A 55,974-nucleotide genomic window follows, 5' to 3' on the forward strand; every position below is an offset into this window, starting at 1 on the left:
CATGGAAGGCCTCGTCGCCCTACGGGGCCGTCGGCATCTACATCGGCGGTCGCAAGCGGGGCTGTCAGCAACCGCAGCTGACCGCCGACTGGGTGCGTCAGCAGACCGCCGACGGCTGGCACTTGCTGCCCCTCTTCGTGGACCTCCAGGCCGGCGACCTCTCTCCGGCCACCGCGGACGCGCAGGGCCGCGAGTCCGCGGACGCCGCCGTGGCCAAGGCGGCGGACCTGGGCCTGGGCCCCGGGACGGTCATCTACAGCGACATGGAGAACTACGACAACCGCTCGTACCGGGCCCGGGTCATCGACTACGTGTCGGGGTGGACCAGCCGCCTCCACGAACGTGGCTACCGCTCCGGTGTGTATGCGGGGAAGGAGAGCGGCGTCCCGGACCTCGCCTCGGCGGCCAACGACGCCGACCACGCCTCGCCCGACGTGCTGTGGTCGGCGAACTGGAACCTGAAGGCCGATGTGTCGGACGCGTCGATGGGGCTTCCGGGCCCCGGCTACTGGACCGATGGGCGGCGCATCCACCAGTACCGCGGCGAGGTGAACGACACCTACGGCGGTGTCACCCTGGCCATCGACCGCGACTATGTCGATGTCGCCCCGGCCTCGGCCCTGCCCGCACTCGGCGGAGAGGACGGTTCGTCGCGCATCAAGGGCGACTTCGACGGTGACGGCCGGGACGACGTGGCCGTGCTGTACGACTACGGCATGGAGGGCGGCGTCAGCCGGTCCGCGCTGTGGACGTTTGCCGGGAGCGGTGGCGGCTTCGGCAGCCCGAAGAAGGTGTGGGACAGCAACGCCGCGTCGGACAGCTGGCGTTGGTCGGCTGCCAAGCTGACGGTCGGCGACTTCAACGGGGACGGGAAGGCAGATATCGGTGTTCTTTACGACATGGGCCGTACCGAGGACGGCCGCAATCGCACCAAGTTGTTCGTGTTCACCAGTACCGGCAGTGGGTTCGCCGCCCCGGTCAAGGTCTGGGACAGCAGCGACGACCCCGTCAAGAGCTGGAACTGGAACGCCAGCAAGCTGACGGTCGGCGACTTCAACGGCGACGGCAAGGCCGACATCGGAGTGTTGTACGACTACGGCAGGGACGGCGACCGCAGCCGTACCGGCCTGTGGTCCTTCACCAGCACCGGTGCGTCCTTTACCGGCCCCAAGCTGGTGTGGGACAGCAACGTGGCCTCGGGCAGCTGGAGTTGGTCTGCCAGCAAGCCCGTCTCCGGCGACTTCAACGGGGACGGGAAGGCGGACGTCGGTGTTCTTTACGACATGGGCCGCACCGAGGACGGCCGCAACCGCACCAAGCTGTTCACCTTCACCGGAACCGCGAGTGGGTTCGACAACCCGGTCAAGGTGTGGGACAGCAGCGACGACGCTCTGAAGAGCTGGAACTGGGACGCCGGCAAGCTGGTGGGCGGCGACTTCAACGGCGACGGCAAAACGGACATCGGTGTGCTCTACGACTACGGCAGAACCGACTCCGGCAACCGCACCGGCCTGTGGACCTTCACCAGCACCGGCAACGGATTCGCCGGCCCGGTCAAAGCGTGGGACAGCGGCAATGATGCGGTGAAGAGCTGGAACTGGGCCGCGAGCAAGCCGGTCGCAGGTGACTTCAACGGCGATGGCAAAACGGATGTCGGCGTGCTCTACGACTACGGCAGGACCGACTCCGGCAACCGCACCGGCCTGTGGACCTTCACCAGCACCGGCAATGGATTCGGTGCACCCCTCTTGGGCTGGGACAGCGCAACGGATGCCGTAAAGAGCTGGAACTGGCGGTCCAGCAAGGCGAGTTGACGTCCGTCGGTGAAACGTGGGACAGCCGTCGACGCCCGTCCGGCCCGGGTGCAGCCCCGGCCGGACGGGCGTCCGTCATGCAATGGAAGGAAGAAATGGATCCCTTGATGCGCAAGACCCGCACACCCCGCAGGAAGGGCGGACGCGCGAGCGCAGCGGCGGTGTCGGCCTCCGGCATGCTGCTGGCCATGTCGGCCACCGCCGCCCCCGCCCAGGCGGCATCGCTCGCCACCTGGGAGAAGCTGGCCCAATGCGAGAGCAGCGGGGACTGGGGATATAACCAGGGGCCGTACTACGGCGGCCTGCAATTCCTGGAGAGTACGTGGGTGGCGTACCACGGAACGGACTATGCGCCGTACCCCTATCAGGCCACCAAGGAAGAGCAGATCCGGGTCGCACAGCGGGTCCTCGACGATGTGGGCGCGACGGCCTGGCCGCGCTGCGGAAAGAAGGTGGGGCTGGCCGACGACGACGCACGTCCGTTCCCCGACGCGTCGGACGACGGCGCCTCCACCCGGGTCAACGGTGACTTCGACGGCGATGGCCGTGACGACGTGGCCGTGCTCTACGACTATGGCAAGGAGGGCGGCGTCAGCCGGTCCGGACTGTGGACGCTCACAGGGAGCGGTGGCGGCTTCGGCAGCCCGAAGAAGGTGTGGGACAGCGGAGCAGTCAGCTGGAGTTGGTCGGCCGCCAAGCTGACGGTTGGCGACTTCAACGGGGACGGGAAGGCGGACGTTGGCGTTCTTTACGACATGGGCCGCACCGAGGACGGCCGTAACCGCACCAAGTTGTTCGTGTTCACCAGTACCGGTAGCGGGTTCGCCGCCCCGGTCAAGGTCTGGGACAGCAACGACGACCCCGTCAAGAGCTGGAACTGGAACGCCAGCAAGCTGACGGTCGGCGACTTCAACGGTGACGGCAAGACCGACATCGGCGTCCTCTACGACTCCGGCAAAACCGACTCCGGCAATCGCGCTGCCCTTTGGACCTTCACCAGCAACGGCAGTGGATTCAACAGCCCGAAACAGGTGTGGGACAGCTCCACGGACCCGGTGAAGAGCTGGAATTGGGCGGCGAGCAAGCCGGTTGCGGGCGATTTCAACGGTGACGGCAGGGCTGATATCGGGGTGCTGTACGACTATGGCAGGACCGGCTCCGGCAATCGCATCGGCCTGTGGACCTTCACCAGTACGGGAGGCGGATTCGCGAGTCCCAAGCAGGCCTGGGACAGCGGATCGGAGGGCTGGAGATGGTCGGCTGCCAAGGTGGTCGGCGGTGACTTCAACGGTGACGGCAAGGCCGACATCGGGGTGCTGTACGACCTCGGCAGGAACGGCGACCGCAACCGCACCGAACTGTTCACGTTCGCGGGCGACGCCGCCGGCCTCAACGCACCGACAAAGGTGTGGGACAGCCAGGACGACAGTGCGGTGAAGAGCTGGAACTGGGCCGCGAGCAAGCCGGTCGCCGGTGACTTCAACGGTGACGGCAGAACGGATGTCGGCGTGCTCTACGACTACGGCAGGACCGACTCCGGCAACCGCACCGGGCTGTGGACCTTCACCAGCACCGGCAATGGATTTTCCGGCCCCGGACTCGCGTGGGACAGCCGGACCGACTCCGTCAAGAGCTGGAACTGGAACATGAGCAAGGTCGGCTGAGCTCATGTCGTGCAGAAGGGAGGAGGAAGGATGAAATACCGACTGAGTGGAGGTTTCATCCTGGAATCCCCCGTGGCAGACCGATTCTGAAGAGCGGTCAGTGAGGCACGTGTGGTTTTCGTTCCTGTTGGTGCACCACGGCATCGGACTTGCGGCGCGTTATGCGCTTTGGGTTCCGACATCAGCCTTGGAGTCTGTCTCATTCAAGGATGCCCGGTCTCACCCAGGAATCGGCGAGTGGACCTCCGGGCCCTGGCGGTGGGTTCCCCAACGCGGTACGCCAAGAGTATGGGCGAACGCCGAGCGTATGGCAGCGATCTGTCCGATGACCGATGGGCCCTGGTGGAGCCGGTGTTGAGCGAGTGGCGTGCCAAGCGCCGCCAGGCCGGCATCCCCGGTGGGCGGCCACCGAAGTACGCGCTGCGGGACCTGCTGGATGCGATCTTGTACGTGGACCGCACCGGCATCCCCTGGCGCTACCTGCCCCACGACTTCCCGCCGTGGGAGACCACCTACCACTACTTCGCGTACTGGCGTGACGAGGGAGTCTTCGAGAAGCTGAACGGGCTGCTGCGGCACCGGCTGCGTGAGCAGGCCGGACGGGACGCCGAGCCGAGCGCGGGGATCATCGACGCGCAGAGCGTGAAGACCGCCCACACCGTCCCGTCCGCCACACAGGGCACGGACGCCGCGAAGAAGATCGTCGGCCGCAAGCGCAGCATCCTGACCGACACGCTCGGCCTGCTGCTGTTCGTGCTGGTCACTGCCGCCAGCGTGCAGGACTCCACCGCCGGCACACCCTTGATCAGGCAGGCCTCCCGGGCACACCGGCGGCTGCGGAAGATCTGGGTCGACGGCGGCTACCGCCAGCACCTCGTCGAGAGCGCCGCCCGGCTGGGCATCGACCTGGAAATCGTCCAACGCAAGCCCGGGACCAGGGGATTCGCTCCGATTCCACACCGCTGGCCAGTAGAGCGGACCTTCGGTTGGATCATGATGCACCGCCGTCTGGCCCGCGACTACGAGACGCTGACCGCCAGCTCTGAAGCCATGATCTACCTTGCAATGATCGACACCATGGCCCGCCGGATCACCGGAGAAACCACCCAAACCTGGCGCACCTCAACGCCCGAGGATGAGACACCACGCCCAGGATGAAACCTCCACTGAGAACGCTGCTCGCTTCCATAACAGGCGTGTGCGCCCTGCTCGTTCCGGTGCATTCGGCGGCACAGGCGGCCGGGCCGGAGCAGGGGCGTTCCGCGGTATCCGCGGCCGCCGTACGCGATCAAAGTCCGCTGGCGCTGCTCGCCGAGCCGGAACTGCGTGTCGTCTCCTGGAACATTTGCGGGGAGGCCGGCGGGGTGCGCGGGGAGGCCGGCTACTGCCCCTACCGCAACGATCCCCAGGCAAAGGTCGACCAGATCGCGCAGGTGGTCGTGGAGCGCAATGCCAATGTCGTCATGCTCCAGGAGGTGTGCGGCGAGGCGCCCGGCAGCCATATGGAGCGGCTGCGCGAGGCCCTCGGCAGCGGATGGTCGATCGCGCACGCCCCGGGAGCCCGCACGGACGGGACCGCGAACTGCCGGGGCGGGCTCAGCGGCACGTTGGGTGTGGGGATCGCGGTGAAGGGGCGCGTGACCGGGACCACCGCGACGAACACCGTGCCCGGGGGCGGCGACCAGGAGACCCTGCCCGTCCTCTGTGTACGTGTCGAGGGCTGGTCGACCAGGGTCTGCACCACCCACATCCTGTCCGACCCCGCCGACCCGCGCAGGCCGGGGCAGATCCAGAACGTGAAGAACGAGATCTGGCCGGACCGCTATCAGCTGGTGCTCGGCGGCGACTTCAACATGTTTCCTGACACCGCCCAGCTCAGGCCGATCTCGGATGAATTCGACGAGTGCGACCGCCGTTCCTACGGCGCCGGTGACACGGTCAACGAGGTCACCCATCACTCCTGGGACGAAAAGGGCGGACATATATGGCGCAAGCGTGACCACATCTTCGCCTCGTGGGGGGAATCGGGGAGCCAGTTCACCTCCTGCGAAGTCGACCGGACCCGGATGGACACCACCGAGAACACGCCCAACAGCGGTCCTTCCAATGGGTATTCGGACCATGCGCCGATCATCGGCTCCCTCAAGCCGCCGCGGCATCTGAGCACGTCCGGCGACTTCGACGGCGACGGCAAGGCCGACCTCGCGGTGCTCTACGGACGGGGGAAGACCTCGGACGGTCACAACCGGTCCAGCCTGTGGATCTCCCATGGCTCCGGTACGGGAGCGGAGACCGGATTCGCCGCGCCGCACGAGGTCTGGGACAGCGGTGCCGACAGCTGGAACTGGTCCGCGAGCGCGCTGACCGCCGGGGACTTCGACGGCGACGGCAAGACCGACCTCGGTGTCCTCTACAACTACGGCAAGGACGGCGACCGCAACCGCACCGCGCTGTGGACCTTCAAGGGAACACTGAACGGCTTCGAGGCGCCCCGTAAGGTGTGGGACAGCCGCGACGACACGGCCGTTCCCAGTTGGAACTGGTCCACGAGCAAGCTCGTCGCGGGCGACTTCAACGGCGACGGCAAAGCGGACGTCGGTGTCCTCTACGACTACGGGAAAACCGACTCCGGCAATCGCGCTGCCCTTTGGACCTTCACCAGTAACGGCGGAGGATTCAACAGCCCGAAACAGGTGTGGGACAGCTCCACGGACCCGGTGGAGAGCTGGAATTGGGCGGCGAGCAAGCCGGTCGTGGGCGATTTCAACGGTGATGGCAGGGCTGACGTCGGGGTGCTGTACGACTATGGCAGGACCGGCTCCGGCAATCGCACCGGCCTGTGGACCTTCACCAGTACGGGAGGCGGATTCGCCAGTCCCAAGCAGGCCTGGGACAGCGGATCGGAGAGCTGGAACTGGACGGCGAGCAAGCCGGTTGCGGGCGATTTCAACGGTGACGGCAGGGCTGATATCGGGGTGCTGTACGACTATGGCAGGGCCGGCTCCGGCAATCGCACCGGGCTGTGGACCTTCACCAGTGGCGGCAGCGGATTCGGTAAGCCCCGTCTGGTGTGGGACAGCTCCACCGACCCGGTGAAGAGCTGGAACTGGACCGTGAGCGAGCCGGTGGCCGGGGACTTCAACGGAGATGGCAGGGCCGACCTCGCGGTGATGTACGACTACGGGAACGCGGCCAACGGCCGCAACCGCACCGCCCTGTGGTCCTTCACCGGCCGCGGGACGGACTTCGCCGCACCGCAGATGAACTGGGACAGCAGCACCACCCAGTGACCCGGACCGTTCGGGCCTCGCGGGAGGTGACCGGATGCTCTCCGGTCACCTCGGCGGCCGGGACTCCGATTCAAGTGACGTCTGCCTCGGCGCTACGGCCGTCGTTCGCGTGGGAGCGGACAGAATCGACTGCCGCCTTCGACTGCAACAGTCGGACCGGGCGCGATCTCCGTGAAGCCCGCGTCGCGCACCACCGGCAGCCCGGACGACGTCAGCTCCGCCCAGCGTCCCGGATCGGCCGTCCGTACGGACAGCGCGAAACCGCTCTCCCGCCAGGCCTTGCGCTCCGTCTCGTCCAGCGCCCACCAGGCGAGCTGGGCCCCGTGCCCGGCCTGGGCCATGGTCTTGCCGGCCGACATCTCCAGGCCGGGGTTGATCCACAGCACCGGCCGGCCGGGGGCCGGGGGCGCGGGGGCGACCGGGTCGTCCAACTCGGTGCCGGACACCTGGAGTTTGATCAGTTCCTTGGGCCAGCCGTCCAGGGGGACCGGCGGGAAGACCCGTACCTCCGCGGCCGTCCCCGTCACCGTGATCCCCGGCAGCGCGGACGCCTTGCGCCACTCCGCGCCGCGGGCCCGGCGGACCACCTTGCGGATGCGGGCGTCCTCCCAGTCGCGCACCGCCTCGGCCCACTCGCCGTCCCCGGCGGCGCGGTCGTCCGACAGCAGGGTCAGCACCGCGCGCGCCGCGGTCTCCAGGGCGTCCGTGCGGGCGGGCGGCACGGTCTTCTCCAGCCGCACCACCAGCGGCAGGACGAACTGCGGCGCGTTGTCGCGCGGGTCGACGGACGGGGGCTCGGGGGAGATCTCGGCACTGCTCACACCCCCAGTCTGCCAGCCGTCCGGGGCGCCTCCCGGAGCCCCCGGGGGCCGCTATGGTGATCACCGGGACAAGGGGAGGGAATCCTGTGCACCTCACGGGAGTTGGCCGTCGCTACGGCCTGCGCGGGCCGTGGATCCTGCGGGACGTCGGACTGCGGGTGCCGCGCGGGGCGCTGCTGAGGATCGAGGGGGCCAACGGCTCGGGCAAGTCCACGCTGCTGCGGCTGCTGGCCGGCATCGACGCCCCCAGCGCCGGGCGCATCACCGGCCGGCCGCGCACCGCGTACGTTCCCGAGCGCTTCCCGGCGGCCCTGCCGCTCACCGCCGTCGACTACCTCACCCGCCTCGGCCGGGTCCACGGGCTGCGCCGGCAGGCCGCCGCCCGGGCGGCGGGGGAGTGGCTGGAGCGCTTCGGCGCCGCCGGGCACGCGCACACCCCGCTGTCCCGGCTCTCCAAGGGGACCGGCCAGAAGGTGGCCGTGGCCCAGGGCCTGGTCGGCCGGCCGGAGCTGCTCGTCCTCGACGAGGCGTGGACCGGCCTGGACCCCGCCTCCCGGCGGGTCCTCGACCGCGCCGTGCTCGACCGCGTCGCCGACGGCGCGTCCGTCGTCTTCGTCGACCACGACCCGCGCCGGCTGGCCGGGGACTGCCACGCGGTCCACCGGGTGGCCGCGGGGCGGCTGTCGGAGGTGGCGGCCGCCGCTCCCCGGAGCCGCGTCGTCCGCGTCGAGGCGGAGGGAACCGGCCCGCTGCCCGAGTGCCTGCCGGGCGACCCGGTCCGCGAACCGCTCGGCGGCGCCGTACGGCTGACCGTCGCGGACGCCGACTCCGACGCGCTGCTGCACGCCCTGCTCACCGCCCGCCCGTCCTGGCACATCCGCTCGGTCGCCGCCGCGGACGCCCCCGAGGAGCCCCGCCGATGACCTCCCTGCTGCGCTACCAGGCCGTACTCCTGCTGCGCTCGCACCGCTGGCTGCCGCCGCTGCTCCTGTACGCCTTCCTCCTGGCGATCGGCGTGCGGCCCGGGGAGCCGGTGCTGGACGGTCTCGGCCTCGCGGCCGGTGTGCTGCTGCCGGTGTCCGCCTGGCTGGCGCGGGTGTGCGTCACCCACGAGCCGCCCGCCGCCCGGGACTGCACCGCCGCGGCCGCGGGGCCGTGGCGGGTGCACCTGGCGAGCGTGCTGACCGCACTGCTCGCCTCCACCGCGCTGGGCGCGGCCGGGACCGCCGTGGTGACGCTGACCGGCGACCCGCGCGGCGCGGACCGGTTCGCCGCGGCGGGGGCCGGGTTCCTGACCGCGCTGACCTGCGCGCTGGCGGGGACCGCCGTCGGCGCGCTGTGCAACCGGCCGCTGCTGCGCAGCGCCGCGTGGGCGGTGCCCGGCACGGTGCTCGCGGTGCTGCTGGTGCTGATCCCGGGCGGTTCGCCCGCGCACGCCGCCATGAGCGAGCTGGTCACCGGCTCGCGGAGCGGTACGGTCGGCTGGCCGCTGCTGCCGCTCGCCGTCGCGGCGGTGTTCGCGGCCGGGGCCACGGCGGTGGCGTGCGCGCTCAGTTCGCGGCGGTAGATGATGGGCGCATGGACGACGACCGTGCCCGCTGTGCCTCCCTCGCCGACTGCGTGCTCTGCGGCGACCCCACCGAGCACCCGGCCGACCGGTCGGGGATCACGCTCTGCCCGGTGTGCGAGTGGCAGGAGGCGCAGCGGACGGCCTGCTCCGGCTGACGCTCAGCGGTCGCGGATCAGCTCCGAGACCTTGACGAACTCGTAGCCCTTCGCCCGCAGTTGGGGGACGATCTTCTTCACCGCCGCCTCCGTGGCGGGTGCCGCGCTGCGGGTGCAGTGCATCACGACGACCGAGCCGGGCCGGACCTTGTCCAGCACCTCCGCCGCCACCGGCTCCGGGTGCCTGGCGAACGCGTCGCCGCTGACGACGTCCCACTGCACGGCCGTCACCTTGGCGGGGCCGAGCTCCTTGAGCACGGCGGGGTTGTGGCAGCCGCCCGGGAAGCGGAAGTACGGGACGGTGTGCTGGACCCCAGCCTTCCGGAACGCGGCGAACGCCTTCTCCACGTCCGCGCGGGCGCCGCCGCGGGGGACCGTCGGCAGGCCGTAGCAGGGCGACGCGAACGCGTGGTGGCTGTACGAGTGGTTGGCGACCTCGAACTGCGGGTCCGCGCCGATGGACCTGGCCTGGTCCGGGTACTGGTCCGCCCACGTGCCGGTCATGAACACGGTCGCCGGCACCTTGAGCCGGCGCAGGGTGGCGATCAGCGCCGGATTGTCGAACCGCTCCCCGCGGGCGGCGCGGGGTCCCTGATCGGCCGTCATGTCGGCGTCGAAGGTGAGCGCGACGCGCTTGCCGTGGGCGCGGCTGCCGTGCGAGAAGACGGGGGTGGTGCCGGTGGGGCCCGGGGGGAGGGTGGGGGCGTCGTCCGGGGTCGCCCTGGGCTTCGGCTCCGGTTTCGCGGCCGTCGCGCTCGTCGTCCTCGCGGCGGCGGGCTTCTCCTCGGCGCTGCTGCTGCCGCCGCAGGTGGTGGCGGTGGCCGAGAGGAGGGCTATGCCGAGGGTGAGGGCGAGGGGGAGGGGGCGTCGGGGGTGGGGGGTGCGGAGGGTGCGGGGTATCGGGGCCACGGGGGGAACGCTATCGCGGTGGGTGTGTGCCCCGGTCCCGCCCCAACCCTCTTCCGCGGGGGCTGCGCCCCTGCGCGACCCAGCTTGCGCACTGCCGCGCGCGGAGGCCGGGGGCCGGGGGCCCGCGCGGTGGCGGGGCTTCGCCCCTGCGCCCCACCGGGGGCTTCGCCCCCTGGACCCCGCTCGGGCTGCGCCCGCCGGGCCTTGACCGGGGCTGCGCCCCTGGCCCCCGAAGCGCCTTGCGGGCTCCCCCAGGGGGGCACCCCCAGTCCTCAAGCGCCGGACGGGCTGGTTTGGCCCCCGGGCGGGTTCGGTCCTCGGGCCGGATTCCAGGCGGGGGCGCACCATTCCAGCCCGTCCGGCGTTTGAGGACGAGCGGCGGAGCCGCGACAAACGGGGGCCAGGGGCGGAGCCTCGGAAGCAGGGGTGCAGGGGCGCAGCCCCCGCCCTACCGCGGCGGAGCCGCGGTGCGAGCCCCGGGGCGCAGCCCCGGAACGGGGGCCCCGACTCAGCCGTCCGCCAAGGACTTCGCATCGCGCGCCAGCGCCGTCAGCCGCGAAATCGCCCGGAAGTACTTCTTCCGGTAACCCCCGGCCAGCATCTCCTCGCTGAAGAGCTCGTCGAACGGCCGCCCCGACGCCAGCACCGGCACCTCCCGGTCGTACAGCCGGTCGGCCAGCACGACCAGCCGCAGCGCCGTCGACTGGTCCGGCACCGGCGTGACGCCGGTCAGGCAGACGGCGCGGACGCCGTCGCTCAGCGCGCCGTACCGGCTCGGGTGCACCCGGGAGAGGTGGTCGAGCAGGGCGGGGAAGTCGTCCAGCGAGGCGCCGGGCGTGGTGTGGGCGACCCGCTTGACCGTCTCGTCGTCGAAGGGGGCGGGCGCCTGCGGCAGACCGCGGTGGCGGTAGTCCTCGCCGTCGATGCGCAGCGCGCGGAAGTGGGCCGACAGGCCCTGGATCTCCCGCAGGAAGTCGGCCGCGGCGAACCGGCCCTCGCCCAGCTTGCCGGGCAGGGTGTTGGAGGTGGCGGCGAGCGCGACGCCGGACTCGACGAGCTTGCCCAGCAGGGTGGAGACGAGCACCGTGTCGCCCGGGTCGTCGAGCTCGAACTCGTCGATGCACAGCAGCTTGTGCTCGCCGAGCGTGCGCACGGTCTGCTGGAAGCCCAGCGCGCCGACCAGGTTGGTCAGCTCCACGAAGGTGCCGAAGGCCTTCTGCTCGGGGGCGGCGGGCGTGGCGTGCCAGAGGGAGGCCAGCAGGTGGGTCTTGCCGACGCCGTAGCCGCCGTCCAGGTAGACGCCGCGCGGCCCGGCCGTCGCGGTCGGCTTCGCCGTCCGGCGGAACCAGCCCCGGCGCCCGCCGGACGCCGCCGCGCCGCCGAGCCCGGCGGCGAAGGAGCCGAGGACGCGGACGGCCTCGGCCTGGCTGGGCTGGTTCGCGTCCGGGATGTATGTGTCGAACCGGACCGCGTCGAAGCGCGGCGGCGGCACCATCTCGGCGACCAGGCGCTCGGCGGGGACGTGCGGGGTGCGCTCGGTCAGCGCGACGGGCCCGTCGGCGAGGCGGTCGGCGGTGGAGGGAGCGGCAGAAGAAGAGGACGACACAACCGTCCAGCGTAGCCCTCCGGCAGCAGCCGTACCGGCGGGCACGGAGCGAGGCATGTCACACTGCGGCCCATGCGACGTCTGTTCCCCTCGCCCACCGCCCCCGCCGACCTCGAGAATCGCGAATGGGGGTTCGACGAGCTGGCCGACGCCTACGCCTACCCGGCCGCCACGGCCGCCGGGCGTCCGTGGCTGCGGGCGAACATGGTCTCCTCGCTGGACGGCGCGGCCCACCACGAGGGCCGGTCGCAGCCGCTGTCCTCCTCCGCCGACATGCGCATCTTCGGTACGCTGCGCGCGCTCGCCGACGCCGTCGTGGTGGGGGCCGAGACCGTGCGGCAGGAGGGGTACCGTCCCGCCCGCGCCCGCGAGGCGTTCGCGGCGCGCCGGGCCGCGCTCGGCCAGCCGCCCGCGCCGGTGATCGCGGTGGTGAGCGCCGGGCTCGATCTGGACTTCTTGCTTCCGTTGTTCACCGGGCCGCTGGTGCCGACCCTCGTGCTGACCGGCGAGGCCGCCCCCGCGGAGCGGCGGGACGCGGCGCGCGCGGCGGGCGCCGAGGTGGTCGTGGCCGGGGAGGGGAGGACGGTGGACGTGGCGCGGATACCCGAGCTGCTGGCGGCGCGCGGGCTGACGCGGCTGCTGACCGAGGGCGGGCCGCGGCTGCTGGGGCAGTTCGCGGCGGCCGGGGTACTGGACGAGCTGTGCCTCTCGCTCGCCCCGATGGTCGCCGCCGGGGCGGCGCCGCGGATCGCGGGCGGCCCGCCACTGGAGGTCCCCGAGCGGTTCGGGCTGGCCTCGATCCTGGAGGAGGACGGGTTCTTGTTCACCCGTTACCGGAGGACGGCCGACGTCTGACAATCGGCGGAATTCGCTGTTCCGCTTCTCGTCCGACGGGCAGAATTGTGTCGGACGCTCCCCCGGGGGCACGGGTTCGAAACAGCGGGCTCCCGAGGAGCACGCGCAGGATGGTTTCTGTGTGGGCCCGGGCCCACGGAGAGAAGAGGCGCCGACCGTGTTCACGAGCGTATTGATGATCGAACAGCCGCTGTCCGCGACGGACGTCGACTTCGTCACGACCCTGCACGACGATCAGATGTCCTTCGTGGTCCTCATGCAGCCCAGAGGCGCCGAGGACCGGTTGTTGCGCGCCATCGACGACGTCGCCCTGGGAGAGATCGAACAGGCCGTCCACGAGGCGGACGAGCCCGAGGGCGAGGACGCCCTGCGGCCCGCGGCCCTCGCGCTGGAGCACTCCCTGCGGCGGCTGCGGTCGGCGGGCAGCGAGGCCGTCGGCCAGATCATCGACGACCATCCGCTGGACCTGCTGCGGTCCGTCGTGGAGCAGACCCGTGCCGACGAGGTGATCGTGCTCACCGCCCCGCACCTCGTGGAGGAGTTCTTCCACCGGGACTGGGCCTCGCGCGCCCGCCACAAGGTGGGCGTACCGGTGCTCAAGCTGTACGCCCACGCGGACGAGGACGAGGAGGTCGAGGAGTGAGCCGCCCCGCCGACCGGGCCGTCGACTAGGCCGCCGACCGGGCCAGCCGCCCGTCCGTCATCGTCAGCACCCGGTCGGCCCGCCCCAGCAGTTCCCGGTCGTGGGTGACCAGCACTGTCGCGGTCCCGTGGCGGCGCGTCACCGAGCCGAGCAGCTCCATCACCCGCTCCCCGCGCTCGCGGTCCAGCGCCGACGTCGGCTCGTCCACCAGCAGCACGGACGGGCCGCCGTACAGGGCCCGGGCGATGTTCACCCGCTGGCGCTCGCCGCCCGACAGCTCGTGCGGGCGGCGGCGCCGCTGGGCCGCGCCGAGCCCCACCGACTCCAACAGCTCCTCGGCCCGCCGCCGGCCCTCCCGCACCGAACCGCCCCGCAGATGCTCCACGGCCAGCAGCTGTTCGACGGCGGTCAGCGAGGCGAGCAGGTTCGCCTGCTGGAAGACGATCCCGATCCGCTCGCGCCGCAGCCGGGTGCGCTCCCGCTCGCCGAGCGGCCCGGTGTCCCGGCCGCCCACCACCACCCGCCCGGAGTCCGGGCGCAGCAGCGTCGCCGCGACGGCGAGCAGGGAGGACTTGCCGGACCCGGACGGCCCGGCCACGGCGACGAGTTCGCCGGCGGCGACGGTCAGGGACACCTCGTCAAGCGCGGTCAGCCGGTGGCCGCCATCCGGATAGGTGAGTTTCACGGACTCCAGCACAAGCGGCGTCGCGTCGGTCATCGGGAGGCCCCCAGGGCGGTCAGCGGGTCGACGGACGTGATGCGGCGGACGGCGAGCGCCGAGCCGGCGAGGCCCAGCAGCACCATCGCCGCCATGGGCACGGCGGCGGTGGCCGCGCCGAGTTCGAAGGGCACCGAGCGGGCCGCCAGCGACCCGCCGAGGAACCCCGCCGCGCCGCCCGCCGCGGTGCCGGCCACCAGGACGGCCAGCGCCTGGGCGAGGGCGTCGCGCACCAGATAGCCGCTGCTCGCGCCGACGGCCTTGAGCACCGCCACGTCGGGCCGGCGCTGCACCGTCCAGACCGTGAAGAACGCCCCCACCACGAGCGCGCTCACCACCAGCAGGAAGCCCTGGATCAGCTGGAGCGTGCCGTGCTCGGCCGCGTAGCCGTCGATCCCGTCCAGCGCGGCGCCCCGGTCCGCCGCCGTGGTCGTCCGTGCCGCGTCCCCCGAGGGCCGTCCGTCGCCGCGGACCGCGAGGGCGGTCGGCTGCCGCTGGTGGGTGGCCTCCCGCCAGGTGGCGAGCGTCGTCCAGACGGCGGGGGCGTGCGCATGGCCGCGGTCGGGCGTGATCCCGGACACGGTCGCCTCGCGGGTGCCCAGGGTGACCCGGTCGCCCGCCCGCAGCCCGGCCTCGCGCGCGACCCGCTCGCCGACGGCCACCTCGCCGTCCCCGGGCGCGCGGCCCGAGACCAGCGGCGGCAGCAGCCGGGCCGCGCCGCCGAACGCACTGACCGGTACGGCCGTCGCGGCCCCCGCCAGGCGCGTCATCGCCACGCCGAACGGCTCGGCCGAGCGCACCCCGGGAGCGCTCCGCCAGGCGGCCGTCTGCGCGTCGTCCACCGCGCTGCGGGAGAACGACACCTCCGGCTCCGCGCCCGCCGGGGCGCCGAAGACGATCCGGTCGGCCGGCAGCCCGGCCACGGCGGACGACGCCTCGCCGGCCAGCCCGCCGGTCAGACCGTGCAGGAAGACCACGAGTGTGGTGATGAGTGCGACGACCGTCCCCATGAGGGCGAACCGCCCCCGGGCGAAACGGATGTCACGGAGCGCGACGAACAACGGAGAACCTTCCTCGACGGGACACCGCCAACCCTCCCCGGCCCGGCCCCCGCCGCCATCGCGCCGCGGGACGGTCCTCACCCCGTCCGTCGGGTGCACCCGGAAATCCATCGAACGGTTGAGGGACGGCCCGGCGGGACCCGCCCCGGCGGCCCCGTACGCTCGACGGGTGACCACCCCCGCAGCGCCCCCGCCCGCCCCCGGCGCCGCCGTGTCGTCGCCGCGGCTGGTGCGGTGCGCCCTGCACGGCGCGTTCTTCGCCCTGCTCGCGGTGGCCCTGGCCCCCTCCGCCCTCGGCTCCGCCGGCAGCCGCGCCCCGCTCCTGCCGGGGCTCCTCCTCGGTCTGCTCTACGGGCTGGCCGCGCTGCGCGAGCGGCGCCCCGGCGGCTCCCGCTCCGGCTTCTGGCTGGCCGCCGTCACCGCCCTGTGGCTCGTCCTGCTCTTCCTGGACCGCGGCTTCTCCTACCTGGCCTTCCCGCTGTTCTTCCTCTACCTGCACCTCCTGCCGGTGCGCTGGGCCCACCCCGCGATCGCCGCCGCCACCGGCGCGGTCGTCGCCGCCCAGGCGGCCGGGCCCGGCGGGCTCACCGCCGCCAAGGTCGTCGGGCCGGTGGCCGGTGCCGTCGTCGCGATCATGACGGGGTACGGGTACGCCGCGCTCTACCGCGAGAGCCGCCGCCGGCAGGACCTCATCGACGACCTCGTACGCACCCGCGACGAACTCGCCGCCGCCCAGCGCGAGGCCGGCCGCCTCGCCGAGCGGCAGCGGCTCGCCCGCGAGATCCACGACACCCTCGCCCAGGGCCTGTCCAGCATCGTCCTGCTCGCCCGCGCGGCCGACGGCGCACCACCGGAGCGGGCCCGCGAGCGGGTGCGCGAGATCGGCCGCACCGCCGCCGACAACCTCGCCGAGGCCCGCCGCTTCGTCCACGCCCTCACCCCGCCGGCGTTGGACGACGCGCCGCTGCCGGAGGCGCTGCGCCGGGTGACGGAACGCTCCGTCCCGGGCGCGGTCTTCCGCCTCGACGGCGAGGTGCGTCCGCTGCTGGTCGACGCCGAGGTGGCGCTGCTGCGCCTGACGCAGGAGGCGCTGGCCAACGTCGTGCGGCACGCGGGCGCGGAGCGCACGGCGGTGACGCTGGCGTATCTCGACGGCCAGGTCACGCTGGACGTCTTCGACGACGGCGTCGGCTTCGTCCCCGGCGCCGCCCCGGACGGCGGGCGGAGCACCTTCGGCCTGCACGGCATGCGGGAGCGCATCGCCGAGCTGGGCGGCACGCTGACGGTGGAGTCCGCGCCGGGGGAGGGGACGGTGGTGGCGGCCGTGCTGCCGTACGCGACGGAGAGGGCCGCGGCGTGAACCGCGTCATCGGGGTACTCCTCGTCGACGACCATCCCGTCGTCCGCCGCGGCCTGCGCGCCATGGTCGACGACTTCCCCGACGTCGAGGCCGTCGGGGAGGCCGCCGACGGCGCGGCGGCGCTCCGCCTGCTCGCGGACGGCCCGCGCCCGGACGTCGTCCTCATGGACCTCCAGATGGGCACCGGCATGCACGGCGTCGAGGCCACCCGCCGGATCACGGCCCTCCCCGACCCGCCCGCCGTCCTGATCCTCACCACCTACAGCACCGACGCCGACATCCTGGCCGCCGTCGAGGCGGGCGCCACCGGCTATCTGCTCAAGGACGCCCCGCCCGAGGAGGTCGCCGCGGCCGTCCACGCCGCCGCCCGCGGCGAGACGGTCCTCGCCCCGCCCGTCGCGGCCCGGCTGCTCGGCCGGGTGCGGTCCGGCGGCCGCCCCGCGCTCTCCCCGCGCGAGACCGAGATCCTCGGCCTGCTGGCCGAGGGCCTGGCCAACCGGCAGATCGCCCGCCGCCTCTTCATCAGCGAGGCCACGGTCAAGACCCACCTCGTGCACGTCTACGGCAAACTCGGTGTGGACAGCCGTACGGGCGCCGTAGCCGCGGGCCTGGCGGCCGGACTGATCCGCCCCGTCTGACAGAATTCGGACTCGTCGCAGTCACCGACCCCCCAGGGAGCACCGCACATGGCACCGGCCGTCCCCACGACGATGGACCGACCGCACTTCATCGGCATCGGCGGCGCCGGCATGTCGGGCATCGCCAAGATCCTCGCCCAGCGCGGGGCGAAGGTCGCGGGCAGCGACGCCAGGGAGTCCGCCACCGCCGCCGCGCTGCGCGGGCTCGGCGCCACCGTCCACATCGGCCACGCCGCCGGGCACCTCGCCGAGGACGCCACCTGCGTCGTCGTCTCCAGCGCCATCCGGCCCGACAACCCCGAGCTGGCCGCCGCCGCCGGGCGCGGCATCCCCGTCGTCCACCGCTCGGACGCCCTGGCCCGCCTGATGGACGGCCTGCGCCCGATCGCCGTCGCCGGCACCCACGGCAAGACGACGACCACCTCGATGCTCGCCGTCTCCCTGGACACCCTCGGCCTCGACCCGTCCTACGCCATCGGCGGCGACCTCGCCGGGCCCGGCACCAACGCCCGGCACGGCAGCGGCGAGATCTTCGTCGCCGAGGCCGACGAGAGCGACCGCAGCTTCCACAAGTACGCGCCCGAGGTCGCGATCATCCTCAACGTGGAGCTGGACCACCACGCCAACTACGCCTCGATGGACGAGATCCACGACTCCTTCGAGACCTTCGTGGGCCGCGTCCGCCCCGGCGGCACGCTGGTCGTCGCCGCCGACCAGGCCGGCGCCCGCGAGCTGACCGCCCGCGTCGCGGGGCGCGACGGCCTGAACGTCGTCACCTACGGCGAGGGCGCCGACGCCGACGTCCGCATCCTCTCCGTCGTCCCGCGCGGTCTGACCAGCGAGGTCACCGTCGACCTCGGCGGCCGCACGATCGCCTTCACGGTCTCCGTCCCCGGCCGCCATTACGCGCACAACGCCGTCGCCGCCCTCGCGGCCGGTGTCGCGCTGGGCGTCCCCGCGGACGAACTCGCCGGCGCCCTCGGCTCGTTCACCGGCGTCGGCCGCCGCCTCCAGCTCAAGGGCGAGGCCGCCGGCGTCCAGGTCATCGACTCCTACGCGCACCACCCCACCGAGATGACCGCCGACCTGGAGGCCATCCGCGGCGCCGTCGGCGAGGACTCCCGGATCCTGGTCGTCTTCCAGCCGCACCTCTTCAGCCGCACCCAGGAACTGGGCAAGGAGATGGGCCAGTCCCTGGCCCTCGCCGACTCCTCCGTCGTCCTCGACATCTACCCGGCCCGCGAGGACCCGGTCCCCGGCATCACCAGCGACCTGATCATCGAGGCGGCGAAGGCCGCGGGCGCCGACGTCCGCCCCGAGCACACCATGGCCGCCGTCCCCGACGTGATCGCGGGAATGGCCCGCCCCGGCGACCTCGTTCTCACCATGGGCGCCGGCGACGTCACGGACCTCGGCCCGAGGATCCTCGCCCGCCTGGAGAGCTGACAAGGGGAAACCATGTCCTACGAGGTCGAGAAGACGGACGAGCAGTGGCGCGCCGAGCTGACCCCCGCGGAGTACGAGGTGCTCCGCCGGGCCGGCACGGAGCCCGCCTTCCGCGGTGAGTACACCGACACGAAGACGGCCGGCGTCTACTCCTGCCGCGCCTGCGGCGCCGAACTCTTCCGCTCCACCGAGAAGTTCGAGAGCCACTGCGGCTGGCCGAGCTTCTTCGACCCCAAGGACTCCTCGGCCGTGGAGATCCTGGAGGACCGCTCCCACGGGATGGTCCGGACGGAGGTCCGCTGCGCGAAGTGCGGCTCCCACCTGGGCCATGTCTTCGAGGGCGAGGGCTACCCGACGCCGACGGACCAGCGGTACTGCATCAACTCGATCGCGCTGCGGCTGGAGCCGGACGAGGGCTGAGGCGCCGGCTGCGGAAGTGCCGCGCACCGCGCGCGGCACGACGCGGACCGGGGGCCTTTTCATGCGCTTGATCCCGCCTTCACCGGCGGGCGCTGCCATGGATGTGCACGGAGACGTTCTCCCACATTCATGAGGCGAGGGACGCATGAAGGTGACGCCGGTCCGAGGATCCGCAGGGCCTGGAGACGGGGGGACAGGTTGTCCCGCCGCGGGAGCCAGGCTCGATTCCCTCACCGGACTGCGCTGGTTCGCGACGTTGGGGGTTTTCCTCTCCCACGTCAACGTCCTGTTGCCGGTGCCGCACACCCGTGGGCTGTTCTCCCTGGGGGAGTCGGGGGTATCGCTCTTCTTCGTCCTCTCCGGTTTCGTGCTCACCTGGACCTGGACCCCGGACGACACCCTGCGCTCCTTCTACGGGCGGAGATTCGCCCGGGTGTGGCCGCTGCTCGTCGTGGCGGTGGCCGTTCCCACACTCTTTGCCCTGACCTCCGCCGGATCGGTGTCACGGGCGCACATGCTGCTGGTCGCCCTCTCGGCAGTGCTGCTCGTCCAGGCATGGGTGCCGGGCTGGATCCTCACCGGTGCCACGCCGGTGACCTGGTCGCTGTCGTGCGAGGCATTCTTCTACGCCTTGTTCCCGTTCGCCGTCCGCCGGATCGGCGGCTGGCGCGCACGTCAGCTGCTGTGGCTGGCCGGCGGGGCTCTTGCCCTGCTCGTGGCGCTGCGGGCCGGGCTGTGGTTGGCCCGGCCGCCGGAGACCGGCGTGACCAGCCTGGCGGGGTACGACGGAGTGGTGTTCGGCGTCTACTCGCCCGCCGCCAGGGTGCCCCAGTTCCTCATCGGCATGGTGACGGCCGTGGCCGTACGTGCAGGCTGGCGGGCCGTCGGCGTGCGGACCGCTTCGGCTCTCCTGCTGGTGCCGCTGTTCGTCCTCTGGATGCTCCGGGGATCCGCGTTCCGCAGCGCTGTGCTCTTCGACGCAGTGGACACGGTCATGACCCCTTTCTTCGCGCTGTTGATCGCCGCCTTGGCCGGCCGTGACCTGGCCGGAGAAGTCTCGCTGCTGCGCAGCAGAGCGCTGACGCGCCTCGGCCAGTGGTCGTATGCGTTCTACCTGTTCCAGTTCACCGTCCTGTTGCCGGTCGCCCGTGCGGCCTCGCCGGGCAAGGAGACCGCCGATTTCTTCACCGACCCGGTGCGGCCCGCCGTCGGGCACGTCGGTTACGCGGTGCTCGGCCTTGTCATCACCCTGGGCGTCTCGGCCTTCTTCTACCGATGGGTCGAGCACCCATGGGAGAAGCGCATCCGACGCAGGTTCACCACCATCGGCCGCCATTCCGCGAGCCCGGTGGCGCCTGCCCGCGGCGAGACATGAGCCCGACCTGCCACCGGGCGGATTTCCCACCACAACTGGCACGATTCCGAGGGGGATTAGGTGAGTGAGGCCGTTTCGACCGAGAAATGCACGAAGGCGCCGCCGTTTCCGCAGGACAGAACGTGCCCTTACCAGCCGCCGCCGGGCTACGCCGAGTTCCGTGACCAGGGGGCTGCTGTCAAGGGAACCCTCTACGACGGCTCGTCCGTGTGGCTGGTCACCGGGTACCGGGCCGCCCGGGAGCTGCTCTCCGGCGGACATCTCTCCGCCGACCGGCAGAACCCCGGATATCCGATCGTCTCCCCGCGCATGGAAGGCATCAGGCACCAGCCGCCGTCCTTTGTCGGGATGGACGCACCTCAACACACCCGGCACCGGCGCATGTTGATGAACGAATTCTCGGTGCACCGGGTCGCTGCTCTCCGGCCGGTCATCGAGACCATCGTCGACGAGCACATCGAGGCCATGCTGGGACAGGGCGGGCCTCTGGACCTGGTCCCCGCGTTCTCGCTACCCGTGCCGTCCCGGGTCATCTGCGAGATCCTCGGCGTGCCGTACGCCGATCACGCCTTCTTCCAGGAGACCAGCCGGAATCTGATCCAGGCGGACAGTCCGGAGCAGGCTCTCGAGGCGGCCGGTGAGCTCGGCGCCTATCTGGAGCGGCTGATCGGGGATCTCCTGGCGGAACCCGGCCCGGGACTGCTCGGCAGGCTCGCCCGGGACCAGGTCGCCCACGGTGAGCTCGCCCCGCACGAGCTCGTCATGAACGCCTTGATGGTGCTCATCGCCGGGCACGAGACCACTGCTTCCATGATCACACTCAGTGTGATCACTTTGCTGCATCACCCTTCCCAGCTGGAAGCCCTGCGCGCGGACCCAGCCCTTGCCACCCGGGCGGTCGAGGAGCTGCTGCGGTACTTGTCGATCGCCGACATCGCCGGGACCCGGGTCGCGGCCACCGACATCGAAGTCGGCGGGAAGCACATCAGGGAAGGGGAGCCGGTCGTCGTCGTGCACTCACTCGCCAACCGTGATGCCACCGTCTTCCCCGACCCGGACCGGTTCGACATCCGTCGGGGCGACCGGCGCCATATGGCCTTCGGTTTCGGAGTCCACCAGTGCCTCGGCCAGAATCTGGCCCGCGCGGAGCTGGAGATCGCGCTGCCGGCCCTGTTCGGGCGGCTGCCAGGGCTCCGCCTGGCCGTGGACCTCGACCGTGTCGTACCGCGCGACGGCGGCACGGTGCAGGGCGTCAACACACTTCCGATCACCTGGGGGAGCGGGACATGACGGCATCCGAGAACACCGCGGTGCGCATCGATGCGATTCACTCCGAGTGCGTCGGCGCCGGCCAGTGTGTCCTGGCCGCTCCAGCCGTCTTCGAGCAGGACGAGGACGGGGTCGTCGTGGTGCTCGACGAGGTGCCGGGGCGTGAGCAGCTCCAGGCCGTCGGCGACGCGGCGGACCTCTGTCCCTCCGGTGCGCTGAGGCTGCTGGGGGGCCGACGGCAGGACTGACGAAGGGTCGGAAAGCTGTCACAGGGCCTCGTCCCGCTGCCGGGAGAACCCGGGCACCGTGGGACGGGGCTCCGTCATGCCATCAGTCGCTGCCCACGTTGCCGAGGAGCCGGTCGAGCAGTCCGTTGAGCAGCTCGATGTCCTTGTCGCTGAAGCCCTGCAGCATCTCACGCTGCCCTTCGATGGCGACCTTCTCGATCCTCGCATACATGCGTTCGCCCTCCTGGGTCAGCTCCACGGCGGCCGCGCGGCGATCGGCGTCGGTGCGTTTGCGGACGACAAGTCCGCGGCGCTCCATGGACTCCAGGTGACGGGAGAGGGTGGGGCCCTCGATGTTCAGGTGCCAGGCAAGGGCGCGCTGGATCATCGGGCCCTCCATCTTGAGCGTGGCGAGTACGGTCCAGACGGCGAACGTGGTGCCCGACTCGGCCAGCCGCTCCTCGAAGAAGGCCCGGCACGACTTGGCCGTGAGATGCAGTTTGGGGGCGACGCTCCGGTGCAGCCACATGGGAGCCGCGTCCACCGGTGCGTGCTCCTCGTCCATGCGCTGCTGCCTCGGCACTTGAACCTCCATCTGTGCTGTCTTCCTGGCGAAAAGGGTATCGCCGCCGCGATCGAGGCCTCACCGTCGAGGGTTGACCGTCCCCTATTGATTCGTTAGGATACTAACTTATTCTTGGTCGGGCAACTGTGGGGAGTCCCCTTGAGTGACGTCGGCGTCGGCAGTGAATTACCCGTTCCGTCGGCCGCGCCGGCGGAGCCCACCCGCCGCGAGTGGCTGGGGCTGGCGGTCATCCTGATCGCCGCTTTTATGGAGCTGCTCGATGTGACCGTGGTGACGGTTGCGACTCCCGAGATCCAGGGTTCGCTGGACGCCAGCTACTCCCAGATCCAGTGGATCCTGGCTGGCTACCAACTCGCCTTCGCGGCAGGCCTGGTGGCGGGCGGACGACTGGGGGACATCTATGGATGCAGGAGGGTGTTCATCCAGGGTGTGTTGGCCTTCGCCGTTGCTTCCCTGCTGTGCGGTGTGGCCTCGAACGGCGTGCTGATCGTGGTCTTCCGGGTGATCCAGGGGCTCACTGCGGCCCTGATGTTCCCTCAGGTCACCTCGATCATCCACGTCACCTTCCGGGGCAAGCACCGTGCGGCGGCCTTCGGTGCTCTCGGCGGCGTCACCGGGCTCGCGGGGATGGCCGGCCCGCTCGTCGGGGGAGTGTTCATCCACTTCGACGTCCTGGGGCTTGACTGGCGGCCCATCTTCCTCGTCAACATTCCCATCGCCTTGTTGGCCGCCTATGGAGCATGGCGGCTGGTCGGCGAGTGGAAGTCGGAGGAACGGCCCCGGCTGGACATCCCGGGCACAGCGCTGGGCACGGCCGCCGTGGTGCTGGTGATCTTCCCACTGATCCAGGGGCGGGACGCGGGCTGGGCGTGGTGGATCTGGGGGTTGCTCGGTCTGTCGGTGCCCATGCTCGCGCTGTTCGTCCTGCACCAGCGGGCCCTGGAGCGGCGGGGCGGCTGGCCGGTGGTCGACCTCAAGGTGTTCCGCGAAGGGGCATTCGGCAGGGGGCTGGTCGTCCAGTTCGCCTGCTTCGCGGGGGTCTCGGCCTTCTTCCTCGTACTCGCGGTGGAGCTGCAGGCCGGATATCACTTCTCCGCTCTGCGTACGGGCCTTTCCTTCCTTCCCGTGGCGCTGGGTACGGGGATGGCATCGGGTATCGTCATCCAACTCCTCCCGAAATTGGGAAAGTTCGTGCTCCAGATCGGTGCGCTTGTGATGATCGGCGGCATGGTCGCCGTGATGGTCACCCTGCGGGCACACCCTGAGAACCTGACGTACTGGCAGCTCGTTCCCGCGGAGATCGTGGTGGGCCTCGGACTCGGCCTCATCGTCACCTCGGTGAATGACCTGGTGCTGGCCGAGGCGACCGGGCCGAGTGCCGGCTCTGCCTCCGGCGTGCAGGCCACAGTCGGGCAGGCGGGGAACGCGGTGGGCGTGGCTGTCCTCGGGGCCCTCTTCTTCGGGCTGCTCAGCGGTGGCCATGCCGGGGCGGCCGTGCGGGACGAGCTCCCGGCCTTCCGCGAATCGTTGGCGCAGATGGAGGTCCCCGCTGCGGGTGTGCGCTCCCTGGAGCGCGGCATGGAACGCTGCTTCACCGATCAGGCGGCGGCAAGTGACCCGGGGGAGCTCCAGCGCAGCTGTACCGACCTGTTGGCGCAGGCCGGACGGGCCGGCAACCCGGAGGTCTCCGGGCTGGTCAGCGACACTTTGACCAGGACCACGAAGAAACACTTCTCGCAGTCGATGGGCACCAGCCTCTACTACGAAGTCGGCGTCTATGCCCTCGTCGTGCTGCTCGTCCTGGCGCTGCCCCTCCGACGCGGCCTTCAGGCGGGAGCCTCGCACTGAGCGGTTGGCCCGTCCCCGACGACCCGGCTTTCCGGACCCGCACCGGAAGCCGGGGAATCGTTATTCATCCCACGGGTTGATGTGCCTGCCTGTATCACCCCGCTAAGTTGGGGCCGGTGCAAAGCGATGGAGGTCGTGACCGTAACTCCGTACATCGGGTCGCGGCAGTGCCTCGCGCATTCTCTGAGGTGATGGCTGCGCTGGGTATTCGGCGGCATGACGGAACCAGGTCATTGTCGCGAATGCGGCGGGGGACGGTCCGGAACCACCGGTAGCACGCTTCCCTGCCTGTCCCCGAGCGCGGCTCGACGCCGCACCGGTGATAGGAAAGGCGGGGAAGCACATCCATGCGTTTCAACCTTCTCGGCCAACTGCAGGTTCATGACGAGGGTCGCATTCTGACCCCGCAAGCGCACAAGCTGCGCGTCCTGCTCGCGGCTCTGCTGGTGCATCACCACACCGTCCTGTCCATCGACGTACTGATTGACGAACTCTGGCCGCAGGGACCGCCGCGCACCGCACTCCAGGCCCTGCGGGTGTACATCTCCCAGCTCAGAAAGATTGTGCACGGCGGCAGTTCCCGCGGGGAGCTCGCCCTGGTCAGCGAGCCGCCCGGCTACTACCTGGCCGTGGGCGAGGGAATGCTGGATCTCGCCGAGTTCGACCGGCACCGAGCTTGCGCCCGCGCGGCTCGCGAAGAACAGGACCACCGGGCCGCGCTGCAGCACTACCGCGCCGCGGCCAGGCTCTGGCGCAGCGTCCCCCTCGCCGACCTGCGTGAGGGGACCCTGCTCAAGGGGGCCGCCTCCCGACTGGAGGAGGCGTGGATGACGGCCCAGGAGGAGCGTCTCTCGCTCGAGCTCCGGCACGGTACCCGACGCGGGGAAGTCATCGCAGAACTACGGGAATTGGTGGTACGTCACCCGTTCAACGAGCATCTGCACGCATTGCTGATGATCGGCCTCTTCCTCTCGGGGCGCAGTGGTGACGCGCTCCAGGTCTATCGGACCACCCGCAAGTACCTCATCGACGAACTCGGGATCGAGCCGGGCGACGAGATCCGCGCCGTGCACCAGCTGGTGCTGGACTCGGACAGGTCCGCTCTCCGGGCCGTCGGCATGTGGACGGCCTGAACAGGTCGGAAAGGAGAACGAGATGGGTGCAGAACGCACGGCGGCGACGCCCGTGCCGGTGGACGACCCCTTCGACATCATGCTGCTGGGCTGGTCGTTCATGCGCAGCAGGCTGCTCATGACCGCGCTCGATCTGGATCTCTTCAGGGCGCTGGAAGAGGAGATGCTGACGGCGGACCAGGTCGTGACCCGGCTCGGGCTGCATCCCCGGGGTGTACGGGACTTCCTGGACGCCCTTGCCGCGCTCGGCATTCTGGAGCGGCGCGACGGGGCGTACCGCAACACTCCTGCCGCATCCCAGTACCTGTTGCCCAGCGGGCAGAAGTATGTGGGCGGGTTCCTCACCATGACCGCCGACTTCATGGGGCCGGGCTGGGAGGGTCTGGAGACCATGCTGCGCACCGGTGAACCGCACGGCCACGCGTCCGGCACGGTGCCGTTCGCCCAGATCTTCCGGGATCCGGAGCGGCTGCGTCGGTTCCTCTCCGCCATGGACAGCCTCAACGGCACGGTCGGCCCCGAGCTCGTCCGCCGGTTCGACTGGTCGCGTCACGGTTCGTTCGTGGACATCGGCGGTGCCCGGGGCAATCTGGCGGCCCAACTACTACTCGCCCACCCGCACTTGAAGGGAGCGGTCTTCGATCGTCCCGTCATGCGGCCGTTCCTGGAGGAGCTGGCGGGACAGGCCGGGGTGGCGGAGCGGATCGGCTTCCATGGCGGGGACTTCTTCGTGGACGAGCTGCCCGGTGCCGATGTGCTGGTCTTCGGCAACGTCCTGCACGACTGTCCGGTCGACGCCCGACGTGACTTGATCGCCCGGGCGGCCCGGGCGGTGAGTCCCGGCGGGGCGGTCGTCGTCTACGACCCGATGATCGACGACGGCCGACGGAGCGTCGCCAACCTGCTGTTGAGTCTGACCTTGATGGTGCAGTCGCGGGGCGGCAGCGAGTACACGCCCGCGGAGTGCCGGGGTTGGATGGAGGAGGCCGGGCTCGTGGTCGAGGACTGCTTCCCGTTGCCGGCGCGCGCGACGGCGATGGTCGGCCGCAGGGCGGCTTGAGCCCGGAGGTGCGGCCGGGGCGGAGTCGGTTCGACCCGCCCCGGCCGTTCCGTTGACACAGGGCTGGGGGTCGAGAATAAAGTAGCAAGCTAACGAAATGTAGAGGTCGTCGAAAGGACAGCCGATCATGGCCAAGGACTATGTGGACCTCACTCTCATGCTGGTGAGCCACGACGCCTTCCGCCGCGACATCAGGCGGCTGGAGAAGTCGGTCGCCCGCCGCTCGCTCGACGATCCCCTGGCGCGGCGACGGGTGGAGACCGGGTGGGGGATCCTCAAGACGCAGCTGCGCATCCATCACGAGGGCGAGGATCGGGACCTGTGGCCCCGGATGGCCAAGGGGCTGCGCCACCGTACCGACGTGCTCTCCACTCTCCGGGAGCTGGAGGAGGAGCACGAACGGCTCGATCCGTTACTGGCTGGCGTCGACGCGGTGATGGCGGACCGCGAGGCATCGGCGGACCGGTTGGCCGAGGCCGTGGCGGCGCTCGGAGAGTGCCTGGAGTCGCACCTGGAACATGAGGAGAAGGAGGGGTTCCCGTATGTACGGGAGGCGCTCTCCGAGAAGGAGTGGAAGGCCTTCCTGGCCGACCAGCGCTCGAGTCTCGGCTTCAAGGGCGCGGCGGAGTTCTTCCCGTGGATGCTCGACCAGGCCACGCCCGACGCGGTCAAGAAGGTGCACTCCTTCATGCCCCCGCCGGTGCGGCTGCTTCTGAAGACCAAGTGGAGCCCGGCCTACGAGGCCCGGGGCTCCTGGCGGAACTGAGCGCAGCGGGGCCCTTGAGCCCGGCTTTACTCCGGCGCGCACCGGCGTGGCTAGCCTCGGTCGGCAGGGATGACAGGCGGGGCGGGCGCGGGGACGGTGGACTTCGCATCCACCGTTTCTCCGTGCCCGCCCCGTTGCGCTGTCTCCCGCCCTGTGCGAGGACCCATGACATCTGTGCTGGAGGGGCGAGTGGAACGCAGAATGCTTGCGGACAGCGGCTTCAAGCTCGGGCTGTTCGCGTTCAACGCGTCATCGGGGCTGGCCATCACCACGATTCCGGAACGCTGGAAGGGGAGTTGGCAGGACAGCGTGGAGACGGCGGTGCTGGCCGACCGGCTCGGCCTCGACTTCCTGCTGCCGGTCGGCCGTTGGATCGGCTGGCCCGGAACGACTTTCCACGACAGCGCGCTGGAGACCGTGGCCTGGGCCTCCGGCCTGCTGGCCGTGACCCGTCGGATCTCGGTCTTCGCCACGTTGCACAGCGCCTTCCTGCACCCGGTCGTGGCGGCGAAGCAGCTCGCCACGCTCGACGAGGTGGGTGCCGGCCGGGCGGGCCTCAACATCGTTGCCGGCTGGTACAAGGCGGAACACGAGGCGTTCGGTACGGATCTCCCGGACAGCCCGGAGCGTCGTTACGCCCATGCCCAGGAGTGGTGGGATCTGGTCCGCCGGATCTGGTCCGAGGAGCGGCCCTTCGACCATGACGGGGAATTCTTCCGGGGGATGCGCGGGGTGCACGGCAGCCCCCGCCCGGCCGGTGGAGCGCTCCCGGTGATCAATGCGGCGGTGTCCGGCCCGGGCCGGGAGTTCGCCGCCCGCAACGCCGACTTCCTGCTGACCGCGACGTTCGATCCGGCCGGGGGTACCACGCTGGTGGACGGGGTGCGCGCGGCGGCCCGGCGCCACGGCCGGGACAGGACAGGCGTGCTGTCCAACGCCTTCGTGGTGTGCCGTCCCACGCATCGTGAGGCCGAGGAGTATCTGCGCTACTACGCCGAGGAGCACGCCGACTGGGCCGGGGTGGACACCGTGATGCGCGGTCAGGGCATCGGCCCGCAGTCCTTCACGGAGGAACAGATCGCCCGGTTCCGGCCCCGGTTCGCCGCGGGACACGGCGGTTCCCCCCTGGTGGGTACCCCGGACGAGGTGGCGGCCGCGATCACGAGGTTCGCGGCCGCGGGCATCGGCGGGCTCGCCCTCTCCTTCGTCGATTACGCCGGTGAGCTCGAGTACTTCTGCGCCGAAGTCGTTCCCCGGCTGGAGAAGGAGGGCATCCGGGGCCGGACGGCCGGCGGGGCATCGTCCGCATGAATCGAAAGAACTGAGAACGATGGCATGGAAGTGCGATCGTTCTCCTCTGGGCGCACCGTCCACCGGCGGTCCTGAGCCGGGAGGACGTGCGCCTGGAGAGGGGGGACCTATTGCTTACTGCTGCCGTCGTGGGGCAGAGCGGGACAAGCCGCAGGGCGTTGGAAGAGAGGGTCGCGGCCCAGCACGAGCTGCGGCTGGTGCGTGGACCGAACGAGGAGGACGTCCTAAGTGCCGATCTGGTGATAGCCACGCTCGACCGGAGCGGGTGCGGCCTGCTGGGCAGGCTCATTTCCCGTTCGACGGCCGTGCCGCCGCCGGTACTGCTGGTGGTGGACGAGAGCTTCGAAGGGCTGGCGGCGACTCTGTGGTTCGGCGTCCGGGGCATTGTGGCGAGCTCTGTCGATGACAGGGAGCTCGTGGACTGCGCCCTGTTGGTCGCGGGGGGATGGACGGTGCTGCCGGAGGGGGCGCTGTACGACGAGGGGATCGGCGATGTGGCCCTGACATCCGAATGGGTACTGAGACGCGATGCCCAGGAGGTTCTGGGCAAGCTCAGCCGACGGGAGCTGGAGGTGCTGACTTTGGTGGGGGCGGGGCGGAACAATGCCGAAATCGCCGCCCAGTTGTGGTTGAGCGAAAACACGGTGCGTTCGCACGTGCAGCGGCTGATGCGCAAACTGGCCTTGCGGAACCGGCTCTGTCTGGTGATCTTCGCACATGAACTCGGGCTGGTGGGGTCCACCGGCCGGTGATCCGAAGCGCGGAACACCGGTCGGCGGCAACCCTGTTCCCCGCCCGGGCGCGCGGACATCGTGGGTCCCGGACTCCTCAGATCCGGTAGGTCCGCCGGACCATGGATCGCACCACGCTGCGCGGCAGCGCGCCCAGGAGGAACGGCTGCGGTCGGTAGAACGCACCCGGCGTCACGAAGGGGCGCCCCTTGGCGACCGCCCGCAGGGCCGATGCCACGACGCGCTCCGGCTCCAGCCATCCCAGGGGAGGCAGTCCGGACGTGTCCACCCCGGCGACCTTGTGGAACTCCGTGCGGGTGAGCCCGGTTCGCACGGTGGTGACATGCACCCCGTCGGCCCGCGTCTCCATGTGGAGACTCTCGCCGAACGCGCTCAGAAACGCCTTGGCCGCGCCGTAGAGGGTGGTCTTCGGCATGGGGAGCACCGAGGTGATGGACGAGACGTGGAGGATGCCGCCGTGACCGCGTTCGCGCATTCCCTCCAGTACGGCATGGCTGAGCACGACCGGGGCCACCACATTGACCCGTATCTGGTGGGTGTCCCGCTCCAGCGGTGACGTACCGAAGAGTCCGGTGGCCGTGTACCCGGCGCAGTTCACCAGCAGTTCCACGGGCCGTTCGCGGTCGCCCGCGCTCCGGGCCACGGTATCGAGGTCGGCTTCGCTGCCGAGGTCGAGGGCGAGTACCTCGACCGGGACACCGTATTGCCGGCCGAGTCCCTGCGCGAGGTTCTTGAGCCGGTCCGCGCGACGGGCGACGAGTGTCAGCGAGGCGCCCAGACGCGCCAGTTGCGCGGCGAACTCCGCGCCGATCCCGCTGGACGCTCCGGTGATGAGGGCGTGTCGGTAGGGGTAGCGCCCTGAGGGCATGACGAGCCTCCAGCAGGTCGGTGAGTGGTCGGGAAGCCGGGCGCGGCGGTGTGCCGTGCCCGGCCGGTCGCCGTTCTACTCGGTGCCGGGGCTCTTGCGAGGCGGGCCGCCTTCGGGACGGAACCCGATGATGCGGTGCCGGGTGGCGAGCTCCTGCATGCGTTCCCATTCGGGCGGCTGCGGCCCGCCGGTGAGTTCACCGAGCTCCCGGAACCAGTTCTCGATCCCGCCAGGGGCGGCGATGCACAGCATCTTGCTGATGCGGCCCGCGGAGTTGCGGAACCGGTGGGGGATTCCGCGCGGTCCGTACACCAAAGTGCCGGGGACAGCCTTGTGCTTCTCGCCGTCGACCTCTATCTCGTACTCGCCCTCGATGACGTAGAAGGCTTCGTCGACCTCCTGGTGAATGTGCAGGGGCGGGCCGCCGCCGGGCGGAGTCGTCACCTCGAAGAAGGAGTACAGACCGCCCGTATCCTCTCCGCGCAGCAGCCAACGGCCCGACTCGCCGGTCCATTCGACGGGTTTGACGTCGTCGAGTACGACGACGCGTCCACGCGCAGCTGTCATGGGTTTCCCTCCCAGTTGGGTTGCGTCGAGTATCGGAGGGACGGATAAAGCGCCGGATAAGGGCTCCTAATAGCTCGTGACCCGATCTTGGGCGGGGATCCTCGGGCAGGCAGGCAGGCAGGCAGGCAGGCAGGGCGGCGGCCCACGGCAATCGCTCCCATGGTCCCGTGCTTTTCCCGGGAACTAACCGAGGCTTTTCTTCCCGCCCGCAGACTCCGTACCGAGAAGGTGGGCAGGGCCCCGAGCCTCCACCGGGACGACGTGAGGAGCCACCTGGCCATGAACGGGAACACCAGGGCCCAAGGGCCCGTCTTCCGCAAGGTCGCTATCGACGACGTGCCCGAGAACCGGCGGCGCGGCGGAGTGCTCCGCACCCTGCTGGGTCCCGCCAACGTGGGGGCCGTCAGCGGATTCATGGGACTCGCCACCCTTCGGCCGGGGGAGTACATCAGTGAGCACTACCACCCGTACTCCGAGGAGTTCGTCCTTCTGCTGTCCGGCGCCATCACACTCCGGATGGACGGCGAACCGATCGAACTGAACGCCCGCGAGGGCATGCTGGTGCCTGCCCATGTGCGCCACCGGCTCGAGAACACCGGGTCCGTCACGGCGGAACTGGTCTACCACCTGGGGCCGTTGGCGCCCCGCCCCGACCTGGGGCACGTGGACACCGAGCCGCTGCCTGCCGCCCAGGAGCTCCGATGAGGGACTGGGGTGCGGCGGTCACGGGCATGGGCATCGTCGCGCCCGGCGCGCTGGGCCGACAGGCGTACTGGGATCTGTTGTCCGACGGCCGGACCGCCACCCGCGGCATCACCCTGTTCGACCCTGCGGGATTCCAGTCCCGGATCGCCGCGGAAGCCGACTTCGATCCCGCTGCGGAGGGACTGGATGACGAAGAGATCCAACGCATGGACCGCAGCGCCCAGTTCGCGGTGGTCGCCGCTCGCGAGGCGCTGGCCGACGCGGGTCTCGAACCCGGGCGGGTCCCGCCCGAGCGGGTCGGCGTCAGCATCGGCAGCGCGGTGGGCTGCACCACCCGGCTGGAGGACGAGTACGTGGTGCTCAGCGACGGGGGCGCCACCTGGGACATCACTCCGGAACGAGCTGCCGCACACCTCTACCGCGCGCTGGTTCCCAGCACACTGGCGGTGGAAGTGGCCTGGGCCGCAGGGGCCGAGGCAGCCGCGACGGTGATTTCCACCGGCTGTACCTCCGGACTCGACGCGGTGGCCCACGGGACGCAGTTGATCTCCGAGGGGCTGGCCGACGTCGTGATCGCCGGAGCGACCGATGCCCCGATCTCCCCGATCACCGTGGCCTGCTTCGATGCCATCGGGGCGACCTCGCGCAACAACACGGATCCGGCGCATGCTTCCCGGCCGTTCGCGCGGGACCGGGACGGATTCGTGCTCGGTGAGGGGGCCGCCGTGCTCGTGCTGGAGAGCAGGGACCATGCCGCTCGCCGCGGGGCGCATTCCTACGCCGAGATCACCGGCTTTGCGCAGCGCAGCAATGCCTTCCACATGACCGGACTCAAGCCCGACGGACTCGACATGGCCGAGGCCATCCGCACGGCCATGGGGCGGGCGGGAGTCACTCCCGGTCTGATCGACTATGTCAACGCCCACGGTTCGGGGACGGCGCAGAACGACCGTCACGAAACGGCCGCACTCAAGAAGTCGCTGGGTTCCGCCGCCTACGAGATTCCCGTCAGCTCCATCAAGTCGATGATCGGGCATTCGCTGGGTGCCATCGGGGCCCTGGAGGTCGCCGCCTGCGCGCTGGCCATCGAGAACGACCTGGTGCCGCCGACGGCCAATCTCCGTAACCCGGACCCGGCGCTGGACCTCGACTTCGTTCCCGGGACCGCGCGCAAGCAGGCGGTCGACGTCGTGCTGACCGTGGGCAGCGGGTTCGGCGGGTTCCAGTCGGCGATGCTCCTGACCCGGCCCGGCAACGGAGGTGGGATGTGAGGGGAACGGCATGGACGGCAGCGTCCGGCCGGGCCGTCTTCGGCGGAGTGTCGGTGATCGCCCCCAACGGGGCCACGACCGAGGATTTCTGGAAGGCGACCCTGAACGGCGTCAGCGGAATCCGCCCGGTGCCGTCCTTGGAGGCCGCCGGCCACCCGGTACGGCTGGCCGGTGTCGTGGACGGGTTTCTCGCGGCCGAACACCTCGACAGCCGGTTGATCGTCCAGACGGACCGCTGGACCCAGCTCGGGCTCACCGCCGCCGAACGCGCCCTCGCCGACGCGGGCGTGGACCCGGCGCAGCTGGACCCGTACGACATCTCCGTGATCACCGCGACCTCCTCGGGCGGCAACGAGTTCGGCCAGCGGGAGATCCAGAAGTTGTGGAGCAAAGGGGCGCGGTTCGTCGGCCCTTATCAGTCCATAGCCTGGTTCTACGCGGCGACCACGGGCCAGATCTCCATCCGGCACGGCATGAAGGGCGCCTGTGGCGTCCTGGTCGGCGAGCAGGCGGGCGGCCTCGATGCGCTCGCACAGGCGCGCCGGATCCTGCGCGACGACGCCTCGGCAGTGGTCACGGGAGGCACTGACGCGCCGCTCAGCCCCTACGCGCTGAGCTGCCACGCCAGCGCTCGGCTGATGACCGGTCGCAGCGACCCTGCCAGGGCCTATGTCCCCTTCGACGCCGAAGCCGACGGCTATGTGGCCGGCGAGGGGGGCGCCATGTTCGTCCTCGAGCGCGAGGACGCCCGGCGGCGCCGGACCGGTCGGCCCGTCTACGGAGAACTCGCCGGCTACGGTGCGACGTTCGACCCGCGCCCGGGATCGGGGCGGGAGCCGGGGCTGCGCCGGGCCGTCACCCTGGCGCTCGACGACGCCGGCGTCGCCGCGACGGACGTCGATGTGGTCTTCGCCGACGCACTCGGCGTTCCGGCCGCGGACCGGGCCGAGGCCGAGGCCATCAGCGCCGTGTTCGGGCCCCGTGGAGTACCCGTCACCGCGCCGAAGTGCTTGGTCGGACGCCTGCATGCGGGGGGTGCGCCCTTGGACGTGGCCCTGGCGCTGCTGGCATTGCGCGACCAGGTCATCCCCGGCACCCCATGCCTGGGGGAGCTCGCCCCGGGGTGTGCGCTCGATGTCGTCAGGGAGACCCGCGCGGAGCCCGTGCGCACGGCTCTGGTCCTGGCCCGCGGTTTCGAGGGCTTCAACGCGGCGGTCGTCGTCCGGGCCGTGCGGGACACCGAAACCTAGGAGGCAACAACATGACTATTACCCCCATCACGCTCGACGAGCTGACGGAGGTCGTCAACCGGGCCGCCGGCGCGGGTATCGTCACCGACCGGCTGCTGGAGCCCGCCGTGACCTTCGCGGACCTCGCCGTCGACTCACTGGGAGTCCTGGGCATCCTCACCGAGTTGGAGCTGCGCTTCGGACTGGGGTCGGACAGCGAGACCGGAGCCGGTGGGACCCCGGCCGAGCTGCTCTTCGGCCTCTACCGTCGTCTCGTGGCGAACGGAGCGCTGCAGGCCGGCCGTACCGATCAGGCCGTCGTCATCGACGCGCCGTACGACGAGGTGTGGCGACGCACCAATGATGTCGCCGCGTGGCCCGACCTGTTCAGTGAGTACGCCGCGGCGGAGATCCTGGAGAGTGCCGGGAACACCGTGACCTTCCGGCTCACCATGCATCCGGACGAGAACGGCTCGGTGTGGAGCTGGGTCTCGCAGCGGACCCAGGATCCGGCCGCGGGTGAAGTGCGTGCCCACCGGGTCGAGACGGGACCGTTCGCCTTTATGAACATCGTGTGGACCTACCGGCCGACCGATGGCGGAGTGGAGCTTCGCTGGAGGCAGGAGTTCGCCATGAAGGAAGGGGCCCCAGTGGACACGGAGACGATGACGGCGCGGATCACGGCCAACTCCACCGTGCAGTTGGCACTGATCCGCGCTCGCATCGAGGAGCGGACGCGTATCGAATCACGGTGACGCCCGGGCTGCCGCCGACGGGGGACGCGGCGGCAGCCCGGTATCACGATAGCCGAGAAATAGTGAGCAAGCTAAGTGTTGTCGCGCACTCCTGTGCGCCCAACCCCCTTGTGCAGTAGGTGAGGAGCACCAGTGGAGTACACGCTCATCGTCGCCCGCATGGCCCCCGAAGACACGGAGCGCGTCTCCGGCGTCTGGGCCGAGTCGGACGCCACGGAACTGCCGCGGCTGGCAGGTGTCAGGCAGCGCCGGCTCTTCCGCTTCAACGGCCTCTACTTTCAGCTCATCGGTGCCGAGGCGGGGATGGCTGGGCGCATCGAGGGCCTCCGGGGCCACCCGCTCTTCCAGGACGTCAACCGGAAACTGAAGCCGTTCATCGAGGCGTACGATCCGCTGACCTGGCGGTCGCCCCGGGACGCCATGGCGGAGGAGTTCTACGCATGGAACGCCTGATCAGCCCCGTGCACCGGGGCGCCGGGGGCGAGCGGTGATCCGCGCCGTGCTGACCATGGTCGTCCGCGAGGGCTGCGAGCGCGCCTTCGAAAAGGCATGGCTCGACGCGGCCGCCGTGACCCGGACGATGCCCGGCGCCGTCGCCCAGACGATGCTGCGTGACCCCGGAACGCCGCGCCGGTATGTCATCACGGCGGACTGGCTGACCCCGGAGCACCTGACCGTCTATCAGGACAGCGACCGGCGGCATGCCCTCTCCGCCGCCCTGGAGCCCCTCCGGGAGTCGGCGACCAGGGAACTCCTGGAAATCGTGGCGCACTTCGACCCTGGCACCGAGCCGGAGCAAGGAGGAAGACGATGACCATCAGGGTCATGATGACGGCTGTCATCGCCCCCGCCGACCAGCAGGCGTTCGAGGCTGCCTACCTTCAGGTCACCGAGAAGGTGCGCGGTACCCCGGGGCATCTGCGGGACGTGCTGCTGCGCGACAGCGCGGACCCCACCCAGTACTGCCTCCTCGCGGAATGGGAGTCCGAAGAGGTCTTCCATGCCTGGGCCGATGACCCCGGGCACATCAAGCAGTCCGCCGCCATGTACCCGTTCTGGGCGAGCACCTTCCGGCGGAGGATCTACGAGGTCCGCGAGACGCTCGACTCCTATGGTGCCGCCGTTCCCGGGACGGAGGAGGCATGACCGTCAAGAAGGCCGTGGTGGCCGGTGCCGGTATCGGGGGCTTGGTGACCGCCATCGGGCTCCGCCGGGCCGGTGTCGACGTCACGGTGTTCGAGCGGCGCACCGAACCCGGCCGGCTGCTGACCGGCGGTGGCTTCATGCTGTGGCACAACGCCTTCCTGGCGCTGCGCCGTCTGGAGCTCGACGAGCAGGTCGGCGCGGTCAGTTCGGAGATCTTCTTCCACGAGTTCGGCTCCGACCAAGGGCGCATGCTCGCCCGTTGGGAGATCGCTCCCGAGTCGCACCGCATCCGTGCGCCCGCGGTGGCACTGCGCCGCTCCGATCTCAACGCGCTCCTGCTCGAAGAGGCCGGTGACTCCGTGGTGATGGGCACCCGGTGCACCGGTTTCGAGCAGGACCCGGAGGGGGTCACCGTCCTGCTCGACGATGGCTCTGCCGAGCGGGCCGACGTGCTGATCGGGGCTGATGGCATGAGATCGGTCGTACGGGAGGCCCTGCGGCACGGTCATGACCTTCCGCCCCGCTACGCCGGCTACACGGCCTGGCAGGCCATTGCCCCGCTCGCCGACGAGACGGCGGTGCCGGGCGGCACCTTCTTCAATTTATGGGGGCGCAACGGCCTGCGGTTCCTGTACTGCAGGCTCAACGAGAACGAGGTGTACTGGGACGCGATCACCGCGGACCGCACCAGCACGGCCTTCGACATGCTGCGGAAGAACAAGCGAGCGGTGATGAGCGGGGCGTATGCCGCCTGGCCGGATCCGGTGCCCCGTATCATCGAGGCGACGCCGGACGAGGCCATCCTGCCCGTCGACATCGCCGACCGCCCGCCGGGACGGGAACTCGCCTGGGGGCATGGGCGCGTGGTGCTGGTGGGTGATGCCGCTCACCCCATGACGCTCAATCTCAGCCAGGGCGCCGGACAGGCCATCGAGGACGGCGTCGCGCTCTCCGGGCAACTGGTCCGGGAATCGGATGTCGGTGCGGCGATCGCCGGTTACGAGGCCGTTCGGCGTCGGCGGGTGGACGCCATGGTCCGTAATGCCTACCGCATCGGCACTCTGGGCAAATGGCGTGGTGATGCCGCCTGTTGGGCCCGGGACCTGGTCATGCGGGCCTGCTTCGGCACTTTGGCCAAGAGGGGGACGTACCGCGTGATGATGGATTTCACACCCTGACCCCACTGCCCGGGCCGGACACCGGCCGATAGGGCCTCCGAGGAGTCTTGTCATGATCGTTGACGTGCTGGCGTCGGTGCTCGTCCTGCTGAGCGGTGTGCTGGCGGGTGTTCTGGTCGCAGTGCAGATCGCCGTCGTACCGATGTTGGCCGGCCTGCCCGGCAAGCAGTACGTCGAAGTGCATCGGCTGCTGGACCCGAGGTTCGATCCGCTCATGCCCACCGTCGACAAGATCGCGCTCGGCGCCGGACTGCTGCTGGTCGTCCTGGTACCCGGTGGTGGGGCCAGGGCGGCCTTCGGTGTTGCCGAGGCCGGACTGGCCGGTGTCGCGCTGGTCTCGGAACTGTCGAACGTCCGCATCAACCGGGCCATCGCCGCCTGGGATGCCGACCGGCTGCCCGACGGTTGGAGCACTGACAGGAGCCGGTGGGCACGCTCCAACCTGCACCGGTCCTGGCTCGCGCTGGCGGCTTTCGCCGCCGCGCTCGCCGGCCTGTTCCTCGTCTGAGCGGTTCCGGCGCTCAGACCGGCACGACGCGGAAGACGGGGATCTCCGGAGCCGCACGCTCGAAGCTGGCCGGCGACTTGTCGGCCACGACGTTGTTCCGTACGAAGACGCCGACACCCATGGGAACCTGCTTGGGGAACTCCCTTGCGATGGGCCCCCGTTCCTCCGGTGGCACCTCCTGCAGCACCACGTGCTGTGCCCTGCGTCCCCTGACGAGAAAGCCCTCGCCGGCGACGCGTGCGTTCTTCACCCAGTCGGAGCCCGGAAATGCCTGGAGCACGTACATGGTTCCGTCGACACGGACCGGCGCCACCGGGTTGGTGTATTCCCGCCCGGACTTGCGCCCCTTGACCCGCAGGAGGTACAGCGGCCCGATCGGCAGGCCGAGACCGTGGAAGACCTCCATCATCTTGTTTCCGAACCGTTGGAACTGGGTGACCCGGGCCTGCGCAGGCATGGTTCTCCCACCTTCTCTCGTATTGTGCCGGTCGGTCAGCAGGGGCCGGTCTGGGGCTGAGGGGGCCAGGACAGTTCCGGGAATCCGGGGCGGAGCAGACCTGTCACATAGGCGGTGCTGATCATGTCGACGCGATTGTGGAACTCCAGCTTGGCCATCAGGTTGTGCACGTGGCTCTTCACGGTGCTCTCACTCAGGTCCAGGGCCTCGGCTATCTCCGTGTTGCGCCAGCCGCGCAACAGCAGTCGGACGACCTCCGTCTCCCGCCACGTGAGCTGTTCCATCCGCTTCCACAACGCATGCTCCCGCCGCGGGGTGTCTTCCGTCGTCGGCTCGGGCCGTGGGCCGAACATGCGGTAGCCGGACCGGAGCAGCCGGATGGCCGGTCCGAGCAAGGACGGGTCGGTGACCGTGACGGACGCGACGCTCTCCGCCGTGCATGGGGAGCGTCGCGCGCGCGGGCCGCCTCCTCCGATGGGCGTGCCGCTGGGTCCCGGCGAGGCGGAGACGGTCAGGGAAGGGTGTTCACCACAACCGAGGGTGACCGTCGCTGCCGGCCCGTGGCCGACCGCCTTGACATCCCCTGTGCCGTCTTCCCGGGATGTCACGGAGAATCCCTCCGCCGGGGACAGGGCCGACGCAACCTCTTTCCGTCGCGCGGTGGTTCCGCCGATGACCAGCACGGACAGGGGCTCCGGGGTGTGCTCGTCCGTGGCCGTACGCCGTGATTCCGGCACGAGTGTTCCCTCCCACGCTAAATTAGTTAGCATGCTATTTAATAGCCTGGCATGAGATGGCGGCACCGTCAAGCCGCCCTGGCCCCGGGCGGTGGCGTCGAGGGCCGGGGCGGTCCAAGAACACCATGGATACGGCCGATCCGGGGTGTCGAAATCCTGCCAGGTTTCCCTGCCGGTGTTTTCTCGGCGCTTAACACGTCGTGCCTATCGTCGAATCCCTTCAATGCCTCAACAGGGGGTGCCGGAACGGTGGATGCTCGATCCGAGTGGGCCAGGCCCGCCGATGTGTGGCGCAGGGCCGACGCCGCAAAGCAGTTCCTCGACCGGGCGGCAGCCGAGTTGGCTCCGCTCAAGAGGGAACTCGACGCCCTGCTCCCGATCGGGCGCGGCAGTCATGTACTGGACGTGGGCTGCGGCACGGGCGCGGATGTCCGCGGTCTGGCGGCCAGGGTCGGCCCCGGTGGCCGGGCCGTCGGCATCGACTCCAGCCGGGAGTCGGTCGAGAGGGCGAGGGCGGCCGGGCCTTCGGCCGAGTTCCGGCACGGTGACGCCGAGGCGCTGCCTTTCGCGGACGGCTCCTTCGACGCCGTCCGTGCGGAGCGCGTCATCGAACACGTCGAAGACCCGCAGAGGGCCGTTAAGGAGATGCTGCGGGTGACCAAGCCGGGCGGCCGGGTGTTGGCAGTCGACCCGGACCACGGGCTCTGGGCGCCCGACCTTTCCGACCGGGACCTCACCCGCCGCATCCTGACCTGGTGGAGCGACCATGTTCCCAATCCGTGGGTCGCACGCGGGCTGCGGGGCTTGTTCGTCGAAGCCGCCGCCTCGGATGTGACGGTCACCCCATGGCCAGTTGTCCTCAGGGACCTTGCCTCCGCAGACGCCTTGACATGGATCGGCAGAGCGGCCGATGCCGCTGTCGGCCAGGGCGTGGCAGAGGTGGAAGAGGCTGCCGCCTGGCACGAAGAACTGCTCCGCAGGGATGCCGAGGGCCGCTTCCTGATGCTCGGCACCTTCGTGATCGTGACGGGAACCAAGAGGTGATCGCAGATGGGAGCAGCCGTGTCGAAGCACAGGGAACTCGTCGACTACTGGTTCTCGAAAGGCTGGGCCGAGGGTGACGGGAGTGCTGCGGAAGAGGTCTTCGCGGAGGACTTCGTCCTCAACGGGAAGAAGGTCGGCCCGGCCGGACCGCAACGCAGTATCGCTGTGGTGCACAGCGCGTTCTCCGAGGTGGAGGTTGCCCTTGACCTGGTATTGACGGACGGGCCGTACGTGGTCACGCACTTCACCGCCACCGCGCGGCACACCGGGGGCTTCCGGGGGTTTCCCGCGACAGGACGTACTGTCCGTGTGACGGGAATCGTGGTGTGGCAGGTCAGTGGAGGCAAGGTCGTGCAGGACTGGAACGTCCTGGACACGGCCGGACTCGTCGGTCAGATCACCGATGCCCAGGACGGCGGAGGTCGTGAACAGCTGGATCCGTGATCGCCGAGTGCCGTCGGCGGCTTGTCCGGCAACTCGGCATGGGGCGATGCCCGATTCGACGGCGAGACGGCCAAGCGGCGGCGGTGCGGAGGACGGCTGCCGTCTCCGGCGGCAGTTGCAGTACATCCGCCCTGTCCGGCGGAGCCACCGGGCATCACGCCGCGACGACCACGGCGGCCCCGCCTCCGAGAGCAAGGCCGCCCCCAGTGGGGTGAGGGCTCCCCGGCCGAGCACGCCCGGGATTCCGGCCTCCGGATCAGGGCGGCGAACGGTCCGATGTCCTCCCGGAGTTCACTGGCGAAGGGGCGGAACCCGGCCACCAGGGGACCCGGTTCGGCCGGATCGCCCGCGCCAAGGCCGGCCGGCAGGCTTGCGGCGGCGCTTTGCCTGCGCGTCGCGGGGACCGGACGGGGTGTTGCCCAGCCCCCCACCAGGTCAGGGGAGGGCCGTGAACCGGTGGGACGGCTCGGCTGCCGCCCACTCGTCGTAGTCGCGGAACGTCCGTGACGGTGTGCCCCGCTCCCGGAACCGACCGGGAGCGGGGCTCCTCGCCCTCCGCTACGCCTTGCGGAGCCGGCCGATGATGCCGTCGAGGTCGTGGAGGAAGACGGGTACGCGGAATTCGTGACTGCCGGACTCCTCGCGCCCTTCATGGTCGATGCCTGCATCGCGCAGCAGCCCGCGGAACTCGCGTTGGCCGGCGAGCACCTGGCCCTCGGAGACCTGGTTGAACCAGTCGGCCTGGCCGCTGCCGGTACCGGCCACCAGGAAGATGCGCTTGCCGCGGTAGCGCTCGACGTTCTCCACCGGGTTGTCGGCACTCACCCTGGCCTCGTTCCACAGCGGTGCTCCGTAGATCGTGCCGCCGGCCAGGTCCGCCACGGCGGAGGATATGTTGGCCCAGTGGGTGACCAGGCCGAAATCACGGCGCAGGCTGGCCGGGCCGGAGTGGGCACTCACCGAGGCGAAGTCACCGGAGTACTTGGCGGCGTACTTCAGGGCGCCGAACCCGCCCATCGAGAACCCGGCGACGGCGCGACCGTCGTACTCGGCGTAGGTACGGAAGTTGGCGTCGATCCACGGGACGAGCTGGGCCATGTGGAACGTCTCCCAGTTGCGGGGGCCGACGTTGGAGCTGACCGGGTTGGAGTACCAGCCCGCGTGGCCGCCGTCGGGCATCACGACGATGATCGGTTTGCCGGCCGTCCAGCCCCGGATGCCTGCGCGGTCGAAATCGGTGAAGTCCGAACTCGTACTGCCGCCGTGGAAGAGGTAGAGGACGGGGTAGGTCCGTCCACTGGTGTGGTAGTCGTCGGGAAGCAGTACGTTGACGCCGGGGTTCCAGCCGATCGCTTCGGTCGCGAACCGGTAGTACCGCAGGCGGGGATCGCTCTCGTTGCGGTCCACGATGCGCAGCCCGAAGCCGTCGCCGGCCGATCTGGCCGCTTTAGCCGGTGCTGCTGCGGTGAGGACGCCCAAGCTGCCGATGACCGCAGCCGAGGAGAGCCCGCCGGCAGCCTTGAGGATGTTTCTGCGGGTGGGGTGGTGGTCTCTCAATCTGGCCTCCTGGTCAGGAATTACGCGCTGATCGGATGTCAACTGCCTTGATCCAGGTGCCCCTGAGGGGCGGTCGGTGAAGGAGACTGCTCTCGCGTTCGAAGAGCAGAACACTACTCGCTCCGGCTCGCCCGCCTCGGGGTGCCCGGCGGAATACGGAGTGACTGGCGGAGGTTTCTCCCACGACCAGGCTCCACCGAAGGGAAGTTGAACCGCCATGGCCGGAGTGTTCGTGATCGGTGCCGGGCCCGGCGTCGGGCAGGCGGTGGCCCGCCGGTTCGCCCGGGAGGGCTTCGACATCGCAGTGCTGGCCCGTTCGCGGTCCACCGTCGACGGGGCCGTCGGGGCGGTCGACGGAGCCGGGAGCAAAGCCCTCGGCCTGGAGGCCGATACCGCCGACGAAGACTCCCTGCGCTCCGCGCTCGATGCGGCCGTCGAACGGCTCGGCGTCCCGGACGTCCTGGTCTACAACGCGGCCCGGGTCCGCTACGACCGGCCCGGTGAACTGTCCGCCGCCGAACTGACGGAGACCCTGCGGGTCAACGTGGTCGGCGCGGTGAGCGCCGCGACGCACCTGGCTCCGCTCATGGCCGGGAACGGCGGCGGCACCGTCCTGCTCACCTCCGGCATGCCGGTTCCCCGCGTGGCGGGGACCAGCCTCTCCATCGGCAAGGCCGGACTGCGCGCGGCCCGTTCGGTGCTCGCCGAGGAGTTCGGGCCGTACGGGGTGCACATCGCCACCGTCACCGTCGCCGGGCCGGTCTCCCCGGGCTCTCCGCTCGACCCGGACCGGATCGCCGAGCACTATCTGCGGCTCGCCCGGCAGCCGACCGGGCAGTGGGAGGACGACGTCCTCTTCGACGGCGAGACCGTCAAGTAGCGAGAAGTACCGCAGCTGTTTCCGGGGGCAGATGCAGCACACCCGCCCCGTCCGGCGGGGCGACCGGGCTCCAGGCAGCGACGATCGCGGCGGTGCCGCCCAGCGCCAAGGCAGCCGGTTGAGGGGACAAGTTGACGGCGAGGTGTACGGGTCCTCGTCGGAAGTGGACCGTCCGGTCGTCGGTCGACAGGGCGGTGTACGACCAGTCCGGGTCGGTCAGGGCCGGTGTGGCGCGGCGGAGGGCGATCAGGCGGCGGTACCAGGCCAGGAGGCGGGCGTGGGGTTCGCGCTTCGGCTCGTCCCAGTCGAGGCAGGAGCGGAGGCGGGTTTCCGGGGATTGAGGGTCCGGGATCGCGTCCGACGGCCAGCCGTGGGCGGCGAACTCGCGGCGGCGGCCCGTGCGTACGGCCTCCGCGAGGGCGGGATCGGGGTGGTCGGTGAAGTACTGCCAGGGCGTGCGGGCGCCCCATTCCTCGCCCATGAAAAGCATGGGGGTGAAGGGGGAGCAGAGGGTGAGGGCGGCGGCGCAGGCGAGGAGGCCGGGGGAGAGATGGGCGGAGAGGCGGTCGCCCTGGGCTCGGTTGCCTATCTGGTCGTGGGTCTGGGTGTAGGCGAGGAGGCGGTACGGGGGCGTCGTCGACGGGTTCAGCGGGTGGCCGTGGGGGCGGTTGCGGAAGGAGGAGTATGTGCCGTCGTGGAAGAAGCCCCCGCGCAGGATCTTCGCCAGCGCCTGTGCGGGATCGGCGGCGAAGTCGGCGTAGTAGCCCTGGGATTCGCCGGTGAGGGCGGTGTGCAGGGCGTGATGGAAGTCGTCGTTCCACTGGGCGTGGAGGCCGTGGCCGCCGGAGGAGCGGGGGGTCGTGGTGAGCGGGTCGTTGAGGTCGGACTCGGCTATGAGGAAGAGGGGGCGGGACAGGGATTGCGACAGCTCGTCCACCGCTGAGGAGAGTTCGGGGAGGAAGGGGGCGCGGGGGGTCAGGGCGTGGATCGCGTCCAGGCGCAGGCCGTCCAGGCGGTAGTCGCGCAGCCAGGCGAGGGCGCTGTTCGTGAAGTACGCGCGGACCTCGGGCTCGCCCAGGTTGACCGCCGCGCCCCAGGGGGTGTGATGGCGGTCGGTGAAGTACGGTCCGAAGGCGGGGAGATGGTTGCCGGAGGGGCCCAAGTGGTTGTGGACGACGTCGAGGACGACGCCCAGGCCGAGGGCGTGGGCCGCGTCCACGAAGCGGACCAGGCCGCCCGGGCCGCCGTAGGGTTCGTGGACGGCCCAGGGGGCCACCCCGTCGTAGCCCCAGCCGTGCGTGCCGGGGAAGGGGCAGACCGGCATCAGTTCGATGTGCGTCACACCCAACTGGGCGAGATGCGGCAGATGTTCGGCAGCTGCTTCGAAGGTGCCGGTCCGGGTGAAGGTGCCCACGTGCAGTTCGTAGAGGACCGCTCCGGGGAGCGGGCGGCCCGGCCAGTCGTGTCGCCAGACGGAGAGGGTGGGGTCCAGGACGGCCGCGAGGCCGTCCGGGCCGTCGGGGAGGCGGCGGGCGCGCGGGTCGGGGAGGGCGGGGCCGTCGTCGAGGGCGAAGCCGTAGCGGGTGCCGTCCGTGCCGGGGGCGGCGCGCCGCCACCAGCCGCCGTCCTCGCGGCGCATGGGGTACGCACGGCCGTCCGCGTGCAGCGTCACCTGGGACGCGGACGGCGCCCACACCTCGTACCGCAACGGCCGCCTCCTCAGACCTGGTGCAGCCCCCGCCCCGCGAGGGACAGCATGACCTCGCCGACCGCCTCCGACAGCGTCGGGTGCGGGCCGACCAGGTGCACGCCCGGGATCCGTCCGCCGCCCTTCTCCGCCACCACCTTCACCGTGCCCCCCTGGCCATGGACCATGCCCTTGGCGATGCCGGCCAGCGGCATGGAGTTGACCTCCACCGCGTGACCACGGGCGATGGCCTCGACCTCGCTCAGACCGACCGAGGCCGTCTATGGGCTGGAGTACGTCACTCGCGGTACGGCCGTGTAGTCCACCGGTCGGGGTGTCCGGCCCGCCAGCGTCTCGGCGACCACCAGGCCCTCGGCGAACGAGGCGTGGGCCAGGCCGAGGGACGGCGGCGGGAGCAGGTCGCCCACGAACCCGGGGTGGAGGAGGGAGATGGTGGTGTTCTCGCGGGTGGAACTCACGGGAGCCGCGGGGCGGTTCGCGGAGCTGTGCGGGGAGTCGTTCTTCGGGTGACCGGTTCTGCGCGGGGTGGGCGTACGCCGGGCACCCCGCGTGGTGTTCGGCGCGGCCGCCGGTCATTCCCGCACCAGCAACGCCACCGGAAAACGATGGAGCAGCCGCGACAGCGGCACCCGCTCCGGGCACGCCCGACCCGTCAGTAGCTCGCGCCACGCGCCCCCGCCCGGCAAGGCCAGCGCCGTATCGCCCCAGCCGCCCCCGGCGGCCAGCCGATGCGGCAGGCGCGTCGCGACGGTCACCGCCCGCCCCGAGCGGGCGAAGGCCACACAGTGCCCGGCTGCCGGGCCGGTCGCGGTCAGCGGCTCGTACGTCGCGTCGGTGCCGACGAACCACTCGGGGTGCGCGCGCCGCAGCCGCAGCGCCGTACGGGTCAAGTGCAGCTTGTCGGCGGAGAGTCCATCTGGCTCGTCACCCGGGAAGCGCGGCGGACGGCGGTTGTCCGGGTCGACCAGGGCCGGGTACAGCCGCTCCGTGCCCATGTACAGATCCGGCACCCCCGGCATCGTCAGCTGGAGCAGCGCCGCGCCGAGCGTGTTGGCCCGTACGGACGGCTCCGCCTCCTCCGCGAAGGCGGTCAGTTCCCGGTGGGCGGGCCCGCACGGTCCCGTGACGACGAACGACTCGACCGCCGCCTCGTACGCGGCGTTCGGCTCGGTCCACGTCGTGCGCAGCGCGGCCTCGCGCACGCCTTTGACGACGGCGGGGACGAGCCGCAGCGGGTCCGGCGTGCCCAGCCCGAAGGCGTTCTGCCAGGCGGTCCAGGCGACATGGGGGTCGGGGGCGGGATGCCCGGCGTGCAGCCGGTCGATCAACTCGGCCCACCCGTGCGGGTGCTCGCTCAGTGCCGCGATCCGCGCCCGTACGTCCGCGCTGCGCTTGGTGTCGTGCGTGGTCAGTACTGTCCCCGTCGCGGGCCAGTCCCGCTGGATCCGGGCGCAGAAGGCGTGGAAGGCGTCCGGGGGAACGGCGGGGCGGTCCGGGGCGCCGCCGACCTCCGTCGCCGACAGCAGGGGCGCGTAGCGGTAGAAGGCCGTGTCCTCGGCCGACTTGGCCCGTACCGCCGCGGCCGTCTGGGCGAACCGGGCGCAGAAGTCGCGGTGTTCGGGGCCGTCCCCGAGCCGTCCGAGGGCCGCATCGCGCACCACTTCCACGGCGGCCGCCTCCTCCGGCACCGCGAAGGCGGAACGCGCGCCCTGCGCGGCCTCGTCCAGCAGGGCGGCGTCCGCCGGGGCGACCGGCTCGCCGGGCCGCGCGTACGGGCGGTAGACCGGCAGCCGGACGAGGATCTCGCAGAGCGCCGTGCGCAGCGCCCAGGGCGCGTGGTCGCGCAGCCGCCAGGACGCGTCGCAGATCCGGACGGCTACCCGCACCAGCCGTTCGACCTCGGCCGCCAGTTCGTGGGAGACCATGCGCCGGGCGGCCCGCCGTACCGTCTCGGGCCAGTCGCCGCCGCGGTCGGCGGGAGGGGAGGCGAACGCACGGTAGAAGGCGGTGAGTTCGGCGGCACCGGCCGGGTCGGTGAAGAGGCCGTCGACATGGCGCAGGGCGTCGTAGCCGGTGGTGCCCGCCACGGGCCAGCCGTCCGGCAGCGGTTCGTCGCGGGAGAGGATCTTCTCCACGACGGTCCAGCGGCCGCCGGTCTCCTCGTGGAGGCGCGCGAGGTAGCCGGCCGGGTCGGCGAGGCCGTCGGGGTGGTCGACGCGCAGCCCGTCGAGGACGCCTTCGCGCAGCAGTCGGAGCACTTTGGCGTGGGTGGCGGCGAAGACCTCCGGGTCCTCGGCGCGGACGGCGATCAGTTCGGAGACGGTGAAGAAGCGCCGCCGGTTGAGCTCGGTGCGGGCCAGCCGCCACCAGGCGGGCCGGTACCACTGCGCGTCCAGCAGCTCCGGGAGCGGCAGGCGCTCGGTGCCGGGGCGCAGGGGCAGGACGTGGTCGTGGTAGCGGAGGGTGTTGTCGTCGACGGTGAAGGCGCCGAGCTCGTCGCCCAGCCGGCCGGCGAGGAGCGGCATCAGCACCTTGCCGCCGTGTTCGGCCCAGTCGATGTCGAACCAGCGGGCGTACGGGGAGGCGGGGCCGTCGCGCAGCACCTCCCACAGCGGGCCGTTGAGGTGCTCGGGGGCGGGGACGGCCATGTGGTTGGGGACGATGTCCAGGACCAGGCCGAGACCGTGGGCGTGCGCGGTACGGGCCAGGGAGCGCAGGCCGTCCTCGCCGCCCAGCTCGGCCCGGACGGATGTGTGGTCGGTGACGTCGTAGCCGTGTGCCGAGCCCGGCACCGCCTCCAGGACGGGGGACAGGTGCAGATGGGAGACGCCGAGGGAGGCGAGGTACGGCACGGCGCGTTCGGCCGCGGTGAAGGGGAAGGCGGGCTGGAGCTGGAGGCGGTAGGTGGCGGTCGGCGGGGTCGCCGGGTGTGCCCCGTCGCGGCTGTCGCGCTTCATGGGAACATCCGTACCCCGTCCGTCCGGCGGTTACAGGGGGCGTTGGAGGACGGCGAGGCTGCGGTCGGCGAGGGTGAGCCGGTCGCCCGCGCCGAGCTTCGGGCCGTCCCGGGTGACCCCCTCCGGGCACGCCGTGTCCACCACGACCTGCCAGAGCCGGCCGTGGTCGGGCGGGACGGTGAAGTCGAGCGGGCCGTCGTGGGCGTTGAACATCAGCAGGAAGGAGTCGTCGACCACCGGCTCCCCGCGCGGGCCCGGCTCGGAGATGGCGCCGCCGTTGAGGAAGACCGTCAGCGAGCGGGCGTGCGCCGCCTGCCAGTCCTCGTCCCGCATCTCCTCGCCCTCGTGGGTGAACCAGGCGATGTCGGACAGCTCGTCGTGGGTGCCCTGCACCGGCCTGCCGTGGAAGAAGCGGCGCCGCCGGAAGACCGGGTGGTCGCGGCGGAGCCAGACCATGGCCCGGGTGAAGGCCAGCGTCCGGCGGGCGCGGTCCGCGGCGGGGTCGTCGGCATCCGGCCAGTGCACCCAGGAGAGCTCGCCGTCCTGGCAGTAGGCGTTGTTGTTGCCGCGCTGCGTGCGGGCGAACTCGTCGCCGTGACTGATCATCGGGACGCCCTGGGAGAGCAGCAGGGTGGCGACGAGGTTGCGCATCTGGCGGTCGCGGAGGGCGAGGACGGCGGCGTCGTCCGTGTCCCCCTCGACGCCGCAGTTCCACGAGCGGTTGTGGCTCTCGCCGTCGCGGTTGTCCTCGCCGTTGGCCGCGTTGTGCTTCTCGTTGTACGAGACGAGGTCGTTGAGGGTGAAACCGTCGTGGCAGGTGACGAAGTTGACGGAGGCGAGCGGGCGCCGTCCGTCGTCCTGGTAGAGGTCGGAGGAACCGGTCAGCCGGGAGCCGAAGTCGGCCAGGGTGGCGGGTTCCCCGCGCCACAGGTCCCGGCAGGTGTCACGGAACTTGCCGTTCCATTCGGCCCACAGGGGTGGGAAGTTGCCGACCTGGTAGCCGCCTTCGCCGACGTCCCACGGCTCCGCGATCAGCTTCACCTGGCTCACCACGGGATCCTGCTGCACCAGGTCGAAGAACGACGACAGCCGGTCCACCTCGTGGAACTGCCGGGCCAGCGTGGCCGCCAGATCGAACCGGAAGCCGTCCACCCGCATCTCGGTCACCCAGTAGCGCAGCGAGTCCATGATGAGCTGGAGCACGTGCGGGCTGCGCATCAGCAGGGAGTTGCCGGTGCCGGTGGTGTCCGTGTAGAAGCGCGGGTCGTCCGACAGCCGGTAGTACGAGGCGTTGTCCAGGCCCCGGAAGGAGAGCGTCGGCCCCAGGTGGTTGCCCTCGGCCGTGTGGTTGTAGACCACGTCGAGGATGACCTCGATGCCGGCCGCGTGCAGGGCCCGTACCGCCGACTTGAACTCCAGCACCTGCTGCCCCCGGTCGCCCCAGGACGCGTAGGCGTTGTGCGGGGCGAAGAAGCCGATGGTGTTGTACCCCCAGTAGTTGGCCAGACCCAGGTCCGCCAGCCGGTGGTCGTGGACGAACTGGTGCACCGGCATCAGCTCGATCGCCGTCACCCCCAGCCCGGTCAGGTGCCCGATCACCGCGGGGTGCGCCAGCGCCGCGTACGTCCCGCGGATCTCCGGCGGAAGCTCCGGGTGAAGCATCGTCAGACCCTTGACGTGCGCCTCGTAGATGACCGTCCGGTGGTACTCGGTGCGCGGCCGGCGGTCGTCGCCCCAGTCGAAGTACGGATTGATGACGACCGAGGTCATCATGTGCGGAGCGGAGTCCATGTCATTGCGCGCGTCCCGGTCGTCGAAGTGGTAGCCGTAGACCGCCTCCCCCCAGTCCACCCGGCCGCTGACCGCCTTGGCGTACGGATCCAGCAGAAGTTTCGCGGAGTTGCACCGCAGGCCCCGCTCGGGCGCGTACGGGCCGTGGGCCCGGAACCCGTACCGCTGCCCCGGCATCACCCCCGGCAGATAGGCGTGGCGTACAAACGCGTCGCTCTCCCGCAGCTCGACGGCCGTCTCCGACCCGTCCTCGTGCAGCAGGCACAACTCGATCCGCTCCGCCGCCTCGGAGAAGACCGCGAAGTTGGTGCCCGCCCCGTCATAGGTGGCACCGAGGGGGTACGCCTGTCCCGGCCAGACCTGCATAGGCTCGACTTCTTCCGCTTCTCCGGCCTCCTCCGGGCGCCGCGCACCGGGCCGTCGAGGTCCAGATCTTCCCCGAATGCACCGCCCTCCACCTCCGCGCGGGGCCGGACCACACGGGTGACGGACCGGGGTTTCCCAGCTCCCGGCCGGATATCACTATGAGTCAGATCACGTACCCCCGCAGGGCGTATGGGCAACCGGCACGCGCGGCCGGTGAGTTCGCCGGGCGCCCGACCAGGCGCGTGTGCGCCGCCTCCCGCGGGCGCAGTACCCTGCCTTGATCATTGAACGGGGGCGGAAGGCGGTGCAGTGGTGAGCTCGGGCGGGCTGGAGCTGCCCCCTGCGGACGGAGACCCGGGGTATTCAGGAGAGGACGCGATGGGCGGCACGCCTCCCGGCGCGGTGACCCTCGCCCGCCCCGGGGAGATCGGGTCGGAACTCGACTGGGGCGCGGACGCCTGGGGCGAGGTGCGCACCCGCGCCCGCCGGGCCGGGCGGGCCTACATCTGGCTGAACCTGGTGGAGCAGCGGCTGCGGGCCGTCGTCGCCGCCGTGCTGCGGCCGGTCTACGAGCCGGTGCACGGCGAGGACGAGTGGGTCGTCGCCGCGGCCGGGCCCGCCGGGCAGGAGTGGGTGCAGCGGGCCGTCGCCGTCCGCGAGGTCAGCCGGCGCAAGGGCTATCTGCTGGACCCGGCCGACGACAACGTCCTCAGCTTCCTCACCCTTCCCCAGCTGCGGGAGCTGCTCGTCCAGCACTGGCCCTGCTTCGAGCCCTACCTCGACGACCGGCGCGAGCTCGAACTCGCCCTCGACGAGCTGGAGGTCACGCGCAACGTCGTCTCGCGCAACCGGGCCCTGTCCCAGACCGTGCTCGCCCAGGCCGAGCGGGCCTCCGCCCGGGTGCTCGACATCCTCGGCGGCGGCGCCGGCACCCCGTCCGCGGACCGGCTGCCCGTCGACGCCGTGGAGGACCTCGTCGGCGACCGCTACGCGGACGTCGTCGGCGTCCACCCCGACCGGGTCCGGCTCCAGCGGCAGTTGCCCGTGGAGGACCTGTTCGGCAGCGCGCGCCGGCTCGACGCGGTCGGCATAGGACTCAACCTGCTCGTCCAGAACTACTCGGGGCGGCGGCTCGTCCGGCTCGCCGAGGACGGCTGTCGGGCGCGGCTCCTCTTCCTCAACCCGGCCAGCAGCGCGGTCCGCCGCCGCGAGCGCGAGCTGGGGCTGAAGAAGGGGGAGATGAGCCGGTCGGTGGAGATGAACATCATGCACATGCGGCGGGTGCGGGACCGGCTCTCCGTCCCCTCCGCGTTCGAGATCCGCGTCTTCGACGAGACGCCGCGCTTCACGGCCTACCTCGTCAACGGCGACGGCGCCGACGGACTGGCCGTCGTCCAGCCCTATCTGCGCAGGGCGCGGGGGATGGAGGCGCCGGTGCTGGTGCTGCGCGGGGGTGCGCGGGGGCGGGTGTCCGGTGAGGACGGGCTGTTCGACACGTACCGCGAGGAGTTCGAAGGGGTCTGGGCGGACTCGAGGTCCGTCAACTGAGCCCGCCCGGCGTCCTGTCGGCGTGGTTGTCAGTGCCCCGTGCGAGGCTGGTTGTCCTACGGGGGAGAGCACCACGAAGGGGGATTTGCCATGAGCACGGGCTGGCACATGGAGCCGCTGGTCGGATTCGACCTGGAGACGACGGGCACGGATCCGGCGGAGGCGCGGATCGTCACGGCGGCCGTCGTGGAGACGGCCGGGGGCGAGCCGGTGGGGCGGCGCTGCTGGCTGGCCGACCCCGGCGTCCCCGTCCCGGCCGAGGCCACGGCCGTGCACGGCATCACCGGCGAGCGGGCGGCGGCGGAGGGGCGGCCCGCGCGGGAGGTCGCGGCCGAGATAGCGGAGTCGCTGGCGGGGCACTGGGCGCTGGGCCGCCCCGTCGTCGCCTACAACGCGGCGTTCGATCTGAGTCTGCTGGCGGCCGAGTTGCGGCGGTACGGCCTGCCGTCGCTGGAGCTGGGCCCGGTCATCGATCCATTGACGATCGACCGGGCCGTGGACCGGTACCGGAAGGGGCGGCGGACGCTGAGCGACGTCTGCCGGGAGTACGGGGTCGTCCTCGACAGTGCCCATGAGGCGGGGGCGGATGCGCTGGCCGCGGTGCGGGTTGCTTTGGCGATAGCGTCCCGCTATCCGCAGGTTGCGAAGGCGGAGCTGGCGGAGCTGCACCGGGACCAGGTGCGGTGGTACGGGGAGTGGGCGGAGGGGTATCAGGCGTGGCTGCGGAGCCGGGGGGATGTGGGGGCGGTGGTGGACGGGCGGTGGCCCGTCCGGTGATTTTTGCCCCCGCCCCGCCCTTTCGCCGTTTCCTCCGGGGAGACCCCGGACCCCATTCGCCCTTCGGGCGAAGTCGCGCAGCCGCGTTGCCCCGCGCGGAGCGCGCGAGAAACGGTGAAAGGGCGGGGCGGGGAGAGGAAACCCTAGAACGGACGCCAGCGCACCGTCGCGTCGCCCTCCCGCAGCGACGCCACCCGCCGCCGGAACTCCGCCAGCGCCGCCGGATTCCCCGGCGCATGCTGCGCCACCCATGCGCAGCTCGCCGTCTCCCGTGCCCCGCGCAGGACCGCGCAGCCGTCCCACTCGCGGACGTCCCAGCCGTACGCCCGGACGAACGCGTCGTAGGCGTGCGGGTCCAGGCCGTACCGGTCCCGGCTGAGGGCCATGACCACCAGGTCGTGCTCCCTCAGGTCGCCGGAGAAGGTCTCCAGGTCGACGAGGACCGGGCCGGACGGGCCGACGTGGACGTTGCGCGGCAGGGCGTCGCCGTGCAGCGGCCCCGGCGGCAGCTGGGGGACCAGCGCGGCGGCGGCCGCCGCGAAGCCGTCGCGGCGCTCGCGCAGATAGTCCGCGTCGGCCGGGTCGATCGCCGGGCCGGCCAGCCGCAGCCAGCGTTCGACACCGTCGAGCAGTTCCCGCGGGGGCAGGCCGAAGTCCGGTGAGGGCAATGCGTGGACGAGGCGGAGCAGTCCGGCCAGGTCCTCGGGGCCGGCGGGGCGGACCGGCTCGGGGAGCCGGTGCCAGAGCGTCACGGGGTGGCCGTCGGCCATGAGCACCTCCGGCTCGGCCGCCCGCACCGCGGGCACGCCGCTCTCCGCGAGCCAGGCCGCGACCCGCAGTTCGCGGCCCGCGCGGTCGCGCAGCGAGGCGTGCCGCCCGACCTTGGCCACCAGCCCGCCCACCGCGAAGACCGCGTTCTCGCCGAGGGCGAGCAGCGTCGCCTCCCCCGCCGAGGGGGCCGTCACCCCGGCCGCCGCGAGGACGCCGCGCGCCCGCTCCTCCGTGAAAGCCGCGTCCACCACTGCCGCACCTTCGCCTTCCGAATTTCCGTGCCCGTAGCGGGCGGTTCACCCCAAGTCTCCCGCTTCCGCGGACCGGCGCGGCACGCAGGGGTCCGGCCGGGCGGGCGCCGGGCGGGGGCGCCGCCTGGTACGGTCCCCTCGGCCGCCGTGCCTCACCCCCACGGGGCGCGGCGGCCGTCCGCGGTTATGCTCCGGTCCTGGTGCCCTCGTGCGACAGGAGCGTCCCGTGACGACCGCGATACTCGGCTTCGCCCTCTTCTCCTTGCTCGTGGCCGTGGCCCCCGGCCCGGATCTTCTGCTGGTGCTGCGCAACTGTCTGCGCGGCGGCCGGCGCGCGGGGAGCGCGACCGCCCTCGGTGTGGCGGCCGGTTCGCTCGCCTGGGGCGTGGCGGCCGCGTTCGGACTGGCCGCGGCGCTCCAGCGGTGGGACGCGGCGTTCACCGTCGTCCGCCTGGCCGGCGCCGCCTATCTGGTCTTCCTGGGCGCCCAGGCGCTGTGGGCGCAGCGGCGTGCCGTGGCCCTGTCGTCGGAGGAGGTGCCGGTTCCCGAGGACGCCGGTCCGCCGCCCCGCGCGGGCGCGGCGTTCCGCCAGGGCGTGCTGAGTTGTCTGCTGAATCCGAAGGTGGGCGTCTTCTTCGTGGCCGTCGCCCCGCAGTTCCTGCCGGACGGCGCGTCCCCGCTGGGGACGACCCTGCTCTTCGGTGCGATCGACGCGGTGATCGCGGCCGCGTGGATGCTGCTCGTCGCGGCCGGTGCCGACCGGATGATGGCGTGGCTGCGGCGGCCCCGCGTCCACCGCAATCTGGAGCGTGCCACGGGCGGGATCCTGGTGGCGCTGGGGATCGGGACGGCGGTGGAGTCCGCCTGAGCGCCCGAACGCCTGAGCGCCTGGACGGTGTTGGCGGGGTCAGCCGGTGAACGCCGCGGCGTGGTCCTCGACCCAGGTGGTGAAGGAGCGGGCCGGGTGGCCGGTCAGCTCCTCGATCCCCTTGGTGGTCTCCGCCGGGGAACCGTCGCTCTTCCGCCAGTAGGCCAGGAGCGAGTCGGCGATGTGCTCGGGCAGATGGGCGGACACCTCCTTCTTCCACTCCTCGGGGGCGAGGGGCTCGGCCTCGGCGGTCATGCCCGTGACCCGGGAGATGACGGCGAGCTGCTCCCGGAAGGTGAGTGACTCCGGGCCGGTGAGGTGGTGGGCGCCGCCGAGCGGGTCCGGGTCGGTGAGGACCGCGAGGGCGGCCTCGGCCAGGTCCCGTTCGTGGAGGGGGCCGGCGTGGGCGTCGGGGACGGGGAGGCGGACGGTGCCGGTGGTGCGCAGGGCGTGGACCCAGCCGAGCGCGTTGGTGGCGAAGGCGCCCGGCCGCAGGAGCGTCGAGGTGATCGGCGAGGCGGCCAGGGCCTGTTCGGCCGCCCAGTGGCCGCGGGCGAGGGGGTCGGCGGCCGGGTCCGGGACGAGGACGGAGGACGACGACAGCAGCACGATGTGCCGGACGCCGGCGGTGGCGGCCACGGCGAGGAAGTCGTCGAGGCGGGACGCGTCCGCGTAGAGGAAGACGGAGGTGACGCCGTCGAGCGCGGCGGGGAACGTCTCCGGGGCGTCGAGCGCGCAGCGGACGCGGGGCACGTCCGCCGGGAGGCCGGTCAGCTTCTCCGGGGCCCGGGAGGCGGCGCGGACCGGCAGGCCGCGGGCGTTCAGGAGCTCGATCAGGGTGCTGCCGACGCGGCCGCGGGCGCCGGTGACGAGGGTCGTCATGGGATGAAGGTGCCTTTCGTAGGATGCGGGGGGCGACGGGAGTGTGCGTCGCGGAAATATTGTGTGACGCAAAGATCGCGTCGCGCAAGTAATTTTGATGGAGGTGGCTGTCCGGTGACGGACCGGGGCGAACTGGTGGCGCGGGTCAAGACGGAGAGTCGGCGGCACTACGCGGTCTATGCGTTGTTCAATCAGGCCATGGCCTCGCGGATGGGGCTGCACCCCACGGATCTGCAGTGTCTGAGCCTGCTGGAGATGGAGGACCGGCCGCTGGGCACGGGGGAGATCGCCCGGCTGACCGGCCTGACGCCGGGGGCCGCGACGCGGCTCGTGGACCGGCTGGAGAAGGCGGGGTTCGCGGAGCGGCGGGCCGATCCCGCGGACCGGCGGCGGGCGTTGGTCGTCCTCGCGCCCGAGGCGGTCGGGAGGCTGGGGGAGGCGTGGGACGGGCCGGGGCGGGCGTTCCGGGAGCTGCTGGCCTCGTTCCCGGACGAGCAACTCGTGGTGATCGAGGAGTTTTTGAGGCGGGGGTCGGAGGTGGGGCTGGGGCAGGTGGAGCGACTGCGCGCCGGGGGCGCCGGATCAGCCCGTCTGGGGGTACCCCCTCTGGGGGAGTTTGAGGACTAACGCGGCGCAGCCGCGTTGCGGGGGCCGGGGCTTGCCCCGGAGGAAACGGTGAAAGGGCGGGGTGGGGGAGAAGACCCCACCGCCTCCTCGTACCGCCGCAGCACCACCGACACCACCTCCCTCCCCGCCCCCAGCACATCCGTCACCGCATCCGCCCCCGCCTCCCGCGCCCCCGCCGCGATGCGGTCCGGGAGCCGGCCGGGAGCCAGGACGTAGCGGGCCACGGCGACCCGGTCGCACCCGGACGCCCGCAGGGTGCGTACCGCCTCCTCCGTGCGCGGGCCGGCGGCCGAGGCGTAGGCGCAGTGCACGGCCCGCCAGCCCCCCGAGCGCTGCCAGCGGTGGGCCACGCCCTCCATCACCGCGCGGCCCCGCGGGTCGGACGTCCCCGCCGCCGCCAGCACCACCCCCGTCCCGGAACGGTCGCGTACGCCCACGCCCGCCTCCGCGAGGCGGCGTTCCAGGGCGGTGATGAGGAGGGGGGACGGGCCGAGGACCGATGTCTGACGGATCGTCAGGTCGGGTGGGCAGGAGGCGCGGAGCACCTCCGGGATGTCCGTCCGCGCGTGGAACGCCCGCGTCAGCAGCAGCGGTACCGCGACCGCCGACCGCACCCCGTCCGCCGCCAGCCGGGCCAGCACCTCCGGCACCGAGGGCGTGCAGAAGTCGAGGAAGCCCGCCTCGACCCGTACGTCCGGCCGCCGCGCCGCGACCCCGGCGCGCAGCGCGGCGACGGTCGCCGCGTGCCGGGGGTCGCGGCTGCCGTGGGCGACGAGGAGCAGCGT

The 55,974-nt window shown here is 71.3% G+C and carries 56 protein-coding genes and 1 pseudogene (3 of these 57 running past the window's edge); 38 read left to right on the top strand and 19 right to left on the bottom strand.

Features of this window, described 5'->3' with window-relative positions; all coding sequences use genetic code 11:
- The 4 genes from AB8735_RS28640 to AB8735_RS28655 all read left to right on the top strand — a co-directional run.
- Positions 1-1,814, top strand: partial view of a glycoside hydrolase domain-containing protein gene (locus tag AB8735_RS28640; RefSeq protein ID WP_372410285.1) — the 3' portion only. The gene continues 661 nt to the left of window position 1, outside the view; only the last 1,814 of its 2,475 coding nucleotides appear in the window; the start codon falls outside the window, past its left edge; its stop codon occupies positions 1,812-1,814.
- A 77-nt stretch (positions 1,815-1,891) separates the two neighbouring features.
- Positions 1,892-3,478: a transglycosylase family protein gene (locus AB8735_RS28645; RefSeq protein WP_372410288.1), complete on the top strand. Its 1,587-nt coding sequence runs from the start codon at positions 1,892-1,894 to the stop codon at positions 3,476-3,478.
- 288 nt (positions 3,479-3,766) lie between these two features.
- On the top strand, positions 3,767-4,636 hold the full coding sequence (locus AB8735_RS28650; protein WP_372404158.1) for an IS5 family transposase: 870 nt from the start codon (positions 3,767-3,769) through the stop codon (positions 4,634-4,636).
- A complete protein-coding gene (locus AB8735_RS28655; protein ID WP_372410291.1) occupies positions 4,633-6,768 on the top strand; it encodes an FG-GAP-like repeat-containing protein in 2,136 nt (711 codons plus the stop codon). The genes AB8735_RS28650 and AB8735_RS28655 overlap by 4 nt, the downstream gene beginning before the upstream one ends.
- A gap of 92 nt (positions 6,769-6,860) precedes the next feature.
- Here the strand turns inward: AB8735_RS28655 and AB8735_RS28660 are convergent, their stop codons facing one another.
- Positions 6,861-7,589 carry a peptidyl-tRNA hydrolase gene (locus AB8735_RS28660; protein ID WP_372410293.1) on the bottom strand — a complete coding sequence of 243 codons (729 nt, stop codon included), beginning with the start codon at positions 7,587-7,589 and terminating at the stop codon, positions 6,861-6,863.
- A gap of 86 nt (positions 7,590-7,675) precedes the next feature.
- On the opposite strand from AB8735_RS28660, the gene AB8735_RS28665 reads away from it, so the two are divergent.
- The 3 genes from AB8735_RS28665 to AB8735_RS28675 are packed head-to-tail and all read left to right on the top strand — an operon-like array spanning position 7,676 to position 9,314.
- Entirely contained in the window at positions 7,676-8,512 is an 837-nt protein-coding gene (locus AB8735_RS28665; RefSeq protein ID WP_372410295.1) for an ATP-binding cassette domain-containing protein, read from the top strand.
- The gene (locus AB8735_RS28670; protein ID WP_372410296.1) at positions 8,509-9,156 is read left to right on the top strand and encodes an ABC transporter; all 648 of its coding nucleotides are present in this window, start codon (positions 8,509-8,511) and stop codon (positions 9,154-9,156) included. The genes AB8735_RS28665 and AB8735_RS28670 overlap by 4 nt, the downstream gene beginning before the upstream one ends.
- Positions 9,157-9,167: 11 nt before the next feature.
- Complete coding sequence (locus AB8735_RS28675) at positions 9,168-9,314, top strand: hypothetical protein (protein ID WP_372410298.1); 147 nt, start codon at positions 9,168-9,170, stop codon at positions 9,312-9,314.
- A 3-nt stretch (positions 9,315-9,317) separates the two neighbouring features.
- Here AB8735_RS28675 and AB8735_RS28680 read toward each other — a convergent pair whose 3' ends face one another.
- Together AB8735_RS28680 and zapE are read right to left on the bottom strand one after the other, a co-directional pair.
- On the bottom strand, positions 9,318-10,214 hold the full coding sequence (locus tag AB8735_RS28680) for a polysaccharide deacetylase family protein (RefSeq protein WP_372411927.1): 897 nt from the start codon (positions 10,212-10,214) through the stop codon (positions 9,318-9,320).
- A 517-nt stretch (positions 10,215-10,731) separates the two neighbouring features.
- Positions 10,732-11,829 (bottom strand): cell division protein ZapE, encoded by a 1,098-nt coding sequence (gene zapE / locus AB8735_RS28685; protein ID WP_372410299.1) that lies wholly within the window; start codon positions 11,827-11,829, stop codon positions 10,732-10,734.
- 72 nt (positions 11,830-11,901) lie between these two features.
- On the opposite strand from zapE, the gene AB8735_RS28690 reads away from it, so the two are divergent.
- Positions 11,902-12,684 (top strand): dihydrofolate reductase family protein, encoded by a 783-nt coding sequence (locus AB8735_RS28690; RefSeq protein ID WP_372410301.1) that lies wholly within the window; start codon positions 11,902-11,904, stop codon positions 12,682-12,684.
- Between the two features lie 157 nt (positions 12,685-12,841).
- Entirely contained in the window at positions 12,842-13,327 is a 486-nt protein-coding gene (locus AB8735_RS28695) for an indole-3-glycerol phosphate synthase (RefSeq protein ID WP_372410302.1), read from the top strand.
- Between the two features lie 25 nt (positions 13,328-13,352).
- Here AB8735_RS28695 and AB8735_RS28700 read toward each other — a convergent pair whose 3' ends face one another.
- Both AB8735_RS28700 and AB8735_RS28705 read right to left on the bottom strand, forming a co-directional pair.
- Complete coding sequence (locus tag AB8735_RS28700; RefSeq protein WP_344019603.1) at positions 13,353-14,045, bottom strand: ABC transporter ATP-binding protein; 693 nt, start codon at positions 14,043-14,045, stop codon at positions 13,353-13,355.
- Complete coding sequence (locus AB8735_RS28705; protein ID WP_372410304.1) at positions 14,042-15,106, bottom strand: ABC transporter permease; 1,065 nt, start codon at positions 15,104-15,106, stop codon at positions 14,042-14,044. The genes AB8735_RS28700 and AB8735_RS28705 overlap by 4 nt, the downstream gene beginning before the upstream one ends.
- 169 nt (positions 15,107-15,275) lie before the next feature.
- Here AB8735_RS28705 and AB8735_RS28710 point away from each other — a divergent pair, with 169 nt between their 5' ends.
- The 7 genes from AB8735_RS28710 (at position 15,276) to AB8735_RS28740 (ending at position 21,862) form a co-directional block, all read left to right on the top strand.
- A complete protein-coding gene (locus AB8735_RS28710) occupies positions 15,276-16,466 on the top strand; it encodes a sensor histidine kinase (protein ID WP_372410305.1) in 1,191 nt (396 codons plus the stop codon).
- Positions 16,463-17,104, top strand: a complete 642-nt coding sequence (locus AB8735_RS28715) for a response regulator (RefSeq protein WP_372410307.1) — start codon at positions 16,463-16,465, stop codon at positions 17,102-17,104. Before AB8735_RS28710 ends, AB8735_RS28715 begins: the two co-directional genes overlap by 4 nt.
- A gap of 48 nt (positions 17,105-17,152) precedes the next feature.
- The gene (murC, locus tag AB8735_RS28720) at positions 17,153-18,550 is read left to right on the top strand and encodes a UDP-N-acetylmuramate--L-alanine ligase (RefSeq protein ID WP_372410308.1); all 1,398 of its coding nucleotides are present in this window, start codon (positions 17,153-17,155) and stop codon (positions 18,548-18,550) included.
- A 12-nt stretch (positions 18,551-18,562) separates the two neighbouring features.
- Positions 18,563-18,970 (top strand): peptide-methionine (R)-S-oxide reductase MsrB, encoded by a 408-nt coding sequence (msrB, locus tag AB8735_RS28725; protein WP_372410310.1) that lies wholly within the window; start codon positions 18,563-18,565, stop codon positions 18,968-18,970.
- 145 nt (positions 18,971-19,115) lie between these two features.
- Positions 19,116-20,345 carry an acyltransferase family protein gene (locus tag AB8735_RS28730; RefSeq protein WP_372410311.1) on the top strand — a complete coding sequence of 410 codons (1,230 nt, stop codon included), beginning with the start codon at positions 19,116-19,118 and terminating at the stop codon, positions 20,343-20,345.
- 60 nt (positions 20,346-20,405) lie between these two features.
- A complete protein-coding gene (locus AB8735_RS28735) occupies positions 20,406-21,635 on the top strand; it encodes a cytochrome P450 (RefSeq protein ID WP_372410314.1) in 1,230 nt (409 codons plus the stop codon).
- Positions 21,632-21,862, top strand: coding sequence for a ferredoxin (locus AB8735_RS28740; RefSeq protein ID WP_372410317.1), 231 nt, complete (start codon positions 21,632-21,634; stop codon positions 21,860-21,862). Before AB8735_RS28735 ends, AB8735_RS28740 begins: the two co-directional genes overlap by 4 nt.
- An 82-nt stretch (positions 21,863-21,944) precedes the next feature.
- On the opposite strand, the gene AB8735_RS28745 is transcribed toward AB8735_RS28740, so the two are convergent.
- Positions 21,945-22,424 (bottom strand): MarR family winged helix-turn-helix transcriptional regulator, encoded by a 480-nt coding sequence (locus AB8735_RS28745; protein ID WP_372410319.1) that lies wholly within the window; start codon positions 22,422-22,424, stop codon positions 21,945-21,947.
- A gap of 141 nt (positions 22,425-22,565) precedes the next feature.
- Between AB8735_RS28745 and AB8735_RS28750 the strand changes: the two genes are divergently transcribed.
- From AB8735_RS28750 to AB8735_RS28775, 6 genes are all read left to right on the top strand, one after another.
- Positions 22,566-24,275: an MFS transporter gene (locus tag AB8735_RS28750; RefSeq protein ID WP_372410322.1), complete on the top strand. Its 1,710-nt coding sequence runs from the start codon at positions 22,566-22,568 to the stop codon at positions 24,273-24,275.
- A gap of 347 nt (positions 24,276-24,622) precedes the next feature.
- Entirely contained in the window at positions 24,623-25,408 is a 786-nt protein-coding gene (locus AB8735_RS28755) for a BTAD domain-containing putative transcriptional regulator (protein ID WP_372410325.1), read from the top strand.
- A 22-nt stretch (positions 25,409-25,430) separates the two neighbouring features.
- Positions 25,431-26,468 carry a methyltransferase gene (locus tag AB8735_RS28760; RefSeq protein ID WP_372410328.1) on the top strand — a complete coding sequence of 346 codons (1,038 nt, stop codon included), beginning with the start codon at positions 25,431-25,433 and terminating at the stop codon, positions 26,466-26,468.
- 127 nt (positions 26,469-26,595) lie between these two features.
- Positions 26,596-27,234 (top strand): hemerythrin domain-containing protein, encoded by a 639-nt coding sequence (locus AB8735_RS28765; RefSeq protein ID WP_372410330.1) that lies wholly within the window; start codon positions 26,596-26,598, stop codon positions 27,232-27,234.
- A gap of 201 nt (positions 27,235-27,435) precedes the next feature.
- Positions 27,436-28,545, top strand: a complete 1,110-nt coding sequence (locus AB8735_RS28770) for an LLM class flavin-dependent oxidoreductase (RefSeq protein WP_372410332.1) — start codon at positions 27,436-27,438, stop codon at positions 28,543-28,545.
- Positions 28,546-28,673: 128 nt separating this feature from the next.
- Complete coding sequence (locus tag AB8735_RS28775; RefSeq protein WP_372410335.1) at positions 28,674-29,297, top strand: response regulator transcription factor; 624 nt, start codon at positions 28,674-28,676, stop codon at positions 29,295-29,297.
- Between the two features lie 76 nt (positions 29,298-29,373).
- Here the strand turns inward: AB8735_RS28775 and AB8735_RS28780 are convergent, their stop codons facing one another.
- Together AB8735_RS28780 and AB8735_RS28785 are read right to left on the bottom strand one after the other, a co-directional pair.
- Positions 29,374-30,165, bottom strand: coding sequence for an SDR family NAD(P)-dependent oxidoreductase (locus tag AB8735_RS28780; protein ID WP_372410337.1), 792 nt, complete (start codon positions 30,163-30,165; stop codon positions 29,374-29,376).
- A gap of 75 nt (positions 30,166-30,240) precedes the next feature.
- Entirely contained in the window at positions 30,241-30,732 is a 492-nt protein-coding gene (locus tag AB8735_RS28785; RefSeq protein ID WP_372410339.1) for a cupin domain-containing protein, read from the bottom strand.
- Between the two features lie 279 nt (positions 30,733-31,011).
- Between AB8735_RS28785 and AB8735_RS28790 the strand changes: the two genes are divergently transcribed.
- From AB8735_RS28790 to AB8735_RS28830, 9 genes are all read left to right on the top strand, one after another.
- Positions 31,012-31,437, top strand: coding sequence for a cupin domain-containing protein (locus tag AB8735_RS28790; RefSeq protein WP_372410340.1), 426 nt, complete (start codon positions 31,012-31,014; stop codon positions 31,435-31,437).
- A complete protein-coding gene (locus AB8735_RS28795; protein ID WP_372410342.1) occupies positions 31,434-32,708 on the top strand; it encodes a beta-ketoacyl synthase in 1,275 nt (424 codons plus the stop codon). The genes AB8735_RS28790 and AB8735_RS28795 overlap by 4 nt, the downstream gene beginning before the upstream one ends.
- Positions 32,705-33,958: a ketosynthase chain-length factor gene (locus tag AB8735_RS28800; RefSeq protein ID WP_372410344.1), complete on the top strand. Its 1,254-nt coding sequence runs from the start codon at positions 32,705-32,707 to the stop codon at positions 33,956-33,958. The genes AB8735_RS28795 and AB8735_RS28800 overlap by 4 nt, the downstream gene beginning before the upstream one ends.
- 269 nt (positions 33,959-34,227) lie before the next feature.
- Positions 34,228-34,692, top strand: a complete 465-nt coding sequence (locus tag AB8735_RS28805) for an SRPBCC family protein (protein WP_372411928.1) — start codon at positions 34,228-34,230, stop codon at positions 34,690-34,692.
- Positions 34,693-34,824: 132 nt separating this feature from the next.
- Entirely contained in the window at positions 34,825-35,145 is a 321-nt protein-coding gene (locus AB8735_RS28810) for a TcmI family type II polyketide cyclase (protein ID WP_372410347.1), read from the top strand.
- 34 nt (positions 35,146-35,179) lie between these two features.
- Positions 35,180-35,506 (top strand): antibiotic biosynthesis monooxygenase, encoded by a 327-nt coding sequence (locus tag AB8735_RS28815; protein ID WP_372410348.1) that lies wholly within the window; start codon positions 35,180-35,182, stop codon positions 35,504-35,506.
- Positions 35,503-35,838 (top strand): antibiotic biosynthesis monooxygenase, encoded by a 336-nt coding sequence (locus AB8735_RS28820; RefSeq protein ID WP_372410350.1) that lies wholly within the window; start codon positions 35,503-35,505, stop codon positions 35,836-35,838. Before AB8735_RS28815 ends, AB8735_RS28820 begins: the two co-directional genes overlap by 4 nt.
- Positions 35,835-37,016, top strand: coding sequence for an FAD-dependent monooxygenase (locus AB8735_RS28825; RefSeq protein ID WP_372410352.1), 1,182 nt, complete (start codon positions 35,835-35,837; stop codon positions 37,014-37,016). The genes AB8735_RS28820 and AB8735_RS28825 overlap by 4 nt, the downstream gene beginning before the upstream one ends.
- Before the next feature lie 52 nt (positions 37,017-37,068).
- Positions 37,069-37,524 (top strand): anthrone oxygenase family protein, encoded by a 456-nt coding sequence (locus AB8735_RS28830; RefSeq protein WP_372410354.1) that lies wholly within the window; start codon positions 37,069-37,071, stop codon positions 37,522-37,524.
- A 13-nt stretch (positions 37,525-37,537) separates the two neighbouring features.
- On the opposite strand, the gene AB8735_RS28835 is transcribed toward AB8735_RS28830, so the two are convergent.
- Positions 37,538-37,981: a nitroreductase/quinone reductase family protein gene (locus tag AB8735_RS28835; RefSeq protein ID WP_372410355.1), complete on the bottom strand. Its 444-nt coding sequence runs from the start codon at positions 37,979-37,981 to the stop codon at positions 37,538-37,540.
- Positions 37,982-38,016: 35 nt separating this feature from the next.
- Positions 38,017-38,589 (bottom strand): response regulator transcription factor, encoded by a 573-nt coding sequence (locus AB8735_RS28840; protein ID WP_372410357.1) that lies wholly within the window; start codon positions 38,587-38,589, stop codon positions 38,017-38,019.
- A 378-nt stretch (positions 38,590-38,967) separates the two neighbouring features.
- Between AB8735_RS28840 and AB8735_RS28845 the strand changes: the two genes are divergently transcribed.
- Both AB8735_RS28845 and AB8735_RS28850 read left to right on the top strand, forming a co-directional pair.
- Positions 38,968-39,762 carry a methyltransferase domain-containing protein gene (locus AB8735_RS28845; protein WP_372410359.1) on the top strand — a complete coding sequence of 265 codons (795 nt, stop codon included), beginning with the start codon at positions 38,968-38,970 and terminating at the stop codon, positions 39,760-39,762.
- Positions 39,763-39,780: 18 nt separating this feature from the next.
- A complete protein-coding gene (locus AB8735_RS28850) occupies positions 39,781-40,206 on the top strand; it encodes an ester cyclase (RefSeq protein ID WP_372410360.1) in 426 nt (141 codons plus the stop codon).
- A 558-nt stretch (positions 40,207-40,764) separates the two neighbouring features.
- Here AB8735_RS28850 and AB8735_RS28855 read toward each other — a convergent pair.
- The gene (locus AB8735_RS28855; protein ID WP_372410362.1) at positions 40,765-41,763 is read right to left on the bottom strand and encodes an alpha/beta hydrolase; all 999 of its coding nucleotides are present in this window, start codon (positions 41,761-41,763) and stop codon (positions 40,765-40,767) included.
- Between the two features lie 217 nt (positions 41,764-41,980).
- On the opposite strand from AB8735_RS28855, the gene AB8735_RS28860 reads away from it, so the two are divergent.
- On the top strand, positions 41,981-42,643 hold the full coding sequence (locus AB8735_RS28860) for an SDR family NAD(P)-dependent oxidoreductase (protein WP_372410363.1): 663 nt from the start codon (positions 41,981-41,983) through the stop codon (positions 42,641-42,643).
- Here AB8735_RS28860 and treZ read toward each other — a convergent pair.
- From treZ to glgX, 4 genes and pseudogenes are all read right to left on the bottom strand, one after another.
- Positions 42,636-44,351, bottom strand: coding sequence for a malto-oligosyltrehalose trehalohydrolase (gene treZ / locus AB8735_RS28865; RefSeq protein WP_372410364.1), 1,716 nt, complete (start codon positions 44,349-44,351; stop codon positions 42,636-42,638). The genes AB8735_RS28860 and treZ overlap by 8 nt on opposite strands.
- An 11-nt stretch (positions 44,352-44,362) precedes the next feature.
- Positions 44,363-44,815, bottom strand: a pseudogene (locus AB8735_RS28870) (dihydrolipoyl dehydrogenase); the annotation flags it as partial.
- A gap of 108 nt (positions 44,816-44,923) precedes the next feature.
- Positions 44,924-47,308 carry a malto-oligosyltrehalose synthase gene (gene treY, locus AB8735_RS28875; protein ID WP_372410366.1) on the bottom strand — a complete coding sequence of 795 codons (2,385 nt, stop codon included), beginning with the start codon at positions 47,306-47,308 and terminating at the stop codon, positions 44,924-44,926.
- Between the two features lie 30 nt (positions 47,309-47,338).
- Positions 47,339-49,465, bottom strand: a complete 2,127-nt coding sequence (gene glgX, locus AB8735_RS28880) for a glycogen debranching protein GlgX (RefSeq protein ID WP_372410367.1) — start codon at positions 49,463-49,465, stop codon at positions 47,339-47,341.
- A gap of 312 nt (positions 49,466-49,777) precedes the next feature.
- Here glgX and AB8735_RS28885 point away from each other — a divergent pair, with 312 nt between their 5' ends.
- Positions 49,778-51,013, top strand: coding sequence for an SAV2148 family HEPN domain-containing protein (locus AB8735_RS28885; RefSeq protein WP_344019950.1), 1,236 nt, complete (start codon positions 49,778-49,780; stop codon positions 51,011-51,013).
- Positions 51,014-51,103: 90 nt separating this feature from the next.
- The gene (locus AB8735_RS28890) at positions 51,104-51,790 is read left to right on the top strand and encodes a 3'-5' exonuclease (protein WP_372410368.1); all 687 of its coding nucleotides are present in this window, start codon (positions 51,104-51,106) and stop codon (positions 51,788-51,790) included.
- Positions 51,791-51,933: 143 nt separating this feature from the next.
- On the opposite strand, the gene AB8735_RS28895 is transcribed toward AB8735_RS28890, so the two are convergent.
- Positions 51,934-52,809 (bottom strand): phosphotransferase enzyme family protein, encoded by an 876-nt coding sequence (locus AB8735_RS28895; protein WP_372410369.1) that lies wholly within the window; start codon positions 52,807-52,809, stop codon positions 51,934-51,936.
- A 229-nt stretch (positions 52,810-53,038) separates the two neighbouring features.
- On the opposite strand from AB8735_RS28895, the gene AB8735_RS28900 reads away from it, so the two are divergent.
- Entirely contained in the window at positions 53,039-53,680 is a 642-nt protein-coding gene (locus tag AB8735_RS28900) for a LysE family translocator (RefSeq protein WP_372410370.1), read from the top strand.
- A gap of 39 nt (positions 53,681-53,719) precedes the next feature.
- Here the strand turns inward: AB8735_RS28900 and AB8735_RS28905 are convergent, their stop codons facing one another.
- Complete coding sequence (locus tag AB8735_RS28905; protein ID WP_372410371.1) at positions 53,720-54,562, bottom strand: NAD(P)H-binding protein; 843 nt, start codon at positions 54,560-54,562, stop codon at positions 53,720-53,722.
- 114 nt (positions 54,563-54,676) lie between these two features.
- On the opposite strand from AB8735_RS28905, the gene AB8735_RS28910 reads away from it, so the two are divergent.
- Positions 54,677-55,189 carry a MarR family winged helix-turn-helix transcriptional regulator gene (locus AB8735_RS28910; RefSeq protein WP_372410372.1) on the top strand — a complete coding sequence of 171 codons (513 nt, stop codon included), beginning with the start codon at positions 54,677-54,679 and terminating at the stop codon, positions 55,187-55,189.
- Here the strand turns inward: AB8735_RS28910 and AB8735_RS28915 are convergent.
- Positions 55,186-55,974, bottom strand: partial view of a sirohydrochlorin chelatase gene (locus tag AB8735_RS28915; protein WP_372410373.1) — the 3' portion only. It continues 3 nt past the right edge of the window; 789 of the gene's 792 nt are visible here — the last part of the coding sequence; its start codon lies off the right edge, out of view; the stop codon is at positions 55,186-55,188. The two genes, AB8735_RS28910 and AB8735_RS28915, sit on opposite strands and share 4 nt — an antisense overlap.
- Position 55,974, bottom strand: a 1-nt sliver of a protein-coding gene (locus AB8735_RS28920; RefSeq protein ID WP_372410374.1) for an ABC transporter permease. 872 nt of this gene lie beyond the right edge of the window; a 1-nt sliver of its 873-nt coding sequence is all that appears in the window; its start codon lies beyond the right edge, outside the window — the gene reads right to left on this strand; the stop codon is cut by the window's right edge — 1 of its three bases falls inside, at position 55,974. Before AB8735_RS28920 ends, AB8735_RS28915 begins: the two co-directional genes overlap by 4 nt.

This window comes from Streptomyces luteireticuli, from assembly GCF_041519305.1.
Classification (GTDB): domain Bacteria; phylum Actinomycetota; class Actinomycetes; order Streptomycetales; family Streptomycetaceae; genus Streptomyces; species Streptomyces luteireticuli.

What these genes read in the sequence shown, in the direction of transcription:
- AB8735_RS28645 (WP_372410288.1), top strand. Translation starts at nt 1,892, where the DNA reads ATGCAATGGAAGGAAGAAATGGATCCCTTGATGCGCAAGACCCGCACA.
- AB8735_RS28650 (WP_372404158.1), top strand. Translation starts at nt 3,767, where the DNA reads ATGGGCGAACGCCGAGCGTATGGCAGCGATCTGTCCGATGACCGATGG.
- AB8735_RS28655 (WP_372410291.1), top strand. Translation starts at nt 4,633, where the DNA reads ATGAAACCTCCACTGAGAACGCTGCTCGCTTCCATAACAGGCGTGTGC.
- AB8735_RS28670 (WP_372410296.1), top strand. Translation starts at nt 8,509, where the DNA reads ATGACCTCCCTGCTGCGCTACCAGGCCGTACTCCTGCTGCGCTCGCAC.
- AB8735_RS28675 (WP_372410298.1), top strand. Translation starts at nt 9,168, where the DNA reads ATGGACGACGACCGTGCCCGCTGTGCCTCCCTCGCCGACTGCGTGCTC.
- AB8735_RS28690 (WP_372410301.1), top strand. Translation starts at nt 11,902, where the DNA reads ATGCGACGTCTGTTCCCCTCGCCCACCGCCCCCGCCGACCTCGAGAAT.
- AB8735_RS28700 (WP_344019603.1), bottom strand. Translation starts at nt 14,045, where the DNA reads ATGACCGACGCGACGCCGCTTGTGCTGGAGTCCGTGAAACTCACCTAT.
- murC (WP_372410308.1), top strand. Translation starts at nt 17,153, where the DNA reads ATGGCACCGGCCGTCCCCACGACGATGGACCGACCGCACTTCATCGGC.
- msrB (WP_372410310.1), top strand. Translation starts at nt 18,563, where the DNA reads ATGTCCTACGAGGTCGAGAAGACGGACGAGCAGTGGCGCGCCGAGCTG.
- AB8735_RS28730 (WP_372410311.1), top strand. Translation starts at nt 19,116, where the DNA reads ATGAAGGTGACGCCGGTCCGAGGATCCGCAGGGCCTGGAGACGGGGGG.
- AB8735_RS28740 (WP_372410317.1), top strand. Translation starts at nt 21,632, where the DNA reads ATGACGGCATCCGAGAACACCGCGGTGCGCATCGATGCGATTCACTCC.
- AB8735_RS28755 (WP_372410325.1), top strand. Translation starts at nt 24,623, where the DNA reads ATGCGTTTCAACCTTCTCGGCCAACTGCAGGTTCATGACGAGGGTCGC.
- AB8735_RS28760 (WP_372410328.1), top strand. Translation starts at nt 25,431, where the DNA reads ATGGGTGCAGAACGCACGGCGGCGACGCCCGTGCCGGTGGACGACCCC.
- AB8735_RS28765 (WP_372410330.1), top strand. Translation starts at nt 26,596, where the DNA reads ATGGCCAAGGACTATGTGGACCTCACTCTCATGCTGGTGAGCCACGAC.
- AB8735_RS28770 (WP_372410332.1), top strand. Translation starts at nt 27,436, where the DNA reads ATGCTTGCGGACAGCGGCTTCAAGCTCGGGCTGTTCGCGTTCAACGCG.
- AB8735_RS28780 (WP_372410337.1), bottom strand. Translation starts at nt 30,165, where the DNA reads ATGCCCTCAGGGCGCTACCCCTACCGACACGCCCTCATCACCGGAGCG.
- AB8735_RS28785 (WP_372410339.1), bottom strand. Translation starts at nt 30,732, where the DNA reads ATGACAGCTGCGCGTGGACGCGTCGTCGTACTCGACGACGTCAAACCC.
- AB8735_RS28790 (WP_372410340.1), top strand. Translation starts at nt 31,012, where the DNA reads ATGAACGGGAACACCAGGGCCCAAGGGCCCGTCTTCCGCAAGGTCGCT.
- AB8735_RS28795 (WP_372410342.1), top strand. Translation starts at nt 31,434, where the DNA reads ATGAGGGACTGGGGTGCGGCGGTCACGGGCATGGGCATCGTCGCGCCC.
- AB8735_RS28820 (WP_372410350.1), top strand. Translation starts at nt 35,503, where the DNA reads ATGACCATCAGGGTCATGATGACGGCTGTCATCGCCCCCGCCGACCAG.
- AB8735_RS28825 (WP_372410352.1), top strand. Translation starts at nt 35,835, where the DNA reads ATGACCGTCAAGAAGGCCGTGGTGGCCGGTGCCGGTATCGGGGGCTTG.
- AB8735_RS28830 (WP_372410354.1), top strand. Translation starts at nt 37,069, where the DNA reads ATGATCGTTGACGTGCTGGCGTCGGTGCTCGTCCTGCTGAGCGGTGTG.
- AB8735_RS28835 (WP_372410355.1), bottom strand. Translation starts at nt 37,981, where the DNA reads ATGCCTGCGCAGGCCCGGGTCACCCAGTTCCAACGGTTCGGAAACAAG.
- AB8735_RS28860 (WP_372410363.1), top strand. Translation starts at nt 41,981, where the DNA reads ATGGCCGGAGTGTTCGTGATCGGTGCCGGGCCCGGCGTCGGGCAGGCG.
- treY (WP_372410366.1), bottom strand. Translation starts at nt 47,308, where the DNA reads ATGAAGCGCGACAGCCGCGACGGGGCACACCCGGCGACCCCGCCGACC.
- glgX (WP_372410367.1), bottom strand. Translation starts at nt 49,465, where the DNA reads ATGCAGGTCTGGCCGGGACAGGCGTACCCCCTCGGTGCCACCTATGAC.
- AB8735_RS28890 (WP_372410368.1), top strand. Translation starts at nt 51,104, where the DNA reads ATGAGCACGGGCTGGCACATGGAGCCGCTGGTCGGATTCGACCTGGAG.
- AB8735_RS28905 (WP_372410371.1), bottom strand. Translation starts at nt 54,562, where the DNA reads ATGACGACCCTCGTCACCGGCGCCCGCGGCCGCGTCGGCAGCACCCTG.